Here is a 57,671-nt window from a genome sequence, read left to right on the forward strand (position 1 = left end):
ACCGCGTTCACCGGCGGCGGCCACCGCGGCGGTGACCCGCCCGGCGAGGTCGCACAGTTCCCGGTAGGTGAGGGTACGGGCGCCGTCCTGCGCCGCGATGGCGGCGGGCCGCTGCTCGGCGCGCTGCCGGATGCGGCTGACCAGGGTCGCCGCGGCCGGGTCGAGCAGCGCGCCGACCGGGGCGCCGGTGTTGCCGCGGAGTTCGCCGAGCATCCGGCGCAGGTCGTCGACGACGGCGTCCACCTCGGCGCCGGTGAGCGCACCGGTCCGGTGCGCGCTCCGGACCGTCATGCCGTCCGGTCCCGCCGTGATCTCCAGGCCGAGGTCGAAGTCCCCCTGCTGGCCGCGTTCGTGCAGCAGGTCGCCGAGCACGCCGGTGACGCGCTCCCCGCGCCGCCAGTTCTGGAAGGTGAACATCAGGCGGGGCGTTCCGGTGGTGTGCCGCACGATCCGCGAATACGGCAGGTCGACGTGCTCCAGCGCGCCGCGGACCTCGTCGCGGAGCACGGCGAGCCACTGCTCGACGGTGCTCTCCGGGTCCACGTCGACCCGCAACGGCACCGGGTTCACGAAGCAGCCGACCGTGGCGTCGTACTCGGGGCCGGGCCGGCCGTAGACGGGCACCGTGACGCTGAACCGGCGATGACCGGTGCGCCGGGCGACGGCCAGGGCGAACGCGGCGAACAGCACCACGAACGGGGTCACCCCGGCGTCGCGGGCCACCGCCGTGGCCTCCTCGGCCAGCGTGGTGGGGTAACGGTGGTACCGCTGGCCCCCGGCCGGGTCGTCGCCGTCCCCGAACAGGGCCGGGGAGGGCACGCCGTTGAGCCGGCCGGCCCAGAAGGTCTCGCACGCGGCGAGGCGTCCGGCGGGCACATCGCGTTCGGCGCGCAGGGCGGCGCCCAGCGGCGGCGCGGGCGGCAGCGGGGTACCGGCGTACAGGGCGCAGAGGTCGTCCCGCAGCAGCTCCGCCGAGCGCCCGTCGACCACCAGGTGGTGCGTGACCAGTTGCAGGACCGGCGGCTCGTCGTCGCCGCGCCACAGCACGGCCCGCAGCGGCGGCTCGGTGGCGAGCCGGAACCGCCGGTCGGCCTCCCGGCGGACCAGTCCGGCGACGGGCTCGTTCACCTGCCGCACGGTGAGCACGGGCGGTTCCTCGGCCACCGTGAGCCGGACCTCGCCGGACACCGGCACGAGCCGGGACATGAGCACCGGGTGCCGGCGGGCCAGCGCGGTGACCGCCGCGGCGAGGGTGTTCTCGTCCACGTCGCCGGGCAGGCGCCAGGCCATCGAGATGTTGTAGGGCGCGGCCGGCGCGGCGGTCTGGTCGGCCAGCCAGATCCCGAACAAGCGCTCCGGCAGCGGCTCGTCGAGGTGCTCGCCGGCGGCCGGGACGGCCTCGGACGGCCCCGGCGGAGCCTCCGCGGCGGCGATGACGGCGCCCAGCCGGTCGGCGTGGTCGGCCTCGATCCGGCGGGCCAGTTCGGCCAGGGTCGGGGAGTCCATCAGCGTGCTCATCGGCAGCCGCCCGATCTCGGCCTCCAGACCGCGGTTGAGCCGCATCAGCGCTACCGAGTCGACGCCGTACTCCGCCAGATCCCGATGCGCGTCGATGCGTTCCGGGTCGATTCCGACGGCCTCCGCGACGTGCCCGCGCAGCCAGTCGAGCAGCTCCCGGCCCGGCGACCCGGCGGCCACCGGGACCGGTGCGGCAGTCAGCGGGGCCGGCACGACCGGCTCGGCGGCCGGCGACGTGGCGGTCGGCACCGCCGCCTCCCAGCGGCGCCGGTCGCCGTGCACCAGCGCGAGGTAGGCCAGGCCGTCCGCGCCGCACTCACGCCACAGCACCTCGACGGCCCGCGCCGACGGCATCGGGGTGAGCCCGAGCGTCTCGGCGAGGTAGGCGCGCGACGCCTCGTCGGGCAGCATCCCGGCGTCGGCCAGCACCGGCAGGCCGGCCGATAGGGTCCGGCCGGAGCGCTCGCCACGGGCGACCGCGGCGGCCCGGGCGGTGGCGAAACCGTCCAGGAAGCCGTTGGCGAACGCGTAGTCGGATTGGCCCTGGTTGCCGGCCGCGGCGGCCAGCGAGGAGGCCAGGACGAAGAAGTCCAGCCGGTGACGGGCGAACGCCTCGTCCACGGTGACCGCGCCGAGGATCTTCGCGTCGCAGACCGCTTGGACGTTCTCGTCGCGTTTGGTACGCAGGAACCCGTCCCGCAGCACGCCGGCGAGGTAGACGATGCCGGTGACGCCGGGCTCGGCCGCGGCCAGCGCCCGCACCTGAACCGGATCGGTCACGTCGCACCGGCGGTAACGCAGCTGGGCCGCGGGGGCGATCCGGCGCAGCGCGGCGAGGGCCGGCCCGGCGTCCGGGGCGCGCCCGACCAGCACCACGGTGGCCTCGGGGCACCGGCGCAGCAGGTCGGCGGCGACGGCCCGGCCGAGGCCGCCGAGACCGCCGGCGATCAGGTAGCAGCCGTCCACGGCCAGGGCCGGGTCACCGGCGGCCAGTGGCTGCGGGGTGAGCATCGCCTGTTCCCGCCGGTCGCCGTGCAGGCGCAGCCAGGAGCCGCTGACGAAGGCCGGGTCACCGGTGAGCGCGTCGCGTACGGCCCGGGGGTCGTGCAGCGCCGCCCGGTCCACGGTCGCCAGGCGCACACCGATCCGCGACGTCTCGCCGGCCACGGTACGGACCAGGCCGTGCAGCGCGTACGCCAGCGGGGTCGCGGGCCCGTCCGCGGCGGTGAGCAGATGCACCCGGGCGCCGTTCAGGTCCGGGTCGCGGATCAGGTCGCGCAGCAGCCGGAAGGTCTCCAGCGCCGGGAAGTCGCCGTAGCCGGCGCCGGCCCGCACGCCGTACCCGTCGTCGTGCCCGGTGAGGTCGACGATCACCTCGCCGACCGGACCCGGCGCCGGAGCGGACACGGCAGCCACCGCGCCGCGCCCCACGACGCGTACCCGGTCCACCGGCTTCCCCGCGCCGTCGGCGGGGGCCCAGCCGTGGCGGTACGCGGCGATCGAACCGGCCGGGACGCGGCCGCCGGCCCCGGTGACCGAGACGGTGAACCCCTCCGCCTCCACGGCGATCTCACCGTCCTCGGTCAGCACGGTGAGGTCGAAGGTGACCGGGCCGGTGCGGCGGGCCAGGATCGTGCCGCTGCCGCCGGCCGGGCGGTGCACGGTCAGCCGGTCGATGCCCAGCGGCCGGTGGACGGCGTCCGGGTCGTCACCGACCAGCTTCCACGCGGCCACCTGGCAGGCGGCGTCGAGCACCGCCGGGTGCAGCACCTGGCGCCCGTCCGGGTCCTGGCCCTCGGCGAGGGTGAACCGGGCGGTGACCCGGTCGCCGTCGTCGTCGACCGCGGTGACGGTGCGGTAGGTACGGCCGTAGGCGAATCCGGCGGCGGTGAACGCGGCGTAGAACTCCTCGGCGCCGCCCCCGTCCACCGTCGTCCGCCCGCCGGCGGCTCCGGCGGGCCGGTGTTCCCCGAAGGCGCCCTCGGCGAGGGTCCGCTCGCCGGCCCGGCAGCGGAAGCCGGTGGCGCCGACCTCGACGCGGACGGTCAGCGGCGCGCCCCCGGCCGGCTCGGGCCAGGTGAGTCCGATGAGGCTGACGTCGTACGGCGACCGTCCCGCCGCCAGCAGCGCCTCGAACACCAGCTCCGGGTGCAGCGCCCCGGGCAGTGTCGGGGTGCCGTCGACGACGTGGTCGGCCAGCAGCGGGTGGCCGGCGGTCAGGGTCATTTCGGCGTGCCGCTCGGCCGGCGGAGCGACGGCGCCGAGGAGCGGCAGCCCGCCGGATCGCCCGGTGACGGCCGGCGCGGGCCGCGCGAAGGGCGTGGTGGGCAGGGCCACCCGGCGGCCGGGCGGCGGCGTGACGCCGGTACCCGGGAACCGTACTCCCGGATGGTCCTCGCCCCGGGCCAGGGCGCCGAAGGCGGCAGCCAGCTCGGCACGGGTGGCACCGGTGACCACGGCGCCGCAGTCGAACCTCTCCCGCCCGGTGTCCAGCGTGTACGCCAGGTCGGTGAGCCGGTCGGGGAACCGCACGAGAGCCTGCCGTGGCGTCTCGTCCGCGGCCAGCTCGGCGAGGCGGGCGGCGAGCGCGGCGAGCCGCTGCGGGTCCGGCGCCGACAGCGGCACGGCCACCGGCCGGTCGCCGTCGGTCACCGGAGTGGGCCGGCCCTCCTCCAGGACGACGTGCGCGTTCGCACCGCCGGCGCCGAACGAGCTGACCGCGATCCGCCGCGGCGTGGCGCCGCCGGGCCAGGGGGCGAGCCGCTGCTGCAGTCGCAGCGGGCTCTCGTCGAGGCGCAGTTTCGGGTTCACCCGGCCGGCGTGCAGGGTCGGCGCCAGCATGCCGTGCCATAGCTGGAGGATCGCCTTGGTCAGCCCGGCGACACCGGCCGCGGCCTCACCGTGACCGATGTTGGACTTGACCGAGCCGAGGCTGATCTCGCGCCCGCCGTCCAGGGCCAGGGTGAGGGCGCGCAGCTCGATCGGGTCGCCGAGTTCGGTGCCGGTGCCGTGAGCCTCGACCGCGCCGATGGTGTCCGGGGTGACCCCGGCGCGGCGCAGCGCCTCGGTGATCAGCTCGGCCTGGGCCACCGGGTTCGGCACGGTGTATCCCCCGGTGCCCCCGCCGTGGTTGACGGCGGTGCCCCGGATGATCGCGTAGACGGTGTCGCCGTCGGCCTCGGCGTCGGCGAGCCGCTTCAGGACCAGGACACCGGCGCCCTCCCCCGGCACGAATCCGTCGCCGCCGGCGCCGAACGCCCGGGTCGCGTCGCCGTGTGAGGGCATTCCCAGGGCGCAGAGACCGGTGAAGCGATCAGGATGCAGGTAGAGGTTGACGCCACCGGCGACCGCGAGGTCGACCTCCCGTACGGCCAGCGCCTGCGCGGCCAGGTGTACGGCGGTGAGCGAGCTGGAGCACATGGTGTCGACGGTGAGGCTGGGGCCACGCAGGTCGAACGCATGCGAGACACGGTTGGCGACGGAGGCGAGCGAGCTGACCGCGTACTCCGGGTTGTCCGCGCCGGACCGGCGCGCGTCGCGCCCGGCGAGCAGGCCGGAGGTGCCGGTGACGCCGGCGTAGACCCCGGCCGGGCGCCCGGCGAGAGTGCGCCGGGAGTATCCGGCGGTCTCCAGAGCGGTCCACGCCACCTCGAGGAACACCCGTTCCTGAGGGTCCATGGCGGCGGCGTCGCGCGGCGCGATCCGGAACAGCGCCGGGTCGAAGCCGTCGTGGTCGTCGAGGAAGCAGCCCCAGCGGGCGTACCCGCCACCCACGGTGCGGGCAGTGCGCCAGTCCCAGCGGTCGGCGGGCACCTCGCGGGCCGTGGACCGGCCGTCGCGCAGCAGCTCCCAGAACGCGTCGACGTCGGCGGCTCCGGGGTAGCGTCCGGCGAGCCCGACCACGGCGATGGGCGTGCCGGCGCCGTCGCCGGCCGGTTCTGCCGCGGGCGCCGCCGCGGGTGCCGGCGCGGGTGCCGCCGGTACCGTGGCCGCCAGGTGTGCGGCCAGCGCGTCCAGCGTGCGGTGCTCGAAGAGTGAGGTGGCGGCCAGATCCACGTCGTACCGCCGGGCCACCGTGTCGACCAGCTCGTTGTTGAGCAGCGAGTCGATGCCCATCTCCTGCCAGGTGGCGTCGCCGGGCAGCGCCGCGCCGTCCTCGCCGGTGAGCCGGCGCACGATCGCCCGCAGCTCCTCGCCGATGCCGCCGATGTCGCCGCCGCCGGTGGTCGCGACGGGTGCGATCACCGGGGCGGGCGCGGGGACGTGCTCCGGCGCGGCGCCGGCCGGGGACACCCGGACCGGTGCGGCGGTGAGCACGGTGACCGCTCCGGGCGCCCCGGAGTGCGGGCCCGCTGTCATCCGCCAGCCCAGCTCGGTGAAGAGGCGGTCCCACCGCGCCACGTCCAGCAGCGGCCCGTGCGGCATCCGGCGCTGCGGGTCCGCGGTACGCCACCAGCCGTCGGTGATGCCGAAGACGACGGTGTAGACGGTGGCCGGCACCACCATCTCGCCGAGCACCAGGTGCCCGCCGGGCGCCAGCAGCGTGCCGAGGTTCCGCAGCGTCACGCTGAGATCGGTGGTGGCGTGCACCACGTTGCTGGCCAGGATCACGTCGAACGAGCCCGCCGTGAAGCCCTGTCCGGCCGGGTCCCGCTCGGCGTCCAGGAGCGCGGGGCGCACCGCGTCGCCGAAGCGGCGGCGGCCCTCGTTCAGGAATGCCGGGGACAGGTCGGTGTAGACGTATTCGACGTCGTCCGGCAACGCGGGCCGGACCACCTGGGTGGTGCCACCGACTCCGGCGCCCACCTCGAGGACCCGCGGCCGGCGGCCCTCGGCGGCGACCGCCGCCACCAGCCGTGCGGTCTCGCCGGCGACCCGGGCGTTGGCCGGGTCGAAGAGCCGGTTGCCGGAGTAGATCCGGGAGACGCCGCTGAGGTCGCCGCGCGGGAACAGCACCGCGGTGGCGCTGATCTCCCCGCGCAGCACCGGGCCGAGCTGGGCGGCGACCCGGTCCAGCAGGTCGACGTGCCCGTCCAGGTCGGGGTGACGGTCCAGCAGCGTACGCCGCAGTTCCTCCGGATCGCCGGCGTCGTGGCCGCCGGCGAGGGCGTCCAGGAGCGCCGCCACCAGGCGGTGATGCTCCGGAACGGCACGCAGCGCGCGGATCGCCGTCTCCAGCGGCACGTCCGGGCCGGCGAGACCGGCCTCGCGCAACCGCTGGGCGATCAGCGTCCTGGCATACCGGTCCAGCTCCCGCGCCGCGTCCACGGACGGTTCGGCAGCCGGTGCCGTCACCGGGGACCCGGGCGACACCGGAGAGCCGGGGGCCGCGGGAGAGCCGGGCGTCACGAGATGGCCGCGCAGGGCGACCGGATCACCGGCGAGCGCGACCACCTGGGCGTCGTCACCGGCCAGCGCGGCTTCCAGAGCGGCCAACCCCGCTTCGGGCGTGAACGCGGTGAGACCCGGATAGCTGCGCAGCACGTGCGGTGTGAACCGGCGGGCCAGGCCGGTGTCCTGCCACAGGCCCCAGTCGACGGTCCGGACCGGCCCGGGGCGGCCGTCCACCGCTGCGGCGAAGTGGTCCAGGAAACTGTTCGCTGCCGCATAGTTGAGGCCACCCTCGCTGCCGAACAGGCCCGCGATCGACGACGACAGCAGCAGCGGTACGCCGCCCAGGCGCCGGTGCAGCTCGAGCACCGCCGTGACCTTGGTGGCGAGCACCGCGTCCACGTCGGCGGCGGTCATCTCGCCGATCCGGGCCGCGCTCACCGAACCGACCGTGTGCAGCACGGCGTCGGGCTCGCCGTACCGCTCCCGGCACCGGGCGAGCACCCGGTCCAGGTCACCGGCGGCAGAGAGGTCGGCCTGCTCGTACACCGCGTGCGCCCCGGCGGCGGCAAGCTCGTCCAGGAGTTCGCGGGTCCGCTCGCCCGCCGGTGAGCGGCCGGTCAGCACCAGCCGGGCGCCGTATCGCCCGGCCAGGTGGCGGGCGGCCGCGCGGCCGATGCCGCCGGTTCCGCCCAGGATGACGTAGGTCCCGCCGGGTCGCGGGCCGCCGCCGGCCGGCTCGGTGTCCGCCAGCGCCTGCCGCCAGCGCTGCCCGTGCCGGACGGCGATCAGCGGCGCCGTGGTGGAGCACGGCTCCTGTCCGGCGACGGCCGGGTCGGCGCCGGCGGGCAGGTCGACGGCGCAGACGGTCACGGCGGGCAGTTCCAGCGGGATGCTGCGCACCGCGCCGAGCAGGGCGCCCTGCAGTGCCGCACCGGGGCGCGGGGAGCCACCGAGCGGGGCGGCCAGGCCGGTGGTGATCAGGCGTACGGTGGCCGGCGCACCGGTCTCGGCGAGCACCTCGGCGACCGTCAGGAGCGCGATCAGCCAGCAACGCAGCCGCCGTACGCCGCTCTCGTCCGCCGTCCACCGCGCGCCACCGACGAGCAGGCGCACGTCGAGCGGGCCACGCCGGGCGGCGGTACGCAGCCGCTCGCGCAGCCCGGCGTCACCGGCGTCGATCCGGTCACCGGTGGCGATGCCGGCGGTGTCGCCGTCGTGGATCACGACGGTGGCGGCGGGCACGGCGCCGGGCACGCCGGGGGTGAGCGGGGCGGGCACCCAGCGCGGGGTGAGGAGCCGTGCCACGGGCGCTGCCGTCCCGTTCCGGCCGGCGGCGCGCAGCCGCAGCCCGGCGATCCGGACCACGCCGGGCACGACCAGGTCCACTGTCGCGTGCCCGGTCCCGCCCGCCCGGCGGTGCACGTGCACGGTCGCCGTCGCGGGCACCTCACCGGTCCAGTCGAGTTCGTCGAGCCCGGCGGCGATCAGCGCGCCGGTCGTGTCGAGCACCGCGTGCGACGCCTGGAGCACGGCGTCGAGCCAGGCGATCCGGCGTACCCGTGGGTCCGTGTCCGGTGGCGCGGTGACGGCGCCGGTGGCCCGGTCGCCGTCGCGGCGCAGGTCGTGCACGACCCGATAGACCGGTCCGGTCTCGATGCCGCGGCCGGCGAGCAGGGCGGTCAGGTCGACGATCTCGCCGCCGGTGACGGCCGGAGCCCCGGCGCCGTAGCCGTCGCCACGGGCGGAGGCGACGGCAGTCGCCGTGACGCACGGCTCGCCGCCGGCCAGCACGGTACGCCGTGGCCCGTCCGCGTCGACCGTCAGCGCGTGGCCGGCGTCGACCGGCCGCAGGAAACGCACCTGGCGCAGGTGCAGCGGCCCGGCCGTGCCGAGCACGTCGAGCATCGCGGCCCCCGGCAGCACCGCCCGGCCGAGCACGGTGTGCCGCGCCAGCGGATCGCCGTGCTCGGCGGGCTGCGACGGGGCCTCCGCCGGAGACGCCGGTGCGGCAGCGGTCAGCCAGTACGCCCGGCGGCGGAACTCGTACGGCGGCAGTGACTGCCGTCCGGCGTACCCCGCGGGCGCCTCCTCGACGACGACGTGCGCATTGGCGCCGCCGAACCCGAACGCGCTGACCGCCGCGACGCGCGGCTGCCGCGCCGACGCCGGCCACGGCAGGGACCGGGTGGGTACGGCGATCGGCGCGCCGGCCAGGTCGATGGCGGGGTTGAGCCGGTCGTGCCCGACGCTCGCCGGGATCTCCCCGTGCCGCAGCACCTGGATCACCTTGATCAGCCCCACCAGTCCGGCGGCCGCTTCCAGGTGGCCGATGTTGGACTTGACCGAGCCGACCCAGAGCGTGCCGTCCGGCCCGGCGGCGCGCTCGGGCACGCCGCCGCTCGCGTCGAGGGCGCCGAGCAGCCCGGCCATCTCGATCGGGTCGCCGAGCGCGGTGCCGGTGCCGTGTGCCTCCAGGTAGCCGAGCCGGTCCGGTGTCACTCCGGCACGGCTCAGGGCGCTGCTGATCAGGCGGCTCTGTGCGGCCGGGCTGGGTGCGGTGAGCGATGCGGCACGGCCACCGTGGTTGACGGCGGCGCCGCGGATCACGGCGAGCACCGGGTCGCCGTCGGCACGCGCCTGGGCCAGCGGTTTGAGGACCACCCAGCCGGCGCCTTCCCCACGGACGAACCCGTCGGCGCCGGCGTCGAAGACCCGGCTCCGCCCGCCCGGCGACAGCATTCCGGCCTGGCTGTACGCGTCGGTGTTGAAGCTGTTGCTCAGCAGGTTGGCCGCGCCGACGAGCGCGGTGGAGCAGTCCCCGCCGCGCAGCGCCGCGATCGCCACGGCCAGCGCGGTGAGGCCGCCCGAGCAGGCGGTGTCGAGGGTGATGCTGGGGCCGGTCAGGTCGTACTGGAAGGAGATCCGGTTGGCCAGGAAGGCCGGGAAGGTGCCCACGGTGGCGTACCCGTCGGAGGCCCCGGCGGTGATCGCCAGCTCCCGGTAGTCGTATCCGCAGGCGGCGACGAACACACCGGTGTCGGTGCCGGCCAGCGTGGCCGGGTCGATGCCGGCGTGTTCGAGGGCGTGCCGGCTGAGTTCCAGCAGCATCCGCTGCTGCGGGTCCATGGCGGAGGCCTGCCGGGCGGTGAGGCCGAACGCGTCGGCGTCGAACAGGTCGACCCGGTCGAGGAGCGCGGCGGTGAGCCGGTCCCCGAGGCTGTCCCGGCGGCCCGGGGGCACCGGCCCGATCCGGCACTCGCCGCGCCGCAGCAGCTGCCAGAATTCCTCCGGATCCGCCGCGCCCGGCACCGTGCAGGACATGCCGATGACCGCGATGCCGTCGCCGGGATCCGCCGCGTGCGCCACATCGGGAAGCGGGGCCTCTGCCGGAGCCGTCACCCGCTCGCCCAGGTGCGCGGCCAGGTCCCGGGGACGGGGGAACCGCCAGAGCGACACCACCGGCAGGGTGACCCCGAGCGCGGCGCCGGCCTCGACGGCCAGACGGGTGGCGTCAGCCGAGCTCATCCCCTGTTCCTGCAGTGGCACGTCGGCGTCGACCGGGTGGCCGAGCACGCCGGCGGCGACCTCCAGCAGGCGGGCCAGCGGTCCGTCGCCGGCCGCGGCGGCCGGAGGCTCGCCCGCCGCCGGCAGGGCGGCACGGATCGCGCCGAGGAAGTCGGCCGCCTGCCGCCCGTTCACCACGCAGTGGTCGAACGCGAGCACCATCTCCCGCTCCCCGGCGCGGGGACCGCCGAGGAACAGCGTGGCCGTCGCGGGCGGCACGACCGCCGGAACCGCGCTGACCACGGTGTCGTCCAGGTGCGACAGGATCAGTGTCACCGTCTCGTCGGCGAGCGCGGTGCCCGCCCGTGCCTCGGCGACGGCCTGCTCGTACCGGGCGGCGAACTCCTCGGCGGACAACGTGCCGGCGGCGTGCACGACAGCGACGCGCAGTTCGCCGTCGGCGTCGTTCACCGCGATGCCGAGGTTGACCTCCGGGTTGACGTGCAGGGTCTCGCCGTCGAGGCGGGAGCGCAGCAGCGGGTGCCCGGCGGCCACCCGCGCGACGACGTGGGCGAAGGCCCGGAACGGGGTGGCGCCGGGATCCTGTTCGGCGGCCCGGGCCAGTGCGGTGTCGCTGAGCGGGACGGTGACGGCGGCCGGGACGACGGTGCCGGCGGCTCGGCGCATCGCCGCGTTGAGCCGCCGCTGCCGGGGGCTCAGCGTGGGGGTGGTGGCGGCCGGCTCCGGCTCGGCGGTGGACCGGTCCGCGAGCCAGGCGGTGACGTCCTCGGGCAACAGCACGCTCCCGGCGGCGGGGATGGCGGCGAGGTCGGCGCGCCGCAGGCCGAACTTGCGGCCGAAGGCACGGGTGCGCGGCGGGATCCACGGCGCCGGCGTGGACACCGTCTCCACGGTCTGCGCCGGCTCCGGCGCCCGGGCGGGCACCGGGGTCTGCGCGGGCACCGGGGTCTGCGCGGGCACCGGCTCGATCTCGGCGACCACGGTGCCGATCGCGACGGTGTCGCCCTCCGCGACCAGCCAGCGCCCGAGCACCCCGTCGACCGGCGACTCGATCTCCAGCGCGGCCTTGTCGTGCTCGATCTCGTACACCACCTCGTCCTTGGCGACCCGGTCGCCGGGCGCGCGGAGCAGAGCGGTCATACGAACCTCGACAATGCCCTCACCGAGTTGGGGGATCACCAGCTGCGTCATCGACTCCTCATTCCGGTACTCGGCTGAGAACACTGCGGACCGCGGCGACCACGTCGCTCACATCGGGCAGCACCGCGCGTTCGAGTTCGGGGTGAAACGGGACGTGCACGTCGTCGCGGCTGACCAGCCGCGGCGGGGCCAGCAGCGCGTAGAAGTCCTCGTCGGCGCCGATCAGTTCGCTGATCAGGCCGGCGCCGAAACTGCTGGTACGGGCGTCTTCCTGCACCACGACGAGACGGCCGGTACGCCGCAGCGACGCGGCCACCGCGGCCCGGTCCCACGGGACCAGCCACCGCAGGTCGAGCACCTCGGCCCGGACGCCGTCGGCGGCCACCTCGTCCGCGGCGGCCAGCGCCAGTTCCACGCCGTTGCCCCAGGTGACGATGGTGACGTCGGCGCCGACGCGCAGGGTGCGGGCGCCGTGCGCCGGGACCGGCGCGGCCGCGGGCTCCTGCCGGCGGCGCATCAGGTGTTTGGGCAGCAGGATCAGGGTGGGGTCGTCACCGGCAACGGCGACGGCGAACGCCCCGGTGGCGTCCTCCGGTGTGGACGGCACGACCACCCGCAGTCCGGGCAGGTGGGTGAAGAGGCTCTCGTTGCTCTGGCTGTGCCAGATCCCGCCGCCGGGCAGGTAGGCGCCCCACGGCGCGTACAGCACCACGGGGCAGGCCCACCCGGACGCGGATCGCCAGCGGAGTGTGGTGAGCTGCGCGGCGAGCTGGTTCCAGGCGGGGCCGGCGAAGTCGACGAACTGCAGCTCGGCGATCGGGCGCAGACCGGCCGCGGCCAGGCCGACGGCGACGCCGACGATGGTGGCCTCGGCGAGCGGCGAGTTGACCACCTGGGTGGTGCCGAGGCCTTTGGTGAAGCCGAACACGCCCCCTTTGGGATCCTCGACGTCCTCGCCGAAGACGACGGCGCCCGGGTCGCCGGCGAGCGCGGCGCCGATGGCCCGGTTGACCGCGGTGACGATGGTGCCGCCGGACGGCGCGATCGGCGCGATCCCGGGCAGCGGCGAGCCGAACAGGTGCTCGGTGACGTCCTTGGGTTCGGCCACCGGTTCACCGGCGACGCGGGCGAAGATGTCGGCCACCTCGCCGGCGACCCGTGCGGTGGTGGTGTCCACCCAGTCCCGGGTGACGACGCCCGCGGCGACGAGCCGGTCGGCGTACCGGGCGACCGGGTCGCGCATCGCGGCCAGCTCCGCACCGGACCGGTAGATCCGGTGGTCGTCGGAGGAGCTGTGCGGGTCGAGGCGGTCCACCTCGCACCACAGCACGCACGGGCCACCACCGCGGCGGGCCCGGTCGACGGCGATCCGGCCGGCGGCGGCGACCTGGTCGGCGTCGGAGCCGTCCACCGCGAGCAGCCTGTCGCCGGGCAGCATGCCGAGGTCCCGGGGGGAGGTCCCGGCTGTCGGCGTGCTGATCCCGTACCCGTTGTCGGCGATCAGGAAGACCAGCGGCAGGTCGCGCTGGAGGGCGAAGGCCAGCGCCTCGAAGAACTCGCCCTGCCGAGCGGACGCTTCGCCGAGGGAGCAGACCACGACGGCCGGGTCGTTGCGGCGCTGGGCGGCCCAGGCGACACCGGCGGCCGGCAGGCACTGGCTGGCGGTGGGGCTGGCCAGCGAGACCACGTTGCCGGCCGGGTGGCTGAAGTGGGAGGTCATCGACCGGCCGGCGGAGTGTGAGCCGGCCTTGGCCATTAGATCGCGGGCCACGTCCTCGACGGTCATGCCGCGCGCCATCACCAGCGCCCGGTCCCGGTAGTGGGGGAATAGGTAATCGTGGGGCTCCAGGGCCTCACCGAGGGCGGCAAATGCTTCATGGCCGGCCGAGGAAATGGTGAACCAAGCATTTCCCTGACGCAGCGTGAGACCCGACCGGCGATCGCATTCCCGTGACGTGATCATGAGCTTGAGCAGCTCTTCCGGCGCTTGTACGCCCGTCATGGCGCCACCGCCGAGCCGATTTCTACATCCACGAACCACATTCTTCGGGTTCGGATAATCGGCAACAATCCGCTCTGAGAGCTATTTCCGCAGCGCTTTCCGGCGGGATCGGCGGGCCGGCCGGAATCCCTCTCCGGGACCGTTCCGGGTCAGTGACCGGCTCCCGCGGCGGGGGTGGGATCCGCCGCGGGAGGGATGCCGATGGTCCTCCGGTACCAGTCGAGCGCCCCGGCGATCCGTCCGGCGAACCCGCTCCCGGCGGGGACTCCGGCCAACCGCCAGATCCGCGAACTGGCGTAGTAGTGGTCCTCGGCGACCAGCTCGAACTGGTGGTCGCTGATGCCGGGCAGGACCGTCCGGACCAGTTCCCGGTGGCGCCGGGCCGGCAGGTCGCCACCGGGCTCCGGCCGGCCGAGCGCACGGCAGAGGGTGGAGACCACGGTCCGGATGCTGACCGGCTCCGGATGGTTGACGTGGTGCACCGAACCGGCCGGCACGGAACCCGCGCCGAGCGCCAGCGCCGCGCACACCGCCCCGAGATCGTCCACACAGACCAGCGAGGCGCGTGCCGCTCCCCCGTCGATCCAGGCCGGCGCCTTGGCGAAGAGGGTCAGCAGGGTGGGCACGAACCAGGTGTCCCCCGGGCCGTAGACCAGGTGTGGCCGCAGCACGATCCCGCCGGCCCGGCGCACGGCCGCCTCGGCGGCGGCACGGCTGCGGCTGGTCGGCGACACCGGGGCGATCGGCGCCTCGTCCTCACCGATGCCGCGGTGCACGCCGGAGCCGTACACCGCGGTGGTGCTCAGGTGGATCAGGCGGGTGACACCGGCGGCGGCCGCCTCGGACAGCAACGCCGCGGTGCCGTGCTCGTTGACCGCGGCGCAGGTGGCGGCGTCGCCGCCGACCTGAGCGGCGAGGTGCAGCACGGTGGTCACGCCGTCGCAGGAGCCCCGCAGCGTGGCGGGTTCCCGCAGGTCGCCGCGCACCTCGATCACGCCGGCCGGGACCGTCCCGGGCGGAAGGGGACGCCGGGTCAGAACACGGATCTCGGGTACGGCACGCCCCTGGGCCGCGAGGTCCCGGGAGCGTGCCAGGAGAGCCCGCAGGGCCGCCGAGCCGACGAAACCGGTGGCCCCGGTCACCAGGATCCTGGGGCGTGCCGTCTCGGTGGGCATCGGTGCGTCAGAGGGGAAGCACGTCGAACTCGCCGGTGGCCATGCACCGGCCCTTCTGCAGGAACTCCACACGCACGGCCCGCCGGGCGGCGCCGCCGGCCACGGGGGTGAGAGCGACCATGGTCGGCTCGTTCAGTTCGACATAACTGGAGAAGGCGAAATGCGACTCGACCGGCAGGACCTCGGCGCCACAGTGCAGGATGGCGGCCTGCCGGGCCGCCTCCATCAGCACCATTCCGGGCACGTGGTCGACGAAGTGGTCGAAGAGCACCGGGTGGTCCTGGTTGAGGCGCAGCTGCCAGCAGTCACGGTCCGGGCCGGGAGCGAGCACCACGTCCCAGTCGCGCTCGCGGCCGACCAGCCCGGGGGGCACCGGGACGGGCAGCGGCTGGCGCACGCTCGCGGTGGCCGCGGCCCCGCGCAGCCTCGCGTAGCTCGTCGGGGAGACGCAGCTCCAGCCCACCGATCCGGTGCCGACCGGCTCGCGGTCGCGGTAGAGCACCATGTCCATGACCATGCCGCTGACGCCGCGCCGGGTCTGCTTGATGTTCCGGCACTCGACGGCGAGCAGCGTGTCGACCGGGCCGCCGCTCTCGCGGGACAGGCCGGCGGGGTCGATCCGGTAGTCGTGATGGTGGGTGAGGAACGACCAGTTCATCGGAACACCGAAGACGCGGTGCGCGATGGCGAGGCCCGCCTGGCGGATGCACTCGGCGAACAGCAGCGGGTCGTGGTGCCGCGCCGACTGGAGCCGATAGAAGCTGTGCGCGCGCGGCCACTGGGCGCCCACCTCGACGGCGGTGTCGCTGACCTGGATCAGGTCGGTCACGAACACTTCGGAGACAGCTCTGCGGTGCACGAGACTGCGCGGTACGGTTTGCTCGAAATCGACGGACGTCTGTGCCTCGCGGACAGTCAGCAGCTGGCTCATGGTTCTCCCCTCGTGGAGCTCTGCCGGGTCGCTCGCTCGATAACCGTACTAACCGACCGGTATGTTTGTCGATACTGTTCGGTTCTTAGATAAACTCCACGGCATCGACTCACAGGAGGACGTGGAGATGGCCAGGCAGGAGAGAGCGGACCGGACGCGCACAGCGATCCTCGACGCCGCAGCTGAGGAGTTCGACCGTCAGGGTTTCGCGGGTGCCAGCCTGTCCGACATCCTCAAGCGCGCCGAGGTGACGAAGGGGGCCCTCTACTTCCACTTCACGTCGAAGGAGGAGATCGCCCGCACCATCATCGACGAGCAGTTCAAGGTCTGGCAGCCGCTCCGGGACGCCACCGAGCTGGGGCTGCAGACGGTCATCGACATGACGCACGAGCTGGGCGCGCTGCTGATGCGCGACATCCGGGTCCGCGCCGGGATCCGGCTGGTGGTCGAGCACGGCACGTTCAGCGACCCCTCGCCGATGGCGTACCTGCGATGGATCTCCGCCGTGGAGGAGTGCCTGGTCGCCGCGCGGGCCAAGGGCGACCTGCGCCCCGGCATGATGTCGCTGGACGTGTCGACGTTCATCATCTCGTCGTTCACCGGCGTCCAGATCAGCTCGCACGTGCTGACCGCCCGCGACGACCTCGCCCGCCGGATCACCAGCATGTGGGAGATCATCCTGCCGGGGCTGGTGCCGCCGCGCCGGCTCGGCAGGTTCCGCCCCGAGGGCAGCGCCACGGAGGCCCTCCCGCTGACCGCCGCGCCCGCCTGACCGGGCGCCGCGGTCAGATGGCAGGCGGCCGGGATCCGGCCGCCTGCACTCGGCTCAGCCGGTCGCCGGTGACCACTCCGGGCAGCAGCATCCGCCATACCCCGGTCGGCCCTAGCGCCGTCCCGAGCCGCGGATCGGCGGTGGCCAGCATGGCGTCCGCGCCGATGTGCAGTGCCAGCAGCAGCGCCGCGAGGGCGTCCGCGTCGACGCCGGGGGCCAGCCAGTCGTCGCGGCCGGCCGCGTGCAGCAGACCCGCCGCCGTCTCCGCCCAGCGCAGATAGAAGTCCAGGAACGGCTCGCCCTCGTCACCGCATTCACGAGCGACGCGCATGGTGGCGCGCAGCACAGGCTCGGTGCGCAGCGGCCCGAGGACGCCATGGCTGAAGTCGATGAGCGCCTGGAGCGGTCCCGCGCCCCGTCCCCCGACGCTCTCGGCCAGCCCTCGCAGCAGGCTCCAGCTCTCCTCGTTCAGTGCCCGCACCAGGTCCGCCTTGGTGGCGAAATGGAAGTAGAGGGCGCCCTTGGTCACCTTGGCGCGGGCCGCGACGCTCGCCATGTTGGTGCCGGCGTAGCCGTGCTGATCGAACAGCTCGGCGGCCGCCCGCACCAGCCGGGTACGGGTCAGTTGCGCACGGTTCTGCCTCATCGGATACCGATCAGCTGGCACGCTGCAGCACGCCGGCCGGCGCGGCCTCGTATCCGAACGGGCTGTCGGCGTTGAGGATGTGCCGGTGCAACCGGTGCAGCACCGGCGACGGCTCCAGTCCCAGGTCGGCGACGAGATTGGCACGCAGCCGCCGGTAGACCCCGATGGCGTCGCCGCGCCGCCCGCACCGGTGCAGGGCCACCATCAGGTGCGCCGAGAGCCCTTCGTTGGTGCGGTTGTGCGCCACCAGCGCGGTGAGTTCGCCGATGGTCTCGTGATGCCGGCCCATCCGCAGGTCCGCGTCGATCCGCCGGTCCAGCGTGCTGATCCTGGTCTCCTCCAGCCGCCGGCACTCCACCTCCAGCATCGGGCCGAGCTGCACGTCGGCCAGGGCCGCGCCCCGCCAGTACGCCAGCGCCTGGCGGAACAGCCGGCTGGCCTCGGGGAAGTCACCGCGCTCGTGAGCCCGGTGCCCGGCGGCGGCGAGGCGCTCGAAGTGGCTGGTGTCGACCGCCGGCCCGGGCGCGGAGAGCAGGTAGCCGCCGGGCCGGGTGACGATGACGTCCTTCGCGTCGAGCCCGGCCGACGACGGGTCCTGGCGCAGGGCCGCGCCGATCAGATTCCGCAACTGCAGGATGTACGTCTGGAGCGTGGTGCTCGCCTTGCGCGGCACGGCGTCGCCCCAGAGCTCCTCGAACAGCGCGGGGACCGGCACCATCTCGTTGGCGTGCAGCGCCAGCAGGGCGAGCACCTGCCGGGGCTTGGCCGCGCTCGGCATCACAGCGGACTGCCCGACGGTGACCTGCAGCGGCCCCAGCACCCGTACGTCCATGGCTTCACTCCCCCTCCCGCGGTGGCGCGCCCGACACCGCACCGGTTGACGGGTATGACTCTAAAAACCAACCACCCGGTATGTCAAGCGAGACCCGTCAATCGGCATCACCGCAGCTCAGGAGCATTTCACGGTTCAGCTCACTGACGGAACGAGCACCACTCAGCGCCAAAGTGAGGTCGAAATCGGCGAGAAGACTGCGCAGCACGTGCCGCACACCCGCCTCACCCCCATGGGCAAGGCCATACAGATAAGGACGTCCTACGCAAACCGCATCGGCGCCGAGGCACAGCGCCTTGACCACGTCGGCGCCCGTGCGTACCCCGGAGTCGAAGAGCACGGCCGCCCGCCCGTCCACCGCCGCGGCGACCGCGGGCAGCGCGTCCAGCGACGCCACGGCTCCGTCGATCTGCCGCCCACCGTGGTTGGAGACGACCACACCGTCCACACCGGCCGCGACCGCCTGTCGCGCGTCGTCCGGATGCAGCACGCCCTTGAGCACCAGCGGCCCGTCCCACTGCCGCCGCAGCCAGGCGAGATCGTCCCAATCCCGGTCGGTGCCGGTGAACATGGCCGCCCACCGGGCCACCGCCGCGGCCCGGTCCCGCTCCGGCGTCCGGGCCAGACGGCTGCGGAACACCGGGTCGGCCAGCGCGTTGGCCGACCCGAGTCCGTCCGCGGCGGGCGCGTACCGCAGATCCAGATCGGTGGTACGCCAGCCGAAGGTCCAGTTGTCCACCGTGACCACCAGCGCCGTGTACCCGGCACGCCGGGCCCGGTCGAGCAGGCTGCGGCACACCTCCTCGTCGTCCGGCCAGTACAGCTGGAACCAGCGCGGGCCACCGGCCTCGGCCACCTCCTCCAGGGTGTACGACGCGGTGGTGCTGACCGTGATCGGCAGCCCTACCGTGGCGGCGGCCCGCGCCGAGGCGATCTCCCCGCCCGGGTGCACGATGGACTGCACGCCGATCGGGGCCAGCACCACCGGCGCCGGAAGGGTGACGCCGAAGAGGGTGGTGTCCAGGCGCCGGCGGTGGGCGCCCCGCAGGATCCGCGGCACGATGCGGTGCCGGTCGAAGGCGGCCCGGTTCGCGCGGACGGTCGCCCCCGAACCGGCGCCCCCGGCCACGTACCCGAACGGGCCGGGGGGCATCACCCGTTGCGCCGCCTCCTCCAGCGTCGCGCCGTTCGTGCCGCACGGCGGCTGGTCGCCGGCGAACAGCTCGGACCGGTAGGCGCCCCACATCCTGTTGCTCATGCGGCAACGCTAAGGACGCCCCCGGTCGCCGGCGCGATTCGTCGAGTGGTTCTCGACCGGCTCACCGCACCGGCACGAGCAGCCTGCCGTCCTCGAGGGACGCCTCCGAGCCGGTCCAGCGCTCCCGGAACATCCGATCGTGCGAGACCACCACCACGGCGCCCGGATATCCGGCCAGCGCCTCCTCCAACTGTTCCACCAGGACCAGCGAGAGGTGGTTGGTGGGCTCGTCGAGCAGCAGCAGATCGGCCTCGCCGGCGAGCAGGCGGGCCAGGGCCAGGCGGCGGCGCTGCCCGACCGACAGGGCGCCGACCGGCTTGCCGAAGTCACCGGCGCGGAACAGCCCCAGTGACTCCAGCCGCTCGGCGTGCTCCTCACGGGTTCCGGCCCGGCCCTCCGCGAACGCGGACAGCAGACTGCGCGAAGGCCGGCCGACGGCGCTCTCCTGCGGCAGATATCCCAGGACGCCCCGGCGTTCGACAGTTCCCTCGTCCGGGCGCAGAACTCCGGCCAGCACGTCGAGCAGCGTCGACTTGCCGGCGCCGTTCGGCCCGGTGATCAACACCCGCTCGCCGGCCGTGACCGTCAGCGCGGTCGCCTCCAGCCGGCCGGCGACCCGGACGCCGTGCGCCGCGAGGACGGTGCCCTCCCGGACCGCCGCGTCCAGGGGCGCGTGGAGCCGCAGCGGGTCCGGCGGGCGGGGCACCGGCTCGGCATGCAACCGGTCGAGTCGTTCGGCCGCGCTGCGCACCCGGGTGGAGATCGACGCCTGGACCCGGCGGCCGTCACCGTTGTACTTGCACTTGTTGTGGTCCTTGATGGCACGGCCGGGCGCCACCCGGTACGCCGTCGTCGCGCCCCACTCGGTCCAATGCTCGATCTCACCGGTCCACTCGGCGTAGGCCTGCTCCCACCGCTGCCGCGCCGCCCGTTTCTCGGCGAGGTATCCGGTGTACCCGTTGCCGTACCGGACCACCGTGGCCCGGTCCCCGTCGACCTCCAGGATCGTGGTGGCGACCCGCTGCAGCAGCAGCCGGTCGTGGGTCACCATCACGAGCGTGCCCCGATGCCGGCGCAGCCGATCCTCGAGCCAGGCCAGCGTGGTCTCGTCGAGATGGTTGGTCGGCTCGTCGAGCAACAGCAGCTCCGGTTCGGCCGACAACACGCCGGCCAGCGCGAGCCGCGCCCGCTGCCCGCCGGAGAGAGTGCCGAGCGCCCGTTCCGGGGTCAGTTCACCGATCCCGAGAGCGGACATCGCCGCCCGTACCCGGGCGTCGGCCCGGTAGCCGTCGCGTAGTTCGAAAGCGGTCAGCATCTCGCCGTACGCCGTCAGCACCCCGGTGTCGCCGGCGCCCAGTTCCTGCTCGGCCTCGGCGATCCGGCGCTGCAGGTCACGCAGGTCCACCAGCGCCGCGTCGATCGCGTCGCCGACCGTTGCCGTGTCCGGCAGGTCCAGGACCTGACCGAGGTATCCGATCCCGCCGTCCGCGGTGACCACGACCTCGCCCTCGTCCGGCGGTTCCTGGCCGGCCAGCAGCCGCAGCAGTGTGGACTTGCCGGCGCCGTTCTCACCGACGACGGCAGCCCGCTCGCCGTCGCGGACCGAGGCGGACACCGCGCCGAGAACCCGGCCGTGTGGGTACGCCTTGCTCACCGCGTGCAGTGTGAGCTGGGTGGACATGGATGCTCCTCTCCGGCCATCAGGCCCGGACACGGCCGTCGAGCAGGGTCAGTTCGGGACCCTGCCATCCACGGCGCAGCCAACGGTCGTGGGAGGCGACGACGATGCCGCCCGGTGCGCTGCGCAGCGCTTCCTCCAGTTCCTCCACCAGGCGCAGCGACAGATGGTTGGTGGGTTCGTCGAGCAGCAGGACGTCCGGCGGCCGGGCCACCAGCACGGCCAGCGCGACCCGCCGGCGCTGCCCGGTGGAGAGCTGCCCGACCGGGCGTTCCGCGTCGCGGCCGGCCAGCAGCCCGAGCCGGGACAGCGGCACCACCGGGTCCTCGCCGGCCGCCTCGGCGTAGTAGGAGCGGGCGGTCCGCTCCGGGTCGGGGAACTCGACGTCCTGCTCCAGCAGGGCGACACGCAGTCCCGCCGACCGGTACGCGGCTCCGGCGTCCGGTTCCAGACCACCCGCCAGCACCCGCAGCAGCGTCGACTTGCCCGCCCCGTTGGGCCCGGTGACCAGCAGGCGCTCACCGGTCGCGACGGTCAGATCGTCGATCTCCAGCCGGCCGGCCACCCGCACCCCGCGCAGCGACACGCTGCCCTCGTGCGGACCGCTTCCGGTCACCGCGGCCGTGAAGCTGAGCTGGGCCGGAGGCCGCCGGGCCTGGTTGGCGGTGAGTTCGTCCAGACGCTGCTGGGCGTTGCGGACCCGCCGGGAGATCTGTTTCTGGACGCGGCCGCCGTGCCGGTCGTACCCGATCTTGTTGTTGTCCTTGATGGACCGCGCGTGGTTGACGTCGTGCGCCGTGGTGGCCACGGCCTGCCGCAGCTCCTTGATCTCCGCCTGCTCGGCGGCGTACTGCTGCTCCCAGCGGGCCCGCTCGGAGCGTTTGACGTCGAGGTAGTCGGAATAGGCGCCGCCGTACCGGGTGACGCCTCCCCGCGACGGGTCGAGGTCGACGATGTCGGTGCAGACGCCGTCGAGGAACGCCCGGTCGTGCGAGGCCACCACGATCGCGCCGGGCAGTTCGGCCAGCCGCTGCTCCAGGAAGGTGACCGCCTCCTCGTCGAGATGGTTGGTCGGCTCGTCCAGCAGCATCGCCCGCGGTTGCCGGATCAGCAACGCGGCCAGCGCCAGGCGGGTGCGCTGGCCGCCGGAGATCGAGCCGATCGGGCGGGCGGTGTCCACGCCGGACAGCCCCAGGCCGTCGAGGACCATCTTCGCCCGGTGGTCGGCGCCCCACAGGTCGTGGTCCTGGGCCCAGCCGAGCAGGTCACCGTACTCGGCGAGGGCGGCCTCGTCCTCGGGCGAGACGGCGAGGATCTCAGCGAGCTCGTCGAGCCGGTCGCCGACCTGATGGAACTCGGCGAGCGCGTCGTCGATGACAGCGCTGACCGGGGCGTCGGCCGGGAACGGGAGCTCCTGGCGCAGGAACTCGGTGTCGGCCGGGCGCTGGACCTCGCCGGCGTCCGGCTCCTCCTCGCCGGAGAGCAACCGCAGCAGAGTGGACTTGCCGATCCCGTTCTCACCGACCAGACCCAGCCGCTGGCCGGGGCCCGCCGCGAGCGAGACGCCGTCGAGAACGATGCGGTCGCCGTAGGCCTTCACCAGATCACGGGCATGCAGAACAGACACGTTGGACACGTGGGCACCAATCGTCGAAAGGAAGAAGGATCGACTGCCCGCCGGGGCTCAACGACCACGAGAAAGTGGTGGGCCACGGCAGCGGGCTGGGGTGCGTGTCAGTAGATCACCCAGCCATACTTACAGGAATCGGACGTCTCGTCAACCCGATCCATCACAGGGAAACGAGCCGGGTACGCTCCGCGCTGTGTCCGCCTCGCTGTCGTACCGTCCCGATCCGCGGCTGGGCCGCCTCGACATGGCCTCCGCCATCGCCGCCGTCGAAGCCGCCGCCGGTGTGGTCGAACTCGAACGGGAACCGCTGCGTTCCGCTCTGACGGCGCCCGCCGGCTCGCTGTTGCTGATGCCGGCGGTCAGCGACCGCTATGCGGGCGTCAAGCTCGTCTCCGTCGCGCCCGGCAACCCGGCCCACGGCCTCCCCCGCGTCCAGGGTGTCTACGTGCTGTTCGAGACGGCGACACTGCGACCGGTGTCCGTGATGGACGGCACCCAGCTGACCGCGCTCCGCACCCCGGCGGTCTCCGCCGTCGCCGCCCGCCACCTCGCCGCCCCCGGCGCGCGGCGGGTTCTGCTCTTCGGCACCGGACCGCAAGCCCACGGTCACGTGGAGGCTCTCCGGCACGTCCTGCCCGGAGCGAGCTTCGAGGTGTCCGGGCGCCGCCCCGGCGCCGTCGCGGAGTTCGCCGGGCAATGGGCCGGCCGCGGCGTGCCGGTCGGTCCCGCCGACGGCGGCTCACTGGCCCGGGCCGATGTCGTGTGCTGCTGCACCAACGCCCGGAACCCCGTGTTCGACAGCGCCGAGGTGGCCTCGCACGCGCTGGTCATCGCCGTCGGCGCCCACGAACCGGACGCCCGGGAACTCGACTCCGCCCTGTTCGCCCGCGCCACCACGGTGGCCGAGGCCCGCTCCACCGCCCTGCGCGAGGCCGGCGACATCATCCAGGCGATCGCCGAGGGCGCCCTCTCCGCCGGCGACATCGTCACCCTGCAGGACGTGGTCCGCGGCGAGGCCCGGCCACCGGCCGATCGCCCGCGCGTCTTCAAGAGCACCGGCATGGCCTGGCAGGACCTCGCCGTCGCCGCAGCCGCCCACGAGGCCCACCCGGCCCCCGAGGGCCTCTGAACGGCGCCCTCCGGCAGATGAGTGTCCGTGCGCCCGGCCGGCATTCTCGCGGCCCCGGCTGGGTAGCGTTGTCACGTGACGGACGATCTCTTCGCCGGTGGCGGCGCCGCGGGTCAGCTGATGAGCCGGCTCGACTGGCCGGCCACCGATGTCGGTCCGGTCGAGACCTGGTCGCAGAGCATGCGGGCGGCGGTCCGGATCGTGCTGTCCTCCCGCTATCCGATGCTGCTGCTGTGGGGACCGCGTTACACCCAGCTCTACAACGACGCCTACTCCGCGTTGATCGGCGGCAAACATCCCGACGCGCTGGGTCACGACGTACGGGTGACGCTCGCCGAAGGCTGGGACGTCCTGGAACCCTTGATCGCCGACGCCATGCGGACCGGTGTGGCCAGCTGGGTTCCGGCGCTGCAGCTCGCACTGGACCGGTCGGGCTACCGCGAGGAGGCGTACTTCAGTGTCTCGCACGCGCCCGCCCGCGACGACGACGGCGTCACCGCCGGTGTCCTCACCGTGTGCAGCGAGGTCACCGAGCAGGTGGTCGGCGAGCGCCGGCTGCGCCTGCTGCGTGACCTCGCCGTGCCGGCCGGCGGCCGGACGTCCGGCGTCGACCAGGTCTGCGCGCAGCTCTGCGCGGTGATCGGCCAGCACCGGCTCGACGTGCCGTTCGCCGCCATCTATCTGCGCGACGGCGCCCTGCTGCGCCGGGCCGCGACCGTCGGAGTGCCGGAGTCCGCCACGGTCCTGCCGCCGATCGTCAGCCCCGGCGACGACGCGTGGCGGCTGCACGTCGCGGCAGGCGGCGAAGGCGTCGACGTCGAGGACGTCGCCGGGCGGCTCGCGGTGACCGGCGGCGCCTGGGACGATCCGGTCCGCACCGCGGTGGCTGTCCCGCTGCCGTCCGCCGAGCGTTCGCAGCCGCTGGGGGTGCTGCTGGCCGGCGTGAGCCCGAGCCGCGGCCTCGACGAGACGTACCGGTCGTTCCTCGCCCTGCTCGCGCAGCAGGTGGCCGTGGCGGTGCGCAACGCTCAGGCGTACCAGGAGGAGCGGGACCGGGCCGCGGCGCTCGCCGAGCTGGACCGCGTCAAGACCGACTTCTTCACCAACGTCAGCCACGAGTTCCGTACGCCGCTGACCTTGATGATGGGACCCCTGAGCGACGCCCTCGCCGACGCCGGCGAACCGCTCGGCCCGGCCCAGCGGGACCGGGCGGAGATCGCCCTGCGCAACGCCGACCGGCTGCTCGCGCTGGTCAACGACCTCCTGACGTTCTCCAGCGTGGAGGCCGGCCGGGCCCGGCACCGGCCACGGCCGATCGACCTCGCCCGCTACACCGCCGAGCTCGCCGGCGTCTTCCGGGCGGCGGTCGAACGCGCCGGCCTGCGACTGGTGGTGGACTGCCCGCCGCTGCCGCACACGGTCGCCGCCGACCCGGCGAACTGGGAGAAGATCGTCACCAACCTGCTGTCGAACGCGTTGAAGTTCACCTTCGTCGGTGAGATCCGGGTACGGCTGGAAACCGTGGGCGCCACGGTCCGGCTGACGGTCGCGGACACCGGCATCGGCATCGCCGCCGGCGATCTGCCCCGGCTGTTCGACCGTTTCCACCGCATCCGGGGTGTGCAGGCGCGCAGCCACGAGGGCAGCGGCATCGGCCTGGCGCTGGTCCGCGAACTCGCCCGCCTGCACGGCGGTGACGTGACCGTCGAGAGCACCCCCGGCGCCGGGACGAGCTTCACGGTGGCCATGCCACTGGTCGAGGCCACGGCCGCGGAACCGTTGCCGGACATGCCGGCCGCGCAGGCCGCGGCCCGCGAGGCGGCCCGCCGGCTGGACGTGCCGCAGAGCCCGCCCGAGCCGCCGGCCGAGGTGGCGGCGGACACGGCCCGCATCCTCGTCGCGGACGACAACGGCGACATGCGCGCCTACCTGGGCCGGTTGCTCCGCCGCGAGGGCTGGCAGGTCGAACTCGCCCCGGACGGGCACGCGGCCCTGGAGGCGATCCGCCGCTTCCCACCGGACCTGCTGCTCACCGACGTGATGATGCCCCGCATGGACGGCTTCGCCCTGGTCCGAGCGGTACGGGCCGACGAGGCCACCCGGGCGCTGCCGGTGGTGATGCTGTCCGCCCGGGCCGGCGACGAGTCCGGCGTGGAAGGCCTGGAGGCCGGCGCCGACGACTACGTGGTGAAACCGTTCGCGGCAGCCGACCTGGTCGCGCGGGTCCGCAACACCCTGCGGCTGGCCCGGGTCCGCGCCGCGCACCCCCGGCAGGCGTCCACGCTCGCCGGCACCGCTGCGGTGATCGCGTCCGGCCGCGCCCTCGAGGACGCGTTCCGGGCCGTCACCGAGCAGGCGCGGGTCCTGGTGGAGGGCGTCGCGGCCGAGGTGGTGATCAACGGCGGCGACGGGCCCGGGTTGCGGTTCACCTCCGGCGCGGACGGCGTGCCCGCGGACGATCCCGGCGCCGTACGGGCGGCGATCCGCGACCGCGACGGCGCGCCGATCGGCACGCTCACCGTGTCGCCCGATCCCGCCCGCCGGCCCACCCCGCAGGACCGCGACCTGCTCGAACCGATCGTGCACCTGCTCGCCTCGCTGGCGCGGACCGGCTGGCGGCTCGACGACGACCGCCGGCTCGCACTCACCCTGCGGCAGACGATCCTGCCGGAGAGCCTGCCCACCCTGGACGGCTGGGAACTGCAGGCCGCGTACCGGCCGGCCGCCGGGGAGCCCGGCGGGGATTGGTACGACGCCGTGGCGCTGCCCGGCGGCGGCGCCCTGCTCAGCATCGGTGACGTGGCCGGCCACGGGCCCGGCGCCGCGGTCCTGGCCGGCCAGGTGCGCGGCGCCGTCCGCGCGTACGCGGCCGGGGACCCGGCGCCCGCCACCGTCGTCACCCGGGTGGCGGAATTGCTCACCCGCCTCGGCACGCCGGCGACGGCCACCCTGTTCGTGCTCCATCTGCGCCCGGACACCGGCGACTTCGCCTGGTGCAGCGCCGGCCATCCCCGTCCGGTGCGCTCCGGCCCGGACCAGGACACCCAGCTGATCAACGGCGTCGTCGGGCCACCGCTCGGGCTGCCCCGGGCCTCGTACCGGCAGAACACGGGTGTCCTGCCGCCCGGCGCCCAGCTGCTGCTCTACACCGACGGCCTGGGCGACGCCGGTACCGGCCGGTTGCAGAGCCAGAGCCGGCGGTCGTACGCCGGGGGCTGGTCCGCCTCCGCTCTGCTCGACGCCGTGCTGACCGGCGGACCCGGGCCGCAGCGCGACGATTTCGCGGCACTCGTCCTGCACCGCCGGCGGCCGACGGACGCACCCCTCGCCGCCGACGTGCCCGACCTGCACGTCACCTGGTCGTACCCGCTGGACCGGTCGGCCTCCACCCAGCTGCGCCGCGATCTCCGCACCGCGCTGAACGGCCACGAGATCGACCCCGACCTGCTGTACGACCTCCAGGTCGCCGCGACCGAGGCGGTCAACAACGCGGTGGAGCACGCCCAGCAGCCCAAACGTCCGGAAGTGGAGGTCGAGCTGCGGGTCCTCGACCGCACCGTCCTGATCACGGTGCGGGACTTCGGCGGGTGGCGGGCCCGGCCGGCGGCTCGCGACCGCGGCCGTGGCGCCCCGTTGATGAGCGCCTTCGGTGACGTCCGGGTCGTCCCGGCGGACACCGGAACCACCGTCACGATTCAGCGCCGTTGGCAGGAACCCGGCCGATGACTCTTCCAGGGTGTGCGGGAATTCGTCCGACGAACGGGGCAGTCGAGTGCGGGACGTAACCGCTACCGGGCTGGACGCGGCCGGTGAGCCGGTGTTCGACCGCATCGCCGATCTGGTCCGGCATCTGCTCGGTGTGCCGCTGGCGCTGGTGTCGCTGCTCGACGATCACCGGCAGTTCTTCCCCGGTCAGGCCGGGCTCGCCGAGCCGTGGGCGAGCACCCGGCAGACCCCGCTGAGCCATGCCATCTGTCAACGGGTCGCCGTGGCGCGGGGTCCGGTGGTCATCACCGACGCCCGCCAGGACCCGCGCTGCCACGGCAACCCGGCGGTCGCCGAACTCGGGATCGCCGGATACGCGGGGATGCCGTTGACCGCCGCCGACGGCACCGTGCTGGGCGCGCTGTGCGCCATCGACCACGAGCCACGGACGTGGCGCCAGACGCACCTGTCGCTGCTGGCCGACCTGGCGCTGGCCTGCTCGGACAGCCTGCGACTGCGGATCGCGACCCGGCTGGCGCAACACGGCGGGGCGGTGTCGCAGGCGGCGTCGCAGCGCAGCGAGCTCCTGCTGCACGCCAGTGAGCTCCTGGTCCGGTGCAAGACCGTCGCGGAGATCGTCACCGCGGTCGCCGGGCTCCGATCGCCGGCTTTCGCCCCCGCGCACATCGGGATGGTGCTGCTCGACGGCGAGGATCGGCTGCGGGTCTTCGGCGCCGAACCGCTGCCCGCCGACGTCAGCGCCCGCTGGCCCAGCTTCCCGGCCTCCGCGCCGCTGCCCGCCGCCGACACGCTGCGCACCGGGCAGCTGCTCACCCTCACCGGCCCGGCCGCCATCCGGGCCGGATACCCGCAGCTCGCCGACGAGGTCGCCGCCCTCGGATGGCAGGCGATCGCCTGCGCGCCGGTGCCGGGCGTCCAGGGCCGGGTGGGGGCGCTCACCTTCTCCTGGAACGATCCGCAGGAACTCGACGCCGACCAGCGCAGTGTGATGGTCACCGTGGCCGGCTACGTCGGCCTGGCCCTGCAGCGCGTCACCCATCTGCAGCAGCAGAACACCGCCGCCCGTACCCTTCAGCAAGCCCTGCTGACCCGGCTGCCGAACCCCGCCGGGATCCGGCTGGCCGCCCGCTACCTGCCCGCCCATCAGGGCGACCTGGTCGGCGGCGACTGGTACGACGCGATCTGCCTGCCCGACGACCGGGTCGTGCTGGTCATCGGCGACGTCTCCGGGCACGACCTCACCGCCGCCGCCGGCATGAGCGAGCTGCGCAGCATGCTGCGGGGCATGCTCATCGACCGTCCCGATGACCCCGCGGCCGTGCTGGAACGCCTCGACCACGCCAATCACGCCCTCGGCGCGCACACCATCGCGACCGTCCTGCTCGCCTACCTGAAGCGCCACGACGACGGCGCCTGCACGCTGTCGTGGTCGAACGCCGGGCACCCGCCGCCGATCACCCTGACCGCCGACGGCCACGTCACCGTCCTGCCCGGCACCGATCCCCTGCTCGGCGCCCGGCACCGCCGGGCCCGGACCACCCACCACCACCGGCTGCCGCCCGGCGCCGGCCTGCTGTTGTACACCGACGGCCTGGTCGAGGACCGCGGAACCACGATCGACGACGGCTTCGCCCGCCTGCGAGAGCTCCTCACCGGACGCCGCGACATGACCCCCGACGCCCTCGCCGGCCTGCTCGTGGAGCAGGCCGAAGCCCGCGCCCACGAAGACGACGTGGCCCTGATCATCGCCACCACCACACCGGCCGGTGACCCTGGCCGCCGCACTCCGTAGCGGTGACGATGGAGGGCGGAGAAGGGCAAGCGCGCCGGTGTCGGTGGTGGACTGTTCGGTGTCGCCGCGCTGCTGGGCAAGAAGGAGCCGGCGAAGGCGGGCCCGCTGACGCCGCTCGGCGGGAATCAGGCGTCCCGCCGGAGGAGCGTGGCCACCGCGACCGCGTACAGGACGGCGGTGGCCACGGCGAAGGTGGCGAACCCGGCCCACGGGGCGAGCTGATCCGGCAGCCGGTCGACGTGCAGCAACTGGAATCCGGCGTGGGTGGGCCACCACCGGGCCACCGTGCGGCCGGCCGCGCCGAGCTGCGCGAACACGCTCGGCAGGATCAGCACCGCGAGGATCAGCGCGGTGATGGTGACGGCGCTGTTCCGCAGAACGGTGCCCACGGCGAGGGAGAACACCGCCAGCACCGCCAGGTACAGCCCGGTGCCGGCGACGGCCCGCAGGACACCCGGGTCGGTCAGGCCGACCGGCCCGGCCGGCGATCCGATCATCGGACGGGCCACCAGGAAGGCCACCAGTCCGGTGAACGTGCCGGTGAGCAGGGCGACCCCGGCGACGACGACCGTCTTGGCGGCCAGGAGACGGCCGCGGGCCGGCACCGCGGCCAGGGTGCTGCGGATCAGGCCGGTCCCGTACTCGCCGGTGATCGCCGTCGCGGCAAGGACGCAGATCGCCAGCTGACCGAAGACGACACCCTCCAGCGCCACCCCGGCCACGTCGGCGGCCGAGACACCGGCAGCGGAGCGGTAGGACAGCAGGGAGCGGCCGGAGACCACGGCGACGGCGACGACCGTGACCGCGGTGATCAGCAGGCTCCCGGCGGTGGAACGTACCGACCAGAGCTTGGTCCATTCGGAGGCGAGGACCTGCCGCAGAGTTCGTACGGTCATCGGAGGGCTCCCTTCGGGTCGGTGCCGCGGTAGCGCACCGTGTCACGGGTCAGGTCCATGAAGGCGGTCTCCAGCGAGGCACGCTGCGGGGACAGTTCGTGCAGCCGCATCCCGGCGTCGGCGGCCAGGTCCCCGATGCGGTCGCTGTCGAGGCCGGTCACGGCGAACGCGCCGCCGTCGAGGGGGTCCACGACGGCCCCGGCGGCACGGAGCAGCGGGATCAGGCCGTCCGGGTGCGGGGTGCGTACCCGGACCAGGTCCCGGCCGCGGACGAGGTCGGCCATCGTGGTGTCGGCGACCAGACGGCCCTGCCCGACGACGATCAGATGGTCGGCGGTGTCCTGCATCTCGCTCATCAGGTGACTGGAGACGAACACGGTGCGCCCCTCCGCGGCCAGCGACCGCAGGAAGGTGCGGATCCAGCGGATCCCCTCCGGGTCCAGTCCGTTGACCGGCTCGTCGAGCATCAGCACGGGCGGGTCGCCGAGCAGGGCCGCGGCGATGCCGAGCCGCTGGCGCATGCCGAGGGAGAAGCCTTTGACGCGGCGCCCGGCGACGTCGGTGAGCCCGGCGATGCCGAGCACCTCGTCGACGCGGCGGCGGCCGATGCCGTTGCTGCGGGCCAGGGCCAGGAGATGGAGGTACGCGGTACGGCCGCCGTGCACCGCGGAGGCGTCCAGCAGCGCCCCGACCAGCCGCAACGGGCTCGGCGCGGCGGTGAACGGGCGGCCGCCGACGGTCGCGGCGCCCGACGTGGGCCGGTCCAGGCCGAGGACGGCCCGCATCGTGGTGGACTTGCCGGCGCCGTTCGGGCCGAGGAAGCCGGTCACCCGGCCGGGCCGCACCGTGAACGACAGGCCGGCGACCGCTGTCGTCGTTCCGTACCTCTTGGTCAGCTCGCGGACCTCGATGATGTCGCTTGGCATGTGTCTCAGCCTGCCCGGCGCGGCCGGCGTGGACATCGGTCCGCGGAGCGCTTTCCCGGCTCGGTCACGCGGCTGACGAGGCGACCGTCATCGGCCGTGGGGATGACGGCCCGCGGGTGGACGCACTCGTCGATCATCGTCGCTACGGTGGTCGGGTGCCGCAGGAATCGCGCCCCCGACTGGCCGCCCGGATGCGTCCCGGGCACTGGATCGCTCTCGACGTGGTGGCCGCCGCGGTTCTGGCCGGGGTGGGCATGGCCAGCGTCCGGCCGGGAGTGCTCGGGCCGCTGACGGTGGTGGCGATGACGGCGCCGCTGGCGGTCCGCCGGGTCTGGCCGCTGCCGGTCTTCGGGGTGGTGCTGGTGTTCTCGGCGGTGGCGCCGCAGTTCGAGGTGATCCGGGACGCGGACCTGGCCCGGGCGATGGCCCTCTATCCGCTGCTGCTTCTGCTGCCGGAGTGGCCGGCGGCGTTCGCCGCGGTCGCCGCGTTCACCACCACGCTGCTGGCGATCCTGGCCGCCTACCGGTTCCACCTGGACGAGGCGGCCGGGCCGATGTTCAGCGGCGGGCTCATCATGACCACGATCGGCGCGATCGCGGTCGCGGTCCGCCTCCACCGCCGGTACGTCACCAGCGAACGGGACCAGGCCGCCGAGCGGGCGGTGGCCCAGGAACGGTTGCGTATCGCCCGTGAGCTGCACGACGTGCTGGCGCACGGGATGAGCGTCATCACCATCCAGGCCGGAGTGGCCCGGCACGTGTTCCAGGTCCGGCCGCAGGAGGCGCTCCGGGCGCTGGAGGCGATCGAGGACAGCAGCCGCAGCAGTCTGACGGAGCTGCGCCAGATGCTGACCGCGTTGCGTACCGACGACGGCCCGGTCCTGGACCCGGCGCCGAACCTGACCGGCCTGGACGCGCTGGTGGCGCGGACGGACGCCGCCGGGATCCCGGTGCGGGTCCGCACCGAGGGACGGCCACGCCCGCTGCCGGCCGGGATGGAGCTGTCCGCCTACCGGATCATCCAGGAGGCGCTGACCAACGTGGTCAAGCACGCCGGGCCGGCCCGGGCCGACGTGCTGCTGGACTACCGGCCACGATCGCTGACCATCGAGGTCACCGACGACGGCAGGCGCACCGGCGCCCGCACGCCCGCCGGTTCCGGGCACGGGCTGATGGGCATGCGGGAACGCGTCGCCGTGTACGGTGGCCGGCTCGACGCCGGGCCCCTGCCGCCACCGCGGGCCGGGTTCCGGGTGCACGTACATCTGCCGTTGGAGGAGGGTCCGGCATGACACGGGTGGTGGTCGTCGACGACCAGGCTCTGGTACGCGCCAGCTTCGGTGTCCTCATCGACACCACCCCCGGCCTCACCGTGGTCGGGGAAGCCGGCGACGGGCTCGAAGCCGTCGACGTCGTGACCCGGGAACGCCCGGACATCGTGCTGATGGACATCCGGATGCCCCGTCTCGACGGCATCGAGGCCACGCGCCGGATCCTCGCCCGGACTCCGGACGCCAAGGTGCTCATGCTGACCACGTACGACATGGACGAGTACGTGTACGCCGCCCTCCGCGCCGGAGCCAGCGGATTCCTGCTCAAGGACTCCCCGCCGGCCGACCTGCTGACCGCCGTCTCCGTGATCGCCGCCGGCGAGGCGATCCTGGCCCCGCAGATCACCCGCCGCCTCATCCGCGAGTTCGCCTGCCGTCCGGAGCCCCGCCCGGCCCTGCCCGGCGGGCTGTCCGGCATCACCGGCCGGGAACGCGACGTCCTGCTGCTGGTGGCACAGGGCCTGTCGAACACCGAGATCGCCGAGCGCCTGCACATCAGCCTGGCCACCACCAAGACGCACGTGGCACGGCTGCTCACCAAACTGGACGCCCGCAACCGCATCCAGCTCGTCATCATCGCCTACCAGTCCGGCCTGGCCGAGACTCCCTGACACCGCTCGTAGGCGCCGGAACAGCGACGATCCACGTTCCATTGAGGAATGTCGACTTGTTGTACAGTCCATGCGCACGTGTGATCAACGGGGAGACGGCATGGGGTATCCGAACGAACAGTCAGACGGTCCGGACCCGCCCGCCGGGGCGGCGGTGGTCTCCGCCGAGGTCGCCGATCTGTATCAGTGGGTGCTGCAGCGCGGCTTCGCCGACATGGCCGACTGTGCCGCCGCGGCCGAGGTGCTGGATTCGCCGGTCAGCGTCGTCCAGGCACACTTCGCGACCCTGCTCGGCCTGCGCCTGCTCCGGAGATCACCGAACCGGGACAGCATCGTGATGCCGGCGAGCCCGGAGGTGGCCATCGCCGAGCTGGTCGGCCCGATCGAGGTGCGGATCCGGCAGCACCAGCGGTCGGTGCAGGCCCTGAAGGCGGAGCTGTCCCCGCTGCAGAGCCTGTACTACGAGAGCCGGCGGGCCCGGAACAGCCGCGAGGCCATCGACGTCATCGAGGACGTCGACCGGGTCCGTGCCACCCTGGCCGACATCGCCCGCCGGTGCACCGTCGAGGTGTTCAGCGCCCATCCCGGCGCCCTGTCGGAGGCGGCCATCGCGGAGTCGGTGCCCCACGACACCGAGCTGATGGGGCGCGGTGTGCGGATGCGGACCGTCTACCAGCACTCCGCCCGGGTCAATCCGCGGATGCGGGAGTTCCTGCACACCCTCACCGAGGCGGGGGCGGAGGTGCGTACCTGTGAGGAGATCGCGGACCGCATCATCATCCTGGACCGTGAGGTGGCGGTCATCGCCAGCCGGGCGACCGCCGGCGGGGCCGTCGTGGTGCGCGAGCCGTCGGTGGTCGACTACCTCTACCGCGGGCTGGAGCAGTGCTGGTCGTCGGCGCTGCCGCTGATCGACGGGTCCGCGTTCACCGCCGGGTACGGCGTCGCCGGTGACGATCTCAAACGCGCCATCCTGCGGATGCTCGCGGCCGGCGCCAAGGATGACCACATCGCCCGCCGGCTCAGCATCTCGGTACGGACCTGCCGGCGGCACATCGCGGAGCTGATGGAGGAGCTGCAGGCCGCCAGCCGGTTCCAGGCGGGGGTGCTGGCGAGCAGCACCGGCCTGTTGACCGACCCGGCGTCGTCCACGCCCGGACCGGCCGCGGACGACGCCGCCTGAGCGTCACGCCCACCACACGACCCCCCACGCCGGGCCGGGGTCGCCGAGCAGCGCGTCGGCCGCCACCCGGGCGCCGAGCAGGCGCAACCCCAGCCGGCCCAGGCACCGCTGCACGTCCTGCCGCAGCCCGTTCAACTCGGGCGCCGAGAGCTCCTGCAGCATCGGGTCGGCGGTCGGGTACCGGGGGTCGCGGGCCGTGCCCGGTACGGAGGTCGCGAGCCGGACACGCGCCTGCGTGAGGGCGTGGCCGGCGGCCTCCGGCGCGGTGCGTCCCCAGGCGGCGGCGACCGGGGCGCCCGAGGAGGAGTGGAAGACCCGGGCGATCCGCCACTCGCCGTCGAGATGAGGCGCCCGGCGCACCGCCACCCGCACCGTCCCGCCGGGGACGGGCACCTGCTCGGACCCGGTGTCGTACGTGGAGAGCAGCCGCAGACCGCCGTCGAGCAGCCAGTGCAGCTCGGAGGCCCCGGCGGCGCCCACCAGCAGCCGGCCGCGGGGAGCAGCCGGCCCGAGGCGGGTGGACAGCACCCGTACGCCGGCCAGCAGGGCCCGTGCGGACGCCGTCGCGGGATCCGGCCCCCAGCCGAGGCTGTGCCGTGCCGGCGACCCGATGATGTGCAGCCGGGCGGTGGCCGTCCCGTCGATCGGCGGCGGCTCGCCCGGCACGGGCGCGAACAGGCCGGAACCCGGGCTGGTCAGCCGCGCGAACGCCGCCGGGAGCACCGCCCGGTCGCCGGGTGGGGCGGCCGGCACGTCGGACAGGCTCCGGATCCCGGTCCAGCGGGTCCGCCCGGTGCCCGGCAGCCGCGGGAAGAGTGTCCGCTCCGCCCGGCTGTCCACGATGGCGGCGGTGCCGGGCGCCGCCTGCCGCAGGTGCTGCAGCGCCTGCTCCACCGCCGTGCCGGCGGGCGTGGCCACGCGATCCCGCGCCGTTCCCCACCCGGGCGTGCCGTGCCACTGCACGGCGCGCTCCACCAGTGCGGCGTGCTTGTGCTCGGGGCCGAAGCGCGGCCCGACGACCACCACCTCGCCCGCGACGGTGAGCGGCAGAGCCGTCCGGTTCAGTTTCACGCGGTTGTCCCCAATTCGGGTCGACCGGCGGGCGACGCCATTCTACGGATCCGTCAGTCCCATGCCGTCGAACCGGTCACGGCCATGGCGGCCGGAATCACATAAATGGCGGTGGCCACCAGCAGGATGAGTGGGCCCAGAAATCGTCGCTGCATGTTTTTCTCCATCCCCCGTGAATGTTGTACGCAGAATGGTGACAGCCGGCCGGATGCGGCACCAGTGGCAGTTAGCTGCACGGCATGTTCCTGCCGCAGTGCCCGGGCGGGCGAAGCTGCCGTGCAGCTTGCTGACACCGCGCGGCCCTTGAGAGCCCACCGGCCACCCCGCAAGACTGGCATCAGCCCGAACGGCATTCATCCCGCCGTTCGAAAGTCCCCAACCGTTCACCCGGCGCATGCCCGGGATCTTCGGCTTCGCCGGGGACATGTTCGTGAACATTCGTCAACGGCTTTTCGAGCCAGCTTAAAAAAGGAGCACAGAATTGAGTAGCAAATTGGCGGGCAGGGCCGGATACCGGCGTGTCCTCACGGTGGGAGTGTCGGCGGCACTGGGCACATCGGGGCTGTTCGTCGCAGGTCCGGCGCAGGCCAACCCCGAGCCCGGGCCCGGGGTGTCGACGCGGGCGGCTCTCGCCGCCGCGGCGGCGGCCAGCTGCGGCAGTCAGGCGGTCACCAACGCCGACGACGGCTACCTGATCCTCGGCGAGACCGCCAACCTCCAGAAGGCGCCGTACGCGGCCTGCGGCACCTACGCCAGCGCCCCGGCCGGCACCAAGATCTGGACCTGGTGCGCGGTGGAGAACGACTACGAGAACACCTGGATCTGGGGCCGCATCGACGGCACCCAGACGTACGGGTGGGTCTACATCGGCAACGCCAAGGAGCTGGTGGAGAAGCCGACGGCCAACGACGGCTGGTGCCCGAACGAGCGGCCCGCGAACACCGACGAGATCGACGGCGCCGACAAGATCGTCGAGGTCCGCCCCGCACCGGACGCCGACGACGCGCTGCCGGTCGAGGAGTTCGACCCCGCGACCGACGTCGACGCGACGGTCCCGCCGGTGGGTGGCGCGGAGAAGGGCACCATGCCGGAGGACGACTACATCGCTCCCGAAGGTGACACGGAGAACGCCCCCGACGCCGGGGTCCAGTCGATGGCCGCTGCCGCCGCGGCCATGAAGTACGGCGCGCCGATCAAGCGGTCCAAGGTCATCGCCCGGGCCAAGAACTGGTACGGCCGCAACGTTCCGTACAGCCAGTCGGCGTACGCGTGGGATGTCAACAAGGGCAAGAAGTTCCGCACCGACTGCTCGGGCTTCGTGTCGATGGGCTGGGCGCTCAAGAGCAGCCGTAATACCCGCACCCTCGACGAGGTCTCGCACCGCATCAACTGGTCGAGCCTGAAGCCCGGCGACATGCTCCTGCGCAACGGCCACGTCCAGATGTTCGAGAAGTGGGCCAACAAGTCGCACACCTCCTTCTGGATCTACGAGGAGGGCAGCACCAAGTCCGACATGAACCACTACAAGGTGAAGGTCAGCCGGGCCAAGAGCGGCGGGTACAAGCCGTGGCGGTACAACAAGATCCGCGACTAGAGGACTGACGCGCAGCACGACGCCAGGCGGGCCGGGGCATCCCCCGGCCCGCCTGGCGTCGTCGGCGTCGACGGCGCTGGGGAACCAGATGATCTCCAGGTGGGTGACGGCGTCGCTGTCGGTGGTCGTGTACTCGAACTCGGCGGTGTGCCCGCATCCCTCGTACCGGCCCGCGCACCCGGTCCGGTCGATGGCCGCGATCCGGGTCAGATCGTCGTCACCGACGCGCATCGTGACGTCGGGGAAGATGCGCGTCGTCAGGACCACCGCGTCATCGTTGTCGTTGTCGTTGTCGATGAAGGCGACGATGCCGCCCAGGATGAGGGTGGTGCTCACGCACAGGGCCGGGACGATCCGGTCCTCGGTGAACGGCCGGCTGACGAGCAGGCCGAGGACCAGCAGCACCGTGCCCACCACGATGGCGCCGACCCCCCACAGCATGCCGTCGCCGAGGGCTTCCGCGCCGTCACCGCTCATCCGGTCCCGCGGATCGGGCATCATCAGGAACACCAGCGCGAACGTCACGGTCCCGAGCGCCAGCAGGACGATCCGCCCGCGCGGGCCGTGGCGGGTCGCGCGGCTGACGCCGCCTCTTCCTCGCAGACATAGCCGCCCGATGATACGGAACGATCTTCCGCGTTCCGGAGGGTCTACTTGACGGTCAGGAACTTGGGGTCGCTGTGGCCGCTGATGGCCCGCGCGTCCCCGCTCAGCGCGATCTGAAGGCGATACCGGCCCGCCTTCTTCGGCGTGAAGGACACCGTGGCCCTGCCGTTGCGGTCGGCTGTCGTGACGTCCAGCGTGCGCCAGCCGGGCCCGCCCGGATAGTCGTGCCACTGCAGCGCGACCGTGCGGGGAGCCGGGTCGACGGCCAGCACGAACGTGACCTTCTTGCCCCGTACGGCGGTCTGGTACGTGGTCCAGCCGTGCACGCCGGCCTGTACGGGCGGTCCGAGGACCTCACCGGAGCAGCCTGCGAAGAGATCGCCGGCGGCGATCGTGAACCGGAACCGGCTGGTGATGTGCGCCTTCGCGGTGTACGTGAACCGGCCGTCGAGATCGGTGCGCACGGTGCCGGACGGCATCCAGTTCGCGGCCCCGGCGGGCTTCTGCTCGACGGTGAGGACCTCGACCGCCCGCAACCCGCGTCTCACCGAGCCGCTCACGTAGATGTTCGCGCCGTGCGGGTAGGAGCCCAGGCGTCCCTGCTGGTGCGAGTACAGGAAGACGGTCGTGGGAAAGGGGCCGCCCTCCGGGTGCCCGCCACCGGGGGTGATCTCCGCACAGCTGGTGTAGTTCCCGTACTCCGTCGACTCATGGGTGATGTAAGGGATGTTCGGCGAGCCCGGTGTGCCGGCCGCAGCCGGTGACGCGGTCGCGGCGAGCAGGGCAGCGGTCAGGGCCGCGGTGACCGCACGCATTCTCACGGCCACGATGATCGGCGGCCGCGACGGCGGGTTGAGCCGTGCGGTTCGAGAACACGAGAGGCCGTGACCCGCGGGAAGCGGGCCACGGCCTCTGATCGCGAACGGTCAGGTCATCGCGCGGTCGCGGCGCGGACGATCAGGTCGGCGACCGGGCGCGGGTTCGACACCCCGACCGCGTGCGACGCCTTGCGGATCTCGACGGTGGCGCGTGAGCCGGCCCGGGCGGCCATCCAGCGCTGCGCCTCGACCGGGATGTTGCGGTCGGCGCCGGCCAGCAGGAACCAGGACGGGATCGTCCTCCAGGCCGGTTCGCCGGAACCCTCGCTGAGCGCGGCGTCCCGGATCGGCCGCTGCGTGACGGCCATCAGCGCGGCCTGCTGCTTCGGCACGTCGGCGGCGAACTGCTGCCGGAACAGGTCCGGCCGGATGGACAGGTCGGTGGTGCCGTCACCGAGCGGGACCGGGGCGAGCGTGTCGCCGAGGGTGCTGCCGGGGAACTCTCCGGACAGCTCGAGGGCGCTCTCACCCCTGTCCGGTGCGAACGCGGCGATGTAGACGAGGGCCTTGACGTCCGGGTCGCCGGCGGCGGCGTTGGTCATCACCGCGCCGCCGTACGAGTGACCGGCGAGCACGATCGGGCCCGGCACCGAGTTGATCACGGTGCGCACGTACGCGGCGTCGGAGCTGAGCCCGCGCAGCGGGTTGGCGGCCGCGACGACCGGGTAGCCGCGCTGCTGGAGCCGCTCGATGACGCCGGACCAGCTGGCGGAGTCGGCGAAGGCGCCGTGCACCAGCACGATCGTCGGCTTGGCCGGGGCGGGCTTGCCGGCGACGGCGGCGGTGGAGCCGGTGAGGACGAGGGCGGCGGCGAGGGCCACCACTCGGGAGATGCGGACGCGCATGATGCTCTTCTCGGTCAGTGGGGAAAGGACGATGGTGGGTTTCATGGCAGGGCGTTTTCAGTGCATGGATGGAGAGACTGTGGCCGGGGAACACCACGGCGGGCACTGCACGCCGTGGACAGTCGGTGTGGTCACGACGCGATCTCGACCTGGAGTTCCACCTCGACCGGGCTGTCCAGGGGCAGGACCGCCAGGCCGACGGCGGAGCGGACATGGATGCCGGCCGGGCCGAACACGTCGTGCAGGAAGGTGGAGGCGCCGTCGAGGACCCGGGCCTGCCCGGTGAAGGACGGCAGCGAGGCGACGAAACCGGTCACCTTGACGACCCGTACCACCGCGTCGATGCCGACCAGGGCGTCCACCGCCGCGAGAGCGTTCAGGGCGGCGGTACGGGCCAGGTCGGCGGCCTGGGCGACGTCGACGGTGTCGCCGACCTTGCCGGTGACCGGCAGGATGCCGCCGACGAAGGGCAGCTGGCCGGACGTGTGGACGTGCCTTCCGGATCGGATCGCCGGCGTGTAACCGCCGACCGGTGTGGCGACGTGCGGCAGTGTGATGCCCAGCTCGGTGAGCCGGTCGTTCCAGGTACCCATGGTGTCCCTCTCGGTGACGGGCGGCTCTGCTGCGCCCCTCGTTGATCTCACCTGGACTCAGCCGCGGGGAACACGCGAGACCGCATGCAGAAGCACTTCCGCATGTGCGGTCAGCGCGGCTCCGCGGCCTCTTCCTCGGCGAGCCGCTCGCGGGCGAACAGGCGGATCAGGTTGTGGAAGCGGTACCTGCCGTCCCCATGCGCCTGCAGCAGGCTCAGCTCGACGAGCTCGTCGAGGGCGTCCTCGATGCCCTCCGGGTCGGCCGGGTCGAGGGCCCGCGCGCACCGCGCGTCGAAGTCCGCACCGGGCGCCGGCGACAGGCGGCGGAACAGCCTGCGCGCCTGCGGGGACAGCTGGGTGTACGAGAGGCTGAACGCGGCGGCGATCCGCAGGTCCCCGGCGATGAGCTGGTCGAGGCGACGGTGTTCGCCGGACAGCCGGTCGGCCAGGTGCCGCACCGTCCACTGCGGCCGGCTCATCAGCCGGTTACCGGCGATGCGCAACGCCAGCGGCAGCCTGCCGCACAGCTCGGCCACCTCGGCGGTCGCCTCGGGTTCCCGGTCGCCGATGATGCGCCGCAGCATCGTCGCCGCGTCGCCGGCCGGCAGCTGCGTGAGGTTGAGCCGGTGGACGCCCTCGAGGCCGGCGAGCAGCCGGCGGCTGGTGACGACGGTCAGGGACGGTCCGGGGCCCGGGAGCAACGGCCGGACCTGCGCCTCGTCCGCGACGTTGTCGAGCACCACCAGGACGCGCCGGTGCCGCAGCAGGTCCCGGTACAGTCCGGCCCGGTCCGTCTCGTCCGCGGGGATCTCGTCGTCGCGGACACCGAACGCGCTGAGCAGCCGGGCGAGGGTCTCCGCCGCGCCGGCCGGGCGGGCGTCCATTCCCCGCAGGTCGGCGAACAGGGTGCCGCCGGTGAGGACCGTGCCGAGCAGGTGTGCCGCCTGGACGACGAGGGTGGTCTTCCCGACCCCGGCCGTCCCGGACACCGTCACGACCGGCGCGACCGCCGGCGCCGGCTGGGCCGTGGCAGCGGCCCGGCGCAGCTGCGCCAGCTCCCGGCCGCGGCCGGTGAAATCGGGCACCGGGCGCGGTAGCGCACAGCAGCCGGCCGGCACGGCAGCCGTGGGCTTCGGGCGCCCGGCCCGGGCCGCGGCCAGAAAGGCGGGCCGGTCGGCCTCGGGCAACTCCAGCGCGTCGGCCAGGGCCTGGACGGTACGCCGTTGCGGCGCGACACTGCGCTCGCGTTCCATGTCGCTGATCGCGCGGGCGCTGACGCCCGACCGCTCCGCCAGTTGCTCCATCGTCAGCCCCGCCGTGTGCCGGTGCTCCCGCAGCCGGCGGCCGAACGTGTCACTCATCGGTGGGGCCGGACGTTCTTCGCCGGATCCGGCAGATCGGCGCGCTGAACTCGACGCCGTCCTCGCCGACCAGGTGACGCAGCCGCCCGATGTCCAGGAACGCTTCGCCGAGCGGATGGGCGAGCAGGCGGCTGAGGGCCGTGCAGTACTTCGCGATCGCGTTGCGGCCCGGCATGGTGATCGACAGTTCCTCGCCGGCCGCGTACCCCCGCACCTCGCAAGCCTGCGGCAGGGTCAGGGCCGTGACGTCGTCGCGGACCGCGACCTGAACCAGCCAGACGGGCCCGCCACCGCCGGGGGCGAGCACCCGCCACGGCGTGCCGACCGGCGTCGCGCCACTCGATTCCACCACCGTGACCAGGTCTTCGGTAGCGGTGGTCAGGACCGCCTCGGACGGCTCCCACTCCTGCTGCAGCGGAGTGGCGGGTACGCGCATCGACACCACTGTCATCGCCGGCACAGGGCGCACCTCCGGCTCCGGCGGTGTCGCCAGCAGGTCCCGGGCGGTCCGGAGCGCCTCGTCCTGTTCCTCCCGCTGCCGTTGGACCGCGGCGGTGTGCTCGCGCAGCAGGGCGGGCGCGGCGTCCGGTTCGCCGAGCGCCCGCCGAACCTGCTGGACGCCCAGGCCGGCCTGCCGCAGCACGGTGATCAGCATGGCCTGCTCGACCTGGCCGAAGGTGTACGAGCGGTAGCCGGTCTGCTCGTCGACCCGGGCCGGGACCAGGAGACCTTCGGCGTGGTAGTACCGCAGGGTCTGCGCGGACAGGTGCGCCATCTCGCTGAATTCCTTGATCGACAACATGGTGTTCAGCGTGCCCCTTGCAGTGGCCACAAGGTCAAGCCGCCGGGGCGCGCGGAGTCGGGTCGCTGCGGCATCTCGCCGAGCACGCCGGCGAACAGCGCGTCGCGCAACGCCACCTCGCGCGGGTCGTCCCACAGGTGGAAACCGAGCCTGTTCATCCCGTACGCGAAACCGATCCCGGTCTCCGGGTCGGCGAAGCCGAACGAACCGCCCAGACCCATCGTGCCGAAGGCGGTGCCGGCGGCGGACCCGAACCGGAACGCCGGAAACGGCTTGACGTATCCCAGCGAGTACTGGGTGGGCAGCCGCAGCACCTGGTCGGCGAGCCCGCGGGACGGCGGCCGCGCCGGACTCGTCAGCGCGTCCAGCGTCGGCGCGGTGAGCCCGAGCCCGGCGCCACCGGCCGCGGCGTCGCCGTAGAGCCGCGCGATCGACCGGACCTGCCCGATGCCGTTGACGGCCGGGATCTCGGCGGCCTGCACGTCCGGCCGGTTGATGTTCTCCGGGACGCCCAGCACCTTCGGGTTCTGGAACGCGCGGGCGGTCAGGCTCCGCGGGTTCGCGAACGCCCACGCGAACGCCGGTGGCATCGCGGTGATGTGCAGCATCATCTGCCAGGTGCGGAAGCCGTGGATCCGGGCGATGCGGGTACGGTCCACGTCCTCCGGCAGGCCGATGTGGAAGTCGAGGTCCAGGGGCGCGGCCACCTCCTCGGCGAAGAACCTGCCCAGGTGCCGGCCCTGCGGGTCGACCCGGCTGACGAGCTCGCTCTCGTACCAGCCGAGCGTCTGGCCGTGATAGCCGTGCCGCTCCCCCGGCGTCCAGGCCGGCCGCTGTTCCGCCAGCGCCGCGGCCAGCGCCGCCGACCCGGACAGGTCGGCCAGATCGAGCGGGCGGTCGATCACCGGCAGGCCTGCCTGGTGGGACAGCAGCTGACGTACGGTGATCTCCGCCTTGCCCGCCGCGGAGAACTCGGGCCAGTAGGCGGCCACCCGCTCGTCGTAATCCAGCAGCCCGCGCGCGTGCAGCACCGCGACCGCCATCGACGACACACCCTTGCTCGTCGAGAAGACCGGCACCATCGTGTCGCTGCGCCACGGCTCGCGGGTCACGCCGTCGCGGTAGCCGCCCCACAGGTCGACCACCTTCCGGCCGTCGCGATACACCGCGCAGGCGGCGCCGATCTCCCGCCCCCGCTCGAAGTTGCGCCGGAACGCATCGGCCACCGGGCCGTAGCCCTCCTCCACCTCACCATGAACCTCGACCACCGCGATCTCTCCTCCTTCGTAGGACACCGAACGGTGGCACGGGGCACAGGGCCGTGCCAGGGATCGGCGGTCCCTGGCAGCGGCACCCTAAGATCGCCGGGTGAATCGCGAAGAGCTGGCAGACTTCCTGCGACAACGCCGGGCGGCCCTCACCCCCGCCCACCGCACGGCCCGCCGGACCCGCGGTCTCCGGCGCGAAGAGGTCGCCGAGCGCGCCTACATCTCGATCGACTACTACACCCGCCTGGAGCAACGGCGCGGCCCGCGGCCGTCCCCCGAGGTGGCGTCGGCGCTCTCCCGGGCGCTGGATCTGACCGTCGACGAGCGCGACCACCTGTTCCACCTGATCGGGCACAACCCGCCCCAGCAGACCGCCGTCGCCGACCGGATCGATCCGGGGCTGCGCCGGGTGCTGAACGCGCTCGACGGCAACCCGGCGATGATCATGTCGAATCTGGCGCACACCCTGGTGCAGAATCCGCTGGCGCGAGAGCTGTTCGGCGACCAGACGCACTACACCGGCCTGAACCGCAGCGGCTACTTCCGGTGGTTCATGATGCCGGAGGAGCGCGGCATCTACCCGGCGGACATCTACGCCGGGCAGAGCGCGACCTACGCCGCGGCGGTGCGGGCCGCGGCGGACCTGGAACCCGATCCCGCCGAGGCGGAGCAGATGATCGCGACGCTGCTGGCCGGGAGTGCCGAGTTCCGCGGCCTGTGGGACGACCACGAGGTACGGCTGTGCCGGCAGGAGACCACGTCACTGCTGCACCCGGCGGCCGGCCGGGTCGACCTCGACTGCGAGGTCGTGTTCAGCCACGACCGCCGGCAGCGGATGCTCGTCTTCACCGCCCGTAACGGCGCGGACCTGCGGCACCTGGTCACCGCCGGCCAGCCGGTGGGATGACGCCTTCCGCCCGTAACGCGGCCAGCAGCGGCGGCAGGCAGACGGCTGCCGTCCGGGCGTACCCCGCCGCCGACGGGTGGAAGCGGTCGGCGCCGAACATCCGCGCCGGATCAGCCTCGAAATGGGGGTTGAGCAGGGCGGCCAGGGAGATCGCACAGCCACCGGCGGCCTCGACCTCGGCTGTCTGCGCGGCGGCCAGCAACCGGCTGCGCAGGGACGCCAGCCAGCGCAGCGGCGGCCGTAGCGGCGGGATGATCCGCAGGTCCGGGCAGGTGCCCACGATGACCTGACAGCCGGCGGCCCGTAACTGCCGGACCGCGTCGCCGAGATATCGGGCCGCCGCCCCGAGCGGCGCGAACCGGGTGACGTCGTTGCCGCCGACGAAGATGACAGCGACATCCGGCTGGTGGATCAGCGCGGCGCGCACCTGATGGGGCAGGTCCGCGGACATGGCGCCGACGAAGGACGGCTGGTGCAGCCGTACCGGCCGGCCCGCGTGGCGGGCGAGGGCGGTGCCCAGCAGGACGCCCGGGGTCTCCCGCCGCTTCCCGGCCCCGTAGCCGGAGGCGAAGGAGTCCCCGAGCACCGTCATGATCAAGGGCGGGCCGGGAAGCCGCGCGCCGATCAGTCCCTCCGCCCGCGGCGGCGGCTGCATGGCGACGGGGATGACGCGCTGCACACCGCGGGCCTGCCCGGCGATGACCACGACCGCAGCGACCAGCACAGCCATCACCGCCCCGAACACCGCGCCGATCAGCACGGTCACCGGCGAACACCGGGATCGATTCCGGCATTCCGGGCGTCACGTGGTCGCACCGGGGGAATGCGGCGCCGCATGTGTTTCTCCGTTCGGCTTCCGGCACGAAGGCGGCTTCCGCCGCGGACGCCGAACGATCGCAGGGAGGAACGGGGCCGTGCCAGGGACTGTCGATCCCTGGCACCGGCGCGACCGCCCTGCCGGATTCCGGCAGGGCGGTCGTGGTGCGGCGGGGTCTCGCCGACCTCGACATCCTTGATCGGCTTGTGGCTGCCGTCGGCCAGCAGGACCTCGGTGTCCGGGTCGAAGCTGTGCAGGCAGCCGGCGGCGCGCGGCGGCGGCCCGTTCTTGATGCCGCTGCCCTTGGGGGCGGTGGCCGGGGCCGGTTTGGGGCCCTTGGGCACGCTGACGCTCTTCGGACCCCTGACCGGCAGGACGGCGGTCAGCAGGTCGAAGGCCTGGCGGGTGCGCTGCCGGGTGGGGTTGCCCTCGTCCTCGGCGTACTCGGCGTTGAGCAAGTCCTCCAGCTTGTCGCGGTCCAGCATGGTCTCGGCGCGTTCCTCGGTGCGCTGCTGGGCCTGCTCCTTCTTCTCCGGATCGGTGCCGACACTGGTGGCCGAGGCGTCGTCGGCGTCGGCGTACGCGTCGAGCAGTCCCTTGCCGGTCTCGACGATCGCCTCGCCGGCCTCGGACAGGACGTCGAGCAGGGATTCGCCGGTGGGGTCGATGGCGTTGAGGACCCGGCCGTCGACGTAGCCGTACGGCGACATGGCCGGCTCGCCGATGGTGGCCTTGACCGGGTCGGTGCCGGTGAACGTGCCGGTGCCGGCGTCGTACATCCGGGCCCGCATGAAGTAGTCGCCGCCGGCGGTCGGATCCTGGTACTGGCCGGTGAACCTGAGCGGGTTCCCGGTCGGGGTGACCGTCACCCCGGCCTGGGCCGGTGAGGTACGGAGCAGACCGTACGGGTCGTAGTCGTAGACGGCCTGGACGTCGCCGTCACCACCGACCAGCGCGCTGGCACCGCCCAGCCAGTCGTGGACGTACACGCTCGCGGCGCCGCCGTCGCGCAGCGCCAGGGGCTCGCCGGTGGCATTGTGCACGAAGGTCCGGGAACCGGATCCGTCCCGGTCGACCGCGATCCGCGGCAGCCCGTCGTACCCCTGACTCCGAGGGGCCAGGAAGCTCCACTTTACTTACTGGAAAGTTTACTTAATATTGGCGGATAGTTATGCACGTCACTCATCGGACCTTGGAGAAGCTCCTTGCTGGTTCGTCGAACGTTGAGCAGATCCGCCGCGCTCGCGGCCCTTGTCCTCGCGACCGCGGCAGCCGTCGTCGGCCTTCCGCTGACCTCTGACGCCGCCGTCACCGACCACAGCGCCTGCCGGCCGGACGGCATGAAGCCGACCCCCGGCGTCGACACGCCCTACTGCCTGGCGTACGACACCGAGGGCCGGGAAACGCTCGGCGCCGACCACGGGCGCCGCATCATCGGCTACTTCACCGGCTGGCGCACCGGCGCCAACGGCCAGCCGTCCTACCTGGCCAAGGACATCCCCTGGCAGAAGGTCACCCACATCAACTACGCGTTCGCGCACATCGACGCGCAGCACAGGATCGCGGTCGGCGCCGAGGCGACCGGCCTGACCTGGCCCGGTGTGGCCGGCGCCGAGATGGACCCGGCGCTGCCGTACCAGGGGCACTTCAACCAGCTCGGCAAGTTCAAGAAGCAGCACCCGGACGTCAAGACGCTGATCTCGGTCGGCGGCTGGGCGGAGACCGGCGGCTACATCGACGCCTCCGGCGAGCGGATCGGCAGCGGCGGTTTCTACACGATGACCACCAACACGGACGGGTCGGTCAATCAGGCGGGCATCAACACGTTCGCCGACTCCGCTGTCGCGTTCATCCGGGCGTACGGCTTCAACGGCGTGGACATCGACTACGAGTACCCGAGTTCGATGAAGGACGCCGGGCACCCCGACGACTTCGCGATCAGCAACGCCCGCCGGGCCGGCCTCAACCGCAGCTATCACGTGCTGATGAAGACCCTGCGCGAGAAGCTCGACGCCGCGGCCGCCCGGGACGGCAGGTACTACCTGCTCACCATCGCGTCGCCGTCGTCCGGCTACCTGCTGCGCGGTATGGAGAACTTCAGCTCCCTGCAGTACCTGGACTACGTCAACGTCATGTCGTACGACCTGCACGGCGCGTGGAACGAGTACGTCGGCCCGAACGCCGCCCTGTTCGACGACGGCAAGGACGCCGAACTCGCCTCGGCGAACGTCTACAGCGCGGCGCAGTACGGCGGTATCGGCTACCTGAACACCGACTGGGCGGCCAAGTACATGCGCGGCGCGATGGCGGCCGGGCGCATCAACATCGGCGTGCCGTACTACACCCGCGGCCACAAGAACGTGACCGGTGGCACCAACGGGCTGTGGGGCCGGGCCCGGGCCACCGGCACCTGCCCGAAGGGCACCACGGCCTGCGGCGACGGCGCGCGTGGCATCGACAACCTGTGGCACGACCTGGAGAACGGCAAGGAGGTCGGGGCCGGCTCCAACCCGATGTGGCACGCCAAGAACCTGCAGAACGGCATCACCGGCAGCTACCTCGGCGCGTACGGGCTGACCCCGGCCACCGACCCCGAGGACAAGCTGACCGGCACGTACACCCGGCACTACGACTCCACCCTGGTCGCGCCGTGGCTGTGGAACGCCGAGAAGAAGGTCTTCCTCTCCACCGAGGACGAGCAGTCCCTGGGCGCCAAGGCCGACTACGTGGTCGACCGGGGCCTCGGCGGCGTGATGATCTGGGAGCTGGCCGGCGACTACCGCCTCGACAGCGCCAAGGGTGAGTACGTCATCGGCGACACCCTCACCACGACGCTGTACGACAGGTTCAAGTCCGCGAGCAAGGCGAACGTCGTCAAGGCCACCCGGGCGATGCCGGCGCAGCGTCTCGACGTCTCGATCGAGCTGGTCGAGTACGCCCTCGGCGACAACAACTACCCGATCAACCCGAAGATGCGGATCCGGAACAACTCGGCGGTCACCATCCCGGGCGGCGCCGAGTTCCAGTTCGACTACCCGGTCGCCGCGCCCGCCAACCTGAGCGACCAGTCCGGCGGCAACACCCGGATCATCAGCAGCGACCACACCGGCCCGAACGTCGGCGGCCTCAAGGGAAGCTTCCACCGGGCGTCGTTCACGCTGCCCGGCTACCAGAGCATCCCCGCCGGTGGCAGCATCGACATGGCGATCGTCTACCAGCTGCCGATCTCCGGGCCGTCGAACTACACGGTGACGTTCGGTGGGACGTCGTACGCGCTGACCACCGACAATCCGCGCGGCGCGGGCACGACGCCCAGCGGATCACCGTCGGTTTCGGTCTCCGCCAGCGCACCGGCCTGTGCGGTGGCCGCCTGGGTACGCGCCACGGCGTACACCGCCGATCAGCAGGTCTCCCACAACGGCCGCAAGTGGACCGCCAAGTGGTGGACCCAGGGTGAGGAGCCCGGATCGGCCGCCGCCTGGGCGGACGCCGGGACCTGCCAGGCAGGCTCGCCGTCCGCGTCGGTGAGCGTGTCGCCGAGCGGCCCGGTGACCTGCATGGTCGCCGCCTGGAACCGGTCGGCGACCTACGTCGGCGGCGCCCAGACCGCGCACCAGGGCCGCAAGTGGACCGCCAAGTGGTGGACGCAGGGTGAGGAGCCCGGGTCGGCGGCGGTCTGGGCGGACGCCGGCGCCTGCTGACGGGTTGACGGGGCGGCCGTCGCATCGCGCGACGACCGCCCCGGTCGTTTTCGGTCAGGCGAAGGTGTTCCAGCCGCTGCCGATCAGGCGGCCGGTGCCGTACGGGGCGGCGTTGTTGCCGCTGTGCGCGTACAACCACAGGTTGCCGTCGGGGTGGGACCCGACGATGTCGGCCTTGCCGTCGCCGGTGACGTCCGTGGCCAGCACCCGGTCGAAGCCCTGCCAGCCCGACCCGACGACCGCACCGAGGCCGTACGGGGCGGCGTTGTCACCGCCGTGGGCGTACAACCGCAGCACCCCGTCCGAACCGGCCGTGACGATGTCGGCCTTGCCGTCACCCGTCACATCCGCGGCACTGACGTGCGAGAAACCCGCCCAACCCGTGCCCACCTGACGGCCCGTGCCATAGGGAGCGGCGTTGTCACCGCTGTGGGCGTACAGCAGCAGCGTTCCGTCCGAGGTGACGCCGAGGATGTCGGCCTTGCCGTCACCGGTGACATCGGCGACCGTCACGTGCCGGAACGACGCCCAGCCACTGCCGATCACCCGGCCGGTGCTGTACGCGGCGCTGTTGTCACCGCTGTGGGCGTACAACACCAAGGACCCATCGGAACCGACGCCCACGATGTCGGCTTTACCGTCGCCGGTGACATCGGCCAGCCGGAACAGGGAGAACCCCTGCCAACTGGTGCCGACGACCCGGTTCGGGCCGTACGGTGCAGCGGCACCGGCTCCGTTGTTCGTGTACAGCGCCAGCGAACCGTCGGACCGCCTGCCGACCAGGTCGGCGAACCCGTCACCGGTCACGTCACCGGCCGCCACCCCGCCGCCGGAGCCGTTGACCAGCGCCCCGGCGATGACGGCGGCGTCAGCGGCCTCGGGCTCGTACCGGCTCGGGTACCCCGACACCTGCACCGCCTGCGCCACCTGGCCGACCGGCCGGGTCCGCCAGGAGCCGTCCGGGTAGAGGCTGAGCATCTTGTTGAGGAACGCGTTGGTCGCCCAGGACGGGTCGAGGCGCTGCTGCCGGCTGCCCCACGACGCCCGCTGCTGGAACAGGCCGAGACTGTCGTGGTCGACCTCCTCGGAGATGTTCTCGAGCGTCGACTCCACGATGACGGTGGCCGTCGCGATGGTGGCGGCGCGGCGGTCCAGCCCGCGGGCCTGCACGGCGGTGGCGACGGCGCGGGCGCAGGACACCCGGTAGCCGGTCAGGTGGTTGCGCATCTTGGCCTGCAGTTGCGGGTTGAGGGAGGCGGCGAGAGCGTTGTCGGCGGCGGTCACGCCCGCGGGGCTGCAGGCGACGGTGGCGTAGGCGTGCGCCGGTGCGGCGGTGCCGGTCAGCAGTCCGGCGATCAGGGCGGCGGTGGCGAGGGCCGTGGTCGCGCCCCGCCGGTGGAAGAGGCTGGTCATGTCCGTTCTCCGTTCGGGGTGCGGGGTCAGGCGAAGGAGTTCCAGCCGCTGCCGATCAGGCGGCCGGTGCCGTACGGGGCGGCGTTGTTGCCGCTGTGCGCGTAGAGCCAGAGGTTGCCGTCAGGGTGGGAGCCGACGATGTCGGCTTTGCCGTCGCCGGTGACGTCGGTGGCCAGCACCCGGTCGAAGCCCTGCCAGCCCGATCCGACGACCGCGCCGAGGCTGTACGGGGCGGCGTTGTCACCGCCGTGGGCGTACAACCGCAGCACCCCGTCCGAACCGGCCGTGACGATGTCGGCCTTGCCGTCACCCGTCACATCCGCGGCACTGACGTGCGAGAAACCCGCCCAGCCGGTGCCCACCTGACGGCCCGTGCCGTACGGGGCCGCGTTGTCACCGCTGTGGGCGTACAGCAGCAGCGTTCCGTCCGAGGCCACACCGAGGATGTCGGCCTTGCCGTCACCGGTGACATCCGCGACCGTCACGTGCCGGAACGACGCCCAGCCACTCCCCACGACCCGGCCCGTGCTGTAGGCGGCGGCGTTGTCACCGCTGTGGGCGTACAACACCAAAGATCCGTCCGCGCCGACCGCGAGAATGTCCGCCTTCCCGTCACCGGTGACATCCGCGGCCCGGAACAGCGAAAACCCCTGCCAGCTCGTGCCGACGACCCGGTTCGGGCCGTACGGCCCGGCGGCCCCGGCTCCGTTGTTCGTGTACAGCGCCAGCGAGCCGTCGGACCGCCTGCCGATCAGATCCGCGAACCCGTCACCGGTCACATCGCCTGCCGCCACCCCGCCGCCCGCCGAGCTCTGACCGCAGTTGTTGCTGGTGTCGTAGTAGCTGTTCCGGCGGGCGTCGTCGGTGATGTCCGACGGCTGGCCGTTGAACCACGCGTGCACCGCCCGCCAGCTGCCGTCGATCTGGTTCTGCTGCTCGTAGTGCAGGTGCGGGCCGCTGGTATTGGTCCCGGTGTTGCCGGTGTTCGCGAGGTGCTGGCCCATCTGGACGCGGGCCCCGTCGGCGAACTGGTACGAGTTCGCCTGCAGGTGCAGGTAGAGGGTCCGCCAGCCGTTGTCGTGCAGGATGCTGACCTGGTAGCCGCCGCCGTTGCTGTGGCCCCGGTAGGCGGTGCCGGCCGCCGACGCCCGCAGCGGCGTTCCCTCGGACGCGCTCATGTCGATCTCGTAGTCGCCGTGGCCGCCGTACGTGCCGAGCTGGATCCGGGCGCCGCAGGCGAACGGCAGCTGGAACACCGGCCGCGGGCCGGCCGCGGCGACCGCCCTCTCGGCGGCGCGCGGCGCCGCCTCGTCCAGGCCGTCCGGGGTGAACGGATCGGCGGCGGCGGGGGACGCGGCGGCGGCCACGAGGGCGGTGACGGTGGCGGTCAGGACGGCGGCCATCCGGGCCGTGGTACGGGTCATGGGGCACTCCTCGGGTGGGGTGTCTAGGGGTTGTCCGCCGGTTGGGGCTGAGCCACAGTCAACGCATCGACATCCGTCCCTGAAAGGGTTCCGGGACGGGATGGGATGGGACGTAAGCACTGGCAGGGGCGTTGCCCGGCGCCGGGACGCGGCGCCGGGACGGGACGGCTTCACAGGGGAAGCACAATGCGGATACCGGTCAGGGAAGCGACGCTCGACGAAGCACTCACCGCGCTGAAGAGGCGCAGCGGCCGCAGTTTCGAGTCGATGGCGAAGAGACTGGCGGTCAGCAAATCCGCCCTGCACCGGTACGCGTCCGGCGACGCCGTTCCGGCGCGCTGGTCGATCGTGCGGTCGTGGGCTCAGGAATGCGGCGCCACCGACGAGGAGATGGCCGAGCTCGAACGGCTGTGGGAGAACACCGTCGCGGGACTGCCACTACCCGCGCGGGCCCCGGCGCAGGAGCCGGAGCCGCCCCGGGCCGCCGGTCGCGCCCGCCTGTGGTGGCTGTTCGCCGCCGGTGTCGCGATCACGCTCGTGTTCGCCGGGGCGGGCGTCTACACCGCGGTCAGCGCGTCCGCGGGCGGCGGCTCCTGCGAGAAGCGCACCGGGGTACGCCACGTCGACGCGCGGCAGGCCGGGCACGTGTGGGACACCGATTTCGTGTGCGACAACGCCGACGGCACGGTGCTGTACGCCGAACCGGAGGGTTCGCGGCGCGTCGCCGTGATGGAGACCGACCGCAGCTGGTTCGTGTGCTGGACGTCGGGTCACGACGGGACGGACGTCTGGTACTACACCCGCGGCGACCGCGCCGAACCGGGCGCCGAGCAGCAGTGGGACGGCTGGGGCTACGTCGCCGGCGGCGATCTCACCGCGCCGGTGCATCCGCCGGCCGGCATGCCGGCGTGCGCCTTCGGTTGAGAACGTGACGCGGGCACCGGCGCATACGCCGGTGCCCGCGTCGGGACGAACGGTCAGTCGGTGAGGACGATGGTGGAGATGCTGCGGGCCGGGACGGACACGGTGACCTGGCCGCCGTTGACCTTCGTGGGCTGGCTCGCGGCGTTGGCGGTCAGGGACGTCGCGTAGTACTCCGCCTTGCTGATGTTCTGCGCGGTCTGGACGACCGCGTTCGGGACCGCGGTGGCGGACCGGTTCAGCACGACCAGGGTGGTCCTGCCGCCGCCCCGGTACGCGGTGATCTCCAGCGGGGAGGCCTTGCTGTTCTTGGTCAGGGCGACGCGCTGGTAGCCGGGTCGCACGTACTTCGAGAACTGGGAGAAGGCGTAACCGCGCTTGAGCGGGGCGCCGGCGGTGGTGCCGTACGCGGCCTCGCCGTCACCGATGAACGAGTAGTAGCGCTTGCCGTACCACCAGATGTAAGCGCTCCAGTTGGACTCCATCGACTTGTGGACCGTACGCATGATGTCGTCGAGGGTCTCGTTCCAGACCGTCTGGTTGCCGGGGTTCCCCCAGATGTTGGAGCCGTTGCCGTCCGCCTCGTGGAAGTTCCACTCGGTCATCCACACCGGCTTGCCGTTCTGCGTGGCGAGCGGGTAATCCTTCAGGCGGCCGGATTCCTCGGCGCCGTAGAGGTGGCCGCCGATGTAGCCGACGTTGGCGCGGGCGGTGGCGTCGTTGAGAACCGGGTCGGTGTAGCCGTAGTTGAAGTTGACCGCCTCGGCCACCATCAGCTTCGTGTTCCGCACCTTGGCGCCCTGGTCGCGGACGAAGTTGCGCAGTTCGGTGCCGCTCCAGTCCATCGAGTCGTAATCGGGGTGCCAGTCGGGCTCGTTCTGCACCGACGTGACGTCGACGCCGACGCCCTGACCGCGCATGTACTGGACGTAGCTGTTGAGGTGGTTGGCGTAGTCGTCGTAGTAGTCGGTCTTCAGCTTGCCGCCGTTGATCCGGCTGTTGTTCGTCTTCCACGCGGCCGGAGCGGTCCACGGCGAAGCCAGGATCTTGACCCCTGAGCCGTACGATTTAGCGGTCTTCAAGGCGTTGACCTGGGTGCCCCACTCGCCCGAGACCGGGGAGACGCCGGTCCGCACGATCGACAGCCCGAGCTGGTCGGCGCCCAGGCCGACCAGGGTCTGCGTCTCGGCGGTCGACCACGCGCCGCCCCAGATCGACACCGCGGCGCCGAAGCCGTCCACGGTCTGGTACTTGGTGGCGGTGTTCACGGTGACATCCGGCGCGGCGCTGGGGCCGGTGCTCGGCGACGAGGTCGGTCCCGACGTCGGCGTGGTGCCGCCGGTGCAGGCGACCCCGTTGACGGCGAAGTTCGCGGGTACGGGGTTGCTCGTGCCCCACGTGCCGGTGAAGCCGAACGTGGCGGTGCCGTTGGTGGCGATCGCGCCGTTGTAGGCGGCGTTCGTGGCGGTGACCGCGGCCCCGCTCTGGGCCACCGTCGCGTTCCAGGCCTGGGTGACGGTCTGCCCCGCGCCGTAGGACCAGGTCAGGTTCCACGCGGTCAGCGGATCACCGAGGTTGGTGACGGCGACGTCGGCGTTGAACCCGCCCTGCCACTGCGAGGACACGGTGTACTTCACCGCGCAGCCGGCGGTCGCGGCGCCGGCGGGCAGGGCCACGACGGCGGCGGTGGAGGCGAGGAGCGCGCCGGCCGATATCAGGACGGCGGTCTTGGCGCGAGGTTTTCGCATGGTGCGGCTCCTGGAGGGGATGAGAAATGCGGGGGACATTCCTTTTGTACGGCGCACGAATGCTACGGGAGCGCTCCCATGGGCTCAATGAAGACCAATGGAAGACGCTCCGCATAACACTTTCAATCGGTACTTTCTAGCGGGCCGCGAATTGCCACCAGTCGACATTGAGCAGATAGCCGGTGCCGCCCGCGAAGCGCAGGTGGACGTCACGGGTGCCGGTCGCGCCGGTGACCGGGCAGGTGACCGTGGCCCAGGACTGCCAGCCGCCGGTGCCGCCGGTCGAACAGGTGCCGGCCAGGGTTCCGGTGGGGCTGTCCAGGCGCACCTCGATGCGGCCGCCGGCGGTCGCGGAGGCCACCCGGGCCTGGAACGACGCGGCGCCCGTACCGAAAGCGACGCCCTTGATCCTGAGGTAGTCGCCGTTCTCGATGTAGCCGACGTTCCGCCCACCGCCGGAGGCGGCCTCGGTCTCGACGCCCGCGGCCCAGGCCGACGTCTCCGCCTCCTGCCGGACGTACGGGTTCAGCGTCCCCACCTGCGGCGGCCCGGCAGTGGTCATGGTGATCGTGGGGATGGTGCCGTCCGAGCGGTAGGTGAACCGTTCCACCGCGACGGACCTGGTGAAACCGCCACCGCCGGGCAGCGCGCCGTTGTGGTAGAAGAAGTACGACCCGCCGTTGAAGTCGATGACGCCGGCGTGGTTGGTGAAGCTGCCACCCTGCCGGGGCATGACGGTTCCGCGGTAGGTCCACGGACCGGTCGGGCCGGGCGCGGTGGAGTAACCGATGAACTCCGAGCAGCACTCGGCGGCGAAGACGTTGTAGTAGAGGCCGTTGCGCTTGAAGACCCACGGCCCTTCCTCGTACAGCGTCGGCCGGCTCGTGTTCCCCGGCCGGGCGCCGAAACCGGCGGTGGTCAGCGGGATCTGTGTCGGGCCGCCGGAGTAGCTGATCATGTCGGCGTTCAGGCGCACGTACCAGAGGTTCGGGTTGCCCCAGTACAGATACGCCTGGCCGTTGTCGTCGATCATGACGTTCGGGTCGATCTCGCCGTTCTCCACCAGGGGCCGGCCGATCGCGTCGGTGAACGGCCCGGTCGGGCTGCTCGACACGCCCACGCCGATGGCCATCCGGCCGGTGGCCCGGTTCTTGACCGGCACGTACCAGTAGAAGCGCCCGTTGCGCTCGGTGACGTGACCGGCCCAGGCGTCGGCGCTCGCCCAGTTGAAGGTGGCCAGGCTCATCGGCGAGCCGTGGTCGGTCCAGTTCGCCATGTCGGTGGTCGAGTAGACACGCCAGTCCCGCATCGTGAAGTAGGTGGAGCCGTCCTCGTCGTGGCCGGTGTAGACGTAGAGCCTGCCGTTGTGCACCAGCGGGGCCGGGTCGGCGGTGTAGATCGTCTGCACGATCGGGTTGTCGGCCCGCGCCGGGGCGGGCAGCAGCGCCACTGCCGTGAGGGCGGCGGCAGCGAAAGCGAGAACACGGCGGGCAATCATCGCGGCTCCGATACTGTGAGCGCTCACATGGGGATTGCCGGAGAATTACAGAGCCGTCTATCTATTGCAACATTTACGGTCTCTTGATCCCGGTTTCCACGAACTTCCGAGAAAGCGTTATCCGAGGCGCTGTCGCATGGTCGCGGGCCGCTCCATAGGTGGGATGGCCGACCTGCGCCCCCGAACACCACCGCCATCGACGGCTACACGAGCGGCCTCGCCCGACGCTCCTTCCCGACCATCTGACCGTTCACCTCACGGCCGGTCCTGTGTCAAGGTCACTTCCGGCTGGCTCTCATGGCTGTCTCCCGCGCCGGGAGGCAGCCATGAGAGCCAGCCGGGGGGTGACCTTGCAGCCCCGCATCCCGTCGGCCGGAAATCCGCGTCCTCCACAGGCCGTAAATCCTGTCCCGGCCAGCCGCGACCCGCGCGCGCCCTGCCAGCCGCGCCTCGCGCACCCCGCGCGCCCCGCCAGCCACGCCTCGCGCGCCCCGCGACCCGCGCGAACCGCCAGCCGCGCCCCGCGACCGGTAGGCCGCAGAACGCGCCCGCTGGAGTCAGTCGCGCGTCGCGGTGCGGCCGAGGCGGATGGCGGAGAGCAGAAAGAAGACCGCGCCGGGAACGGCGTAACCGACAGCGTTGGCCAGAACCGGGTCGGCTGCCGAAGCGCTCACGATGAACGACCCGCCGGCCAGCACCGACAGCCCGCCACTGAAGATCATCGGCCACTGGCCACCCATCGCGCGGCGGGTGATCGCCACGGCCAGCTGCACCGCGCCCGCGACGACCGCCCAGGCGCCCCATACCCGCAGCATTGCCGGTACGCCCGAGGTGGCCGCCACCGCCAGGGCAATCGCGGCCAGTGAGCTGACCGCGATGTTGAGGTGGAGCAGGGCGGGTGGACCGGTACGGCGCGACGCCCGGGCATCGACGACGGCGGCCGCCACGTCGAACAGCGGATAGAGCACGAACAACGCCCCGACGACAGGCGTGAGCTCCCCGGCGAACGCGAAGGTCACGCCCGCCCAGACGACAGCGAACACGAACCGGCCGAAGTAGAGCCGCCGAAGGGCGGCCGCCGTCGTCGCGATGCCGGGCACGGCGAGGGTCGTCATGGGTGATCCTTTCACCAAGAGAGACAGAACGTTCGTTCTACCTGACGAACGATGACCCACCCACAACCAGAAGTCAAGAACGAACGTTCTTTCCCACTAACATGGCTCCATGGCCCGCATCGAAACCGCACCCCGCCCCTCCGAGCCCCGGCAACGGCTGCTCGGCACGGCGTCCCGGATCTTCTACGCCGAGGGCATCCACTCGGTCGGCGTGGACCGGATCGTCGCCGAGGCGAAGGTCACCCGGGCCACCTTCTACCGGCACTTCCCCGGCAAGGAAGACCTGGTCGTGGCCTACCTGCAGGGCGCCGACGAGGCGATCCGCGCCCAGATCGAGGGGGCCTCCTCCGGCGGCCTGCCGGCGGGCGACACGGTCCGCGCCGTCGCGTCAGCGATCGCCGACGGCATCCGGTCCCCCGGTTTCCGCGGCTGCGCCTTCCTGAACGCGGTGGCCGAGTACCCGAATCCCGGCAGCCCCGTGCACCAGCTGGTCATCGCCCACCGGCAGTGGTTCCACGACACCGTGCGCACTCTGCTGGCGCGGGTCCACGAGACCCACGCCGAGGCCGCTGCTCGGCATTTCGTCATGCTGCGGGACGGCGCCATGGCCGCCGGCTGCCTGTTCGACCCCACCGTGATCTGCGAAACCTTTCTCCGCGGCGTCGACGGCCTGGTCACCACGCACGGAGCCCGCGCGGGGCGGCGACGGTGACGGTTACCTGACGGTGGCGTCAGGCATAGTATGCGAGTTCCCCTCTCCTCCGATGGAGCCGCATCCCATCCCCCAATGGGAGCGCTCCCGATCCCCCGAAGGAACTCGTCTACATGTCTCGAACACGGAAAGTGCTGTCGGCGGCCGCGATGGCGGTGGTCGCTGTCGGCGGCTCGGTGGCGGTCGCCTTTCAGGCGAGCGCGGCGGCCGGCTGCCGGGTCGACTACGCGGTCACCAGCCAGTGGCAGGGTGGCTTCGGCGCGTCGGTGAAGGTCACCAACCTCGGTGACCCGATCACCGCCTGGAACCTGACCTGGTCCTATGCCGCCGGGCAGACCGTCACGCAGGCCTGGAACGCGACG

General features: G+C 73.0%; 39 protein-coding genes (2 of these 39 cut by a window edge). 14 read left to right on the forward strand and 25 right to left on the reverse strand.

The features are described from left to right. The 4 genes from ACZ3II_RS31600 to ACZ3II_RS31615 form a co-directional block, all read right to left on the reverse strand. On the reverse strand, positions 1 to 11,568 hold the 5' portion of the coding sequence (locus tag ACZ3II_RS31600) for an amino acid adenylation domain-containing protein (RefSeq protein WP_465522134.1). The gene continues 1,677 nt to the left of window position 1, outside the view; 11,568 of the gene's 13,245 nt are visible here — the first part of the coding sequence; its start codon is at positions 11,566 to 11,568; the stop codon falls past the left edge of the window. Between the two features lie 7 nt (positions 11,569 to 11,575). Further along, positions 11,576 to 13,519, reverse strand: a complete 1,944-nt coding sequence (locus tag ACZ3II_RS31605) for an alpha-ketoacid dehydrogenase subunit alpha/beta (protein ID WP_465522136.1) — start codon at positions 13,517 to 13,519, stop codon at positions 11,576 to 11,578. 149 nt (positions 13,520 to 13,668) lie between these two features. Next, the gene (locus tag ACZ3II_RS31610; RefSeq protein WP_465522138.1) at positions 13,669 to 14,694 is read right to left on the reverse strand and encodes an NAD-dependent epimerase/dehydratase family protein; all 1,026 of its coding nucleotides are present in this window, start codon (positions 14,692 to 14,694) and stop codon (positions 13,669 to 13,671) included. Between the two features lie 7 nt (positions 14,695 to 14,701). Continuing rightward, positions 14,702 to 15,625: a ScbA/BarX family gamma-butyrolactone biosynthesis protein gene (locus ACZ3II_RS31615; protein WP_465522140.1), complete on the reverse strand. Its 924-nt coding sequence runs from the start codon at positions 15,623 to 15,625 to the stop codon at positions 14,702 to 14,704. Positions 15,626 to 15,752: 127 nt separating this feature from the next. Here ACZ3II_RS31615 and ACZ3II_RS31620 point away from each other — a divergent pair, with 127 nt between their 5' ends. Then, positions 15,753 to 16,397: a ScbR family autoregulator-binding transcription factor gene (locus ACZ3II_RS31620; protein WP_465522142.1), complete on the forward strand. Its 645-nt coding sequence runs from the start codon at positions 15,753 to 15,755 to the stop codon at positions 16,395 to 16,397. Between the two features lie 13 nt (positions 16,398 to 16,410). Here ACZ3II_RS31620 and ACZ3II_RS31625 read toward each other — a convergent pair whose 3' ends face one another. The 5 genes from ACZ3II_RS31625 to ACZ3II_RS31645 form a co-directional block, all read right to left on the reverse strand. After that, positions 16,411 to 17,043, reverse strand: a complete 633-nt coding sequence (locus ACZ3II_RS31625; protein WP_465522144.1) for a ScbR family autoregulator-binding transcription factor — start codon at positions 17,041 to 17,043, stop codon at positions 16,411 to 16,413. 10 nt (positions 17,044 to 17,053) lie between these two features. Next, the gene (locus ACZ3II_RS31630) at positions 17,054 to 17,875 is read right to left on the reverse strand and encodes an AfsR/SARP family transcriptional regulator (RefSeq protein ID WP_465522146.1); all 822 of its coding nucleotides are present in this window, start codon (positions 17,873 to 17,875) and stop codon (positions 17,054 to 17,056) included. A 97-nt stretch (positions 17,876 to 17,972) separates the two neighbouring features. Continuing rightward, positions 17,973 to 19,133 carry an alpha-hydroxy-acid oxidizing protein gene (locus tag ACZ3II_RS31635; RefSeq protein ID WP_465522148.1) on the reverse strand — a complete coding sequence of 387 codons (1,161 nt, stop codon included), beginning with the start codon at positions 19,131 to 19,133 and terminating at the stop codon, positions 17,973 to 17,975. A 61-nt stretch (positions 19,134 to 19,194) separates the two neighbouring features. Further along, the gene (gene abc-f / locus ACZ3II_RS31640; protein ID WP_465522150.1) at positions 19,195 to 20,814 is read right to left on the reverse strand and encodes a ribosomal protection-like ABC-F family protein; all 1,620 of its coding nucleotides are present in this window, start codon (positions 20,812 to 20,814) and stop codon (positions 19,195 to 19,197) included. 19 nt (positions 20,815 to 20,833) lie between these two features. Next, complete coding sequence (locus ACZ3II_RS31645) at positions 20,834 to 22,438, reverse strand: ABC-F family ATP-binding cassette domain-containing protein (protein ID WP_465522152.1); 1,605 nt, start codon at positions 22,436 to 22,438, stop codon at positions 20,834 to 20,836. Between the two features lie 196 nt (positions 22,439 to 22,634). Between ACZ3II_RS31645 and ACZ3II_RS31650 the strand changes: the two genes are divergently transcribed. The 3 genes from ACZ3II_RS31650 (at position 22,635) to ACZ3II_RS31660 (ending at position 29,088) form a co-directional block, all read left to right on the forward strand. Beyond that, positions 22,635 to 23,570, forward strand: coding sequence for an ornithine cyclodeaminase family protein (locus tag ACZ3II_RS31650; protein ID WP_465522154.1), 936 nt, complete (start codon positions 22,635 to 22,637; stop codon positions 23,568 to 23,570). 75 nt (positions 23,571 to 23,645) lie between these two features. Beyond that, entirely contained in the window at positions 23,646 to 27,296 is a 3,651-nt protein-coding gene (locus ACZ3II_RS31655) for a SpoIIE family protein phosphatase (RefSeq protein WP_465522156.1), read from the forward strand. Between the two features lie 46 nt (positions 27,297 to 27,342). Continuing rightward, on the forward strand, positions 27,343 to 29,088 hold the full coding sequence (locus ACZ3II_RS31660; RefSeq protein WP_465522158.1) for a GAF domain-containing SpoIIE family protein phosphatase: 1,746 nt from the start codon (positions 27,343 to 27,345) through the stop codon (positions 29,086 to 29,088). Positions 29,089 to 29,213: 125 nt separating this feature from the next. On the opposite strand, the gene ACZ3II_RS31665 is transcribed toward ACZ3II_RS31660, so the two are convergent. Further along, positions 29,214 to 29,984: a hypothetical protein gene (locus tag ACZ3II_RS31665; protein WP_465522160.1), complete on the reverse strand. Its 771-nt coding sequence runs from the start codon at positions 29,982 to 29,984 to the stop codon at positions 29,214 to 29,216. Next, a complete protein-coding gene (locus ACZ3II_RS31670) occupies positions 29,981 to 30,898 on the reverse strand; it encodes an ABC transporter ATP-binding protein (protein ID WP_465522636.1) in 918 nt (305 codons plus the stop codon). The genes ACZ3II_RS31665 and ACZ3II_RS31670 overlap by 4 nt, the downstream gene beginning before the upstream one ends. Before the next feature lie 167 nt (positions 30,899 to 31,065). Between ACZ3II_RS31670 and ACZ3II_RS31675 the strand changes: the two genes are divergently transcribed. The 3 genes from ACZ3II_RS31675 (at position 31,066) to ACZ3II_RS31685 (ending at position 34,035) form a co-directional block, all read left to right on the forward strand. Further along, on the forward strand, positions 31,066 to 32,202 hold the full coding sequence (locus ACZ3II_RS31675) for a sensor histidine kinase (RefSeq protein WP_465522162.1): 1,137 nt from the start codon (positions 31,066 to 31,068) through the stop codon (positions 32,200 to 32,202). Further along, on the forward strand, positions 32,199 to 32,852 hold the full coding sequence (locus tag ACZ3II_RS31680; RefSeq protein ID WP_465522164.1) for a response regulator: 654 nt from the start codon (positions 32,199 to 32,201) through the stop codon (positions 32,850 to 32,852). The genes ACZ3II_RS31675 and ACZ3II_RS31680 overlap by 4 nt, the downstream gene beginning before the upstream one ends. A gap of 100 nt (positions 32,853 to 32,952) precedes the next feature. Then, the gene (locus tag ACZ3II_RS31685) at positions 32,953 to 34,035 is read left to right on the forward strand and encodes a helix-turn-helix transcriptional regulator (RefSeq protein ID WP_465522166.1); all 1,083 of its coding nucleotides are present in this window, start codon (positions 32,953 to 32,955) and stop codon (positions 34,033 to 34,035) included. A 3-nt stretch (positions 34,036 to 34,038) separates the two neighbouring features. Here ACZ3II_RS31685 and ACZ3II_RS31690 read toward each other — a convergent pair whose 3' ends face one another. After that, positions 34,039 to 35,106 carry a hypothetical protein gene (locus ACZ3II_RS31690; RefSeq protein WP_465522168.1) on the reverse strand — a complete coding sequence of 356 codons (1,068 nt, stop codon included), beginning with the start codon at positions 35,104 to 35,106 and terminating at the stop codon, positions 34,039 to 34,041. Between the two features lie 481 nt (positions 35,107 to 35,587). Between ACZ3II_RS31690 and ACZ3II_RS31695 the strand changes: the two genes are divergently transcribed. Both ACZ3II_RS31695 and ACZ3II_RS31700 read left to right on the forward strand, forming a co-directional pair. After that, positions 35,588 to 36,700, forward strand: a complete 1,113-nt coding sequence (locus ACZ3II_RS31695) for an NlpC/P60 family protein (RefSeq protein ID WP_465522170.1) — start codon at positions 35,588 to 35,590, stop codon at positions 36,698 to 36,700. Between the two features lie 99 nt (positions 36,701 to 36,799). Further along, positions 36,800 to 37,309, forward strand: coding sequence for a hypothetical protein (locus ACZ3II_RS31700; RefSeq protein ID WP_465522172.1), 510 nt, complete (start codon positions 36,800 to 36,802; stop codon positions 37,307 to 37,309). A 41-nt stretch (positions 37,310 to 37,350) separates the two neighbouring features. Here ACZ3II_RS31700 and ACZ3II_RS31705 read toward each other — a convergent pair whose 3' ends face one another. From ACZ3II_RS31705 to ACZ3II_RS31730, 6 genes are all read right to left on the reverse strand, one after another. After that, entirely contained in the window at positions 37,351 to 38,127 is a 777-nt protein-coding gene (locus tag ACZ3II_RS31705; protein WP_465522174.1) for a hypothetical protein, read from the reverse strand. Positions 38,128 to 38,237: 110 nt separating this feature from the next. Continuing rightward, positions 38,238 to 39,029 carry an alpha/beta fold hydrolase gene (locus ACZ3II_RS31710; RefSeq protein ID WP_465522176.1) on the reverse strand — a complete coding sequence of 264 codons (792 nt, stop codon included), beginning with the start codon at positions 39,027 to 39,029 and terminating at the stop codon, positions 38,238 to 38,240. Positions 39,030 to 39,160: 131 nt separating this feature from the next. Further along, a complete protein-coding gene (locus ACZ3II_RS31715) occupies positions 39,161 to 39,622 on the reverse strand; it encodes a RidA family protein (RefSeq protein ID WP_465522178.1) in 462 nt (153 codons plus the stop codon). Positions 39,623 to 39,732: 110 nt separating this feature from the next. Next, on the reverse strand, positions 39,733 to 40,983 hold the full coding sequence (locus tag ACZ3II_RS31720) for a helix-turn-helix domain-containing protein (RefSeq protein WP_465522180.1): 1,251 nt from the start codon (positions 40,981 to 40,983) through the stop codon (positions 39,733 to 39,735). Next, the gene (locus ACZ3II_RS31725; protein ID WP_465522182.1) at positions 40,976 to 41,785 is read right to left on the reverse strand and encodes a MerR family transcriptional regulator; all 810 of its coding nucleotides are present in this window, start codon (positions 41,783 to 41,785) and stop codon (positions 40,976 to 40,978) included. Before ACZ3II_RS31725 ends, ACZ3II_RS31720 begins: the two co-directional genes overlap by 8 nt. A gap of 5 nt (positions 41,786 to 41,790) precedes the next feature. Further along, the gene (locus ACZ3II_RS31730) at positions 41,791 to 43,053 is read right to left on the reverse strand and encodes a serine hydrolase domain-containing protein (RefSeq protein ID WP_465522184.1); all 1,263 of its coding nucleotides are present in this window, start codon (positions 43,051 to 43,053) and stop codon (positions 41,791 to 41,793) included. A gap of 100 nt (positions 43,054 to 43,153) precedes the next feature. On the opposite strand from ACZ3II_RS31730, the gene ACZ3II_RS31735 reads away from it, so the two are divergent. Next, positions 43,154 to 43,960 carry a helix-turn-helix transcriptional regulator gene (locus ACZ3II_RS31735; protein ID WP_465522186.1) on the forward strand — a complete coding sequence of 269 codons (807 nt, stop codon included), beginning with the start codon at positions 43,154 to 43,156 and terminating at the stop codon, positions 43,958 to 43,960. Here ACZ3II_RS31735 and ACZ3II_RS31740 read toward each other — a convergent pair. Beyond that, positions 43,935 to 44,726, reverse strand: a complete 792-nt coding sequence (locus ACZ3II_RS31740; RefSeq protein ID WP_465522188.1) for an SGNH/GDSL hydrolase family protein — start codon at positions 44,724 to 44,726, stop codon at positions 43,935 to 43,937. The genes ACZ3II_RS31735 and ACZ3II_RS31740 overlap by 26 nt on opposite strands. Then, a complete protein-coding gene (locus ACZ3II_RS31745; protein ID WP_465522190.1) occupies positions 44,723 to 45,820 on the reverse strand; it encodes an RHS repeat-associated core domain-containing protein in 1,098 nt (365 codons plus the stop codon). The genes ACZ3II_RS31740 and ACZ3II_RS31745 overlap by 4 nt, the downstream gene beginning before the upstream one ends. Before the next feature lie 180 nt (positions 45,821 to 46,000). On the opposite strand from ACZ3II_RS31745, the gene ACZ3II_RS31750 reads away from it, so the two are divergent. Continuing rightward, entirely contained in the window at positions 46,001 to 48,478 is a 2,478-nt protein-coding gene (locus ACZ3II_RS31750) for a chitinase C-terminal domain-containing protein (RefSeq protein ID WP_465522192.1), read from the forward strand. Between the two features lie 54 nt (positions 48,479 to 48,532). Here the strand turns inward: ACZ3II_RS31750 and ACZ3II_RS31755 are convergent, their stop codons facing one another. Next, entirely contained in the window at positions 48,533 to 49,891 is a 1,359-nt protein-coding gene (locus ACZ3II_RS31755) for an FG-GAP-like repeat-containing protein (RefSeq protein WP_465522194.1), read from the reverse strand. A gap of 26 nt (positions 49,892 to 49,917) precedes the next feature. Then, positions 49,918 to 51,315 carry an FG-GAP-like repeat-containing protein gene (locus tag ACZ3II_RS31760; protein WP_465522196.1) on the reverse strand — a complete coding sequence of 466 codons (1,398 nt, stop codon included), beginning with the start codon at positions 51,313 to 51,315 and terminating at the stop codon, positions 49,918 to 49,920. Positions 51,316 to 51,501: 186 nt separating this feature from the next. Between ACZ3II_RS31760 and ACZ3II_RS31765 the strand changes: the two genes are divergently transcribed. Beyond that, positions 51,502 to 52,239, forward strand: coding sequence for a helix-turn-helix domain-containing protein (locus ACZ3II_RS31765; RefSeq protein WP_465522198.1), 738 nt, complete (start codon positions 51,502 to 51,504; stop codon positions 52,237 to 52,239). A 53-nt stretch (positions 52,240 to 52,292) separates the two neighbouring features. On the opposite strand, the gene ACZ3II_RS31770 is transcribed toward ACZ3II_RS31765, so the two are convergent. The 3 genes from ACZ3II_RS31770 to ACZ3II_RS31780 form a co-directional block, all read right to left on the reverse strand. Further along, positions 52,293 to 53,984: a cellulose binding domain-containing protein gene (locus ACZ3II_RS31770; RefSeq protein ID WP_465522200.1), complete on the reverse strand. Its 1,692-nt coding sequence runs from the start codon at positions 53,982 to 53,984 to the stop codon at positions 52,293 to 52,295. A 136-nt stretch (positions 53,985 to 54,120) separates the two neighbouring features. Beyond that, positions 54,121 to 55,482: a glycoside hydrolase family 43 protein gene (locus ACZ3II_RS31775; RefSeq protein ID WP_465522202.1), complete on the reverse strand. Its 1,362-nt coding sequence runs from the start codon at positions 55,480 to 55,482 to the stop codon at positions 54,121 to 54,123. Between the two features lie 557 nt (positions 55,483 to 56,039). Then, positions 56,040 to 56,597, reverse strand: coding sequence for a hypothetical protein (locus ACZ3II_RS31780; protein ID WP_465522205.1), 558 nt, complete (start codon positions 56,595 to 56,597; stop codon positions 56,040 to 56,042). Between the two features lie 109 nt (positions 56,598 to 56,706). Between ACZ3II_RS31780 and ACZ3II_RS31785 the strand changes: the two genes are divergently transcribed. Both ACZ3II_RS31785 and ACZ3II_RS31790 read left to right on the forward strand, forming a co-directional pair. Next, positions 56,707 to 57,309, forward strand: a complete 603-nt coding sequence (locus tag ACZ3II_RS31785; protein ID WP_465522207.1) for a TetR/AcrR family transcriptional regulator — start codon at positions 56,707 to 56,709, stop codon at positions 57,307 to 57,309. A 113-nt stretch (positions 57,310 to 57,422) separates the two neighbouring features. Next, on the forward strand, positions 57,423 to 57,671 hold the 5' portion of the coding sequence (locus ACZ3II_RS31790) for a cellulase family glycosylhydrolase (RefSeq protein ID WP_465522209.1). It continues 1,332 nt past the right edge of the window; only the first 249 of its 1,581 coding nucleotides appear in the window; the start codon lies at positions 57,423 to 57,425; the stop codon falls past the right edge of the window.

This window comes from Actinoplanes sp. NPDC019969, assembly GCF_055562375.1.

Coding starts and splice junctions, on each gene's coding strand:
- ACZ3II_RS31720 (WP_465522180.1), bottom strand. CDS start 40,983: ATGAGTGACACGTTCGGCCGCCGGCTGCGGGAGCACCGGCACACGGCG.
- ACZ3II_RS31625 (WP_465522144.1), bottom strand. CDS start 17,043: ATGAGGCAGAACCGTGCGCAACTGACCCGTACCCGGCTGGTGCGGGCG.
- ACZ3II_RS31635 (WP_465522148.1), bottom strand. CDS start 19,133: ATGAGCAACAGGATGTGGGGCGCCTACCGGTCCGAGCTGTTCGCCGGC.
- ACZ3II_RS31760 (WP_465522196.1), bottom strand. CDS start 51,315: ATGACCCGTACCACGGCCCGGATGGCCGCCGTCCTGACCGCCACCGTC.
- ACZ3II_RS31665 (WP_465522160.1), bottom strand. CDS start 29,984: ATGACCGTACGAACTCTGCGGCAGGTCCTCGCCTCCGAATGGACCAAG.
- ACZ3II_RS31630 (WP_465522146.1), bottom strand. CDS start 17,875: ATGGACGTACGGGTGCTGGGGCCGCTGCAGGTCACCGTCGGGCAGTCC.
- ACZ3II_RS31785 (WP_465522207.1), top strand. CDS start 56,707: ATGGCCCGCATCGAAACCGCACCCCGCCCCTCCGAGCCCCGGCAACGG.
- ACZ3II_RS31770 (WP_465522200.1), bottom strand. CDS start 53,984: ATGCGAAAACCTCGCGCCAAGACCGCCGTCCTGATATCGGCCGGCGCG.
- ACZ3II_RS31775 (WP_465522202.1), bottom strand. CDS start 55,482: ATGATTGCCCGCCGTGTTCTCGCTTTCGCTGCCGCCGCCCTCACGGCA.
- ACZ3II_RS31610 (WP_465522138.1), bottom strand. CDS start 14,694: ATGCCCACCGAGACGGCACGCCCCAGGATCCTGGTGACCGGGGCCACC.
- ACZ3II_RS31680 (WP_465522164.1), top strand. CDS start 32,199: ATGACACGGGTGGTGGTCGTCGACGACCAGGCTCTGGTACGCGCCAGC.
- ACZ3II_RS31605 (WP_465522136.1), bottom strand. CDS start 13,519: ATGACGGGCGTACAAGCGCCGGAAGAGCTGCTCAAGCTCATGATCACG.
- ACZ3II_RS31725 (WP_465522182.1), bottom strand. CDS start 41,785: ATGTTGTCGATCAAGGAATTCAGCGAGATGGCGCACCTGTCCGCGCAG.
- ACZ3II_RS31620 (WP_465522142.1), top strand. CDS start 15,753: ATGGCCAGGCAGGAGAGAGCGGACCGGACGCGCACAGCGATCCTCGAC.
- ACZ3II_RS31710 (WP_465522176.1), bottom strand. CDS start 39,029: ATGCGCGTCCGCATCTCCCGAGTGGTGGCCCTCGCCGCCGCCCTCGTC.
- ACZ3II_RS31685 (WP_465522166.1), top strand. CDS start 32,953: ATGGGGTATCCGAACGAACAGTCAGACGGTCCGGACCCGCCCGCCGGG.
- ACZ3II_RS31780 (WP_465522205.1), bottom strand. CDS start 56,597: ATGACGACCCTCGCCGTGCCCGGCATCGCGACGACGGCGGCCGCCCTT.
- ACZ3II_RS31715 (WP_465522178.1), bottom strand. CDS start 39,622: ATGGGTACCTGGAACGACCGGCTCACCGAGCTGGGCATCACACTGCCG.
- ACZ3II_RS31615 (WP_465522140.1), bottom strand. CDS start 15,625: ATGAGCCAGCTGCTGACTGTCCGCGAGGCACAGACGTCCGTCGATTTC.
- ACZ3II_RS31755 (WP_465522194.1), bottom strand. CDS start 49,891: ATGACCAGCCTCTTCCACCGGCGGGGCGCGACCACGGCCCTCGCCACC.
- abc-f (WP_465522150.1), bottom strand. CDS start 20,814: ATGTCCACCCAGCTCACACTGCACGCGGTGAGCAAGGCGTACCCACAC.
- ACZ3II_RS31765 (WP_465522198.1), top strand. CDS start 51,502: ATGCGGATACCGGTCAGGGAAGCGACGCTCGACGAAGCACTCACCGCG.